We start from the raw sequence: 41,888 nt of genomic DNA on the forward strand, positions 1-41,888 counted from the left end.
AACAACGAATCAACTTGTCTATAGATATGCGTTGTTACTGAATCATAAATTATAACAGAACAAGTTAGAATACGCAGTATTTTGCTATCTGTTTTGCTTTTATTATTGCTATCTCAATGATAGCTTATATTTGGGTCTTTTCTATCTGCGTAGGCTGATAAAGCATCTCATCTCTAGCCACAACTTGCTTAAGGTCTGCGTGTGCTAATACATAGCAAGTATGCTAAAATCAGGCGATTTATTTTATAGTAATTATTATGGGTAGAGCGTGTTTTTGTAAAGCGTTCTAATTTAGAAACGGCGCGTTATACGTTATTAGTAAGACAATATCGGCAACGACAATATTAGCAACGATAATCAACCTGTCAGGGACAAGATAAATCATGGACCCAACTTCATTGTGGCAGACGATAGCTGAACACCCAGAATTTTTTGCCATGCTAACGATTCCTCCTGTGACCGCATTTGTCACATGGATACATGTGTGGATGGCACTAAAAATGCTGTTTTACCCCATTAAATTTTGGGGTGTTCGTATTCCAAATCTACCTTTTTTTGGGTTGCCAGGTGTTGGTTGGCAGGGTATTGTTCCACGCAAAGCTGGCAAAATATCAGGTGTCATCGTTGATCAAACGTTATCAAAGCTTGGCTCACTTGATGAGTTTTTTCAGGCGATGGAACCTAAGCAGCTGGCGACATTTATCACGGATACTGTTGATAATAACCTTGAAGCACTGATTGACGAGATCATGTTAGATCATTCGCCAGGACTGTGGGGTAATTTGCCTTATGCAATCAAACGCCGTGTTTATGCCCAAGCGCATCAAGAATTACCTAGTATTATGCAGTCTTTAGTGACGGACTTGACCCAACATGTCGAAGACCTGGTTGATATGCGTCGAATGATTGTCAATACGATGGAGAGTGATCGTCGTTTGATGGTTAATATGTTTTTAAGAGTGGGCCAAAAAGAAATCGATTTTATTTGGCATATTAGTGCTTTTATTGGCTTGTTCTTTGGTATTACTCAAATGTTTATATTTTTGCTAGTGCCGCAACATTGGACGGTACCATTTTTTGCAGCAATTTGGGGGTTTCTCACCAACTGGATTGCTATCTGGATGGTGTTTAATCCAGTAGAGCCGCGCTTTATATCCTATGTGAAGTTTTTTTCTGTACAAAATCATTTCCCCTTTATCAAACCGCAGTTGCCACGTATTGAAAAGTATCGTTTGCAAGGCGGTTTTATGAAGCGTCAAGAAGAAGTTTCTGAGGTTTTTGCTGAGATTGTTGTAAAAGATTTGGTCACGCTTGAAAACATCATGAATGAGATGATGTATGGTGATCGTGCCGTGCAAACACGTGAGTTGATGAAATCGCATTTATATACAGTATTAGAGTCACCTGTTATTAGTACGACGTTGCGTGTGAGTTTAGGTCGACGTGAATACGGTCAATTAAAAAATACGATTATTGATAAGTCAATTGTAGCAACAATGGTGCCACTGCGTGATCCTGAATTGAATGAAAGTCGTGCTAGTAAAATATTTGGGCTGTTTCGTGACCGTATTCGTGCACTGACACCAAATGAGTTTCAAAATTTATTACGTCCAGCTTTCCGTGAAGACGAGATGACATTGATTGTACTTGGTGGGTTGACCGGATTTTTGGCTGGCTGGTTGCATCTGGTGTTAGTGTTTTTCCCCTCAGTTCAATGATAAGTATCTTTTTATGTTGTTTACACACATCACATACAGAGTGGATACAAGAATGTGACAAGTTGGCGCTAATGTACCATGCTGTAAAGGTCTCGAATTACACAGGCTGGTGGCGATAATCATCGCAGTCATACATACAGCAGTCATAAATATTAGATGTTCTAGATATTTTAAATGTCTTAAAATTCCAATCCCTAAAATAAACTATGACCGTATTAAGGTAAACAAGGTTAGACCGTATGTTAATCACAGAATTGGGTTATTTTGCCTTGCTGGCCGCCTTTATGTTGGCGATCTTGCAGGTGGTATTGCCGACCGTTGGCGTCATGCGCGACCATGTTGCATGGCAGCGTCTAGCACCAAGCCTAGCATGGGCACAGTTTGCTGCAATGATCACATCATTTGGCGCACTGATGGCAGGTTTTTATTACAATGACTTTAGCCTTGTCTATGTCACGCAACATTCTAATACATTGTTGCCTTGGTATTATAAACTGTCAGCAACGTGGGGTGGACATGAAGGTTCATTGCTACTTTGGATGACTATTATGGCCACTTGGTGTGCGTTGGTCTCTTATTTCAGTCGCGGTTTACCATTGTCGATGCGTGCACGAGTCTTGGTTATCTTGGCAGGTGTGCAGATGATGATGCTAGCGATGCTTATCTTTACCTCATCGCCATTTGATCGTACATTGCCTAATTTACCTGTTGATGGTGTGGATCTAAATCCTGTGCTACAAGATTTCGGTTTGATTATTCATCCGCCTATGTTGTATATGGGTTATGTGGGCCTGGTCGTGCCATTTGCTTTTTGCATGGCTGCATTGTGGGAAGGTCGTTTAGATGCGGTATGGACACGCTGGTCGCGTCCATGGGCGCTCGCTGCTTGGGGCTTTTTGACAGTCGGTATCGCACTTGGCTCGTGGTGGGCTTATTATGAGCTAGGCTGGGGTGGTTGGTGGTTTTGGGATCCAGTAGAGAACGCCTCACTGATGCCATGGCTAGCTGGTACTGCTTTACTACATTCACTTGCGGTAACTGAGAAGCGTGGTGTCTTTAAAGCATGGACCATCATGCTAGCAATTTTTGCTTTTGCGCTCAGTTTGCTAGGTACATTTCTTGTGCGCTCAGGTGTGATTACCTCTGTGCATTCGTTTGCCGCTGATCCAACACGTGGTCTGGTGATCCTTGTGATTCTTGGCGTGATTATCGGTGGCGGCTTATTTATGTTTGCTGTCCGAGGCTGGCGTTTGACTGTTGAAAGTCAATATCAATTGATTTCACGTGAGTCTTTTTTAGTTATCAATAACGTCATCCTGTTGATCTCAACCTTAGTCGTCTTACTTGGTACGTTATATCCTATTATTGCTGACTCCTTTAATTTAGGACAAGTATCCGTCGGTCCTCCGTATTTTAATGCGCTGTTTGTGCCATTGACTTGGTTGATACTGGTCGCAATGGGTATGGGGTCCAATATTCGCTGGAAAAAAGACAGCCGCCCGCTATTGGGTTCTGGTACGGTCATTGCGGCAAGCAGTATTGTATTGGCAGCGATTATTACCTATTTTGTCAGCCCGTCTGCGATGCTCAATATCGGTGTTACATTGGCAGTTAGTTTTTGGGTATTGTTCTGGATGGTAGTAGACTTTAAAGACAAAACCAAAAATGCACCTAGTTTCTTCAAAGGTTTACGTCAATTACGTCTCAGCTATTGGGGTCAGCAGACCGCTCATGTTGGTGTAATTGTGGCGGTTATCGGTGTTGCGTTTACCAGCACGTTGAGCATTGAGCGTGATGTTGCGCTTGGGCCAAATGATAGTGTTCATGTTCAAGGTTATGACTTTACCGTCAAGGGCTTTAGTGAAATCAAAGGCAGTAATTTTGATGCCACGCAAGCTGAAGTTGACATCACCAAAAATGGTGAGGCTGTGACAACACTATACCCTGACAAACGTAATTATATTATCAGTATGATGCCGATGACCGAAGCCGCCATTGATGCCAGTTTGATGCGCGATGTTTATGTGGCACTTGGTGAGCCTATTGCCGAAGGTAGTAATGAATGGGCAGTACGCATTTATGTTAAACCGCTCATTCGCTGGATATGGCTCGGCGCGCTGATTATGGCGTTTGGTGCATTATTGAGCATGTTTGATAGTCGTTATCGTATCAAGAAAATCAAGACGCCTGCACAAATAGCGGCGAATAAAGCAGGATTTTCGACTGTTGCCGATTTAGAAGCAGCCACTATGAAAGCGGGGGATAAGTAACATGAGTACATCAAACCATACCCCTGATCAGCACGATAAGAAAAGCAGCAGTAAAACCATAAACAAAAAGCAACTTAAGTTATGGTTTTTAATACCGCTCATTGTTTTCTTCGGATTGGTCGTTATGCTGTACATGCGTCTGGGTAAGCCAACAGAAATTGTTACTAATACCGCGCTTGAACGTCCAGTACCAACTTTTGAGCTACCATTATTGTCAGATACCAGTCGTATCATGACCAACGCGAATTTGCCCAATCAGCCTTTTTTGATGAACATATGGGGCTCTTGGTGTCCTACCTGTATCATTGAGCATCCTTTTTTGATGCAGCTAGAAGAACGTGGTGTCAATATAGTAGGCGTTAACTATAAAGATGAAATCGGTGATGCTTTGGGGTATTTGAACCGAGGTGGCGATCCCTTCTCAATGTCTATTCAGGATTTATCCGGTCAGTTTGCTTTAGATTTAGGTTTAACTGGTGCGCCCGAGACTTTCGTTGTGGACGGTGAAGGTATTATTCGCCAGCACATTATTGGTGAGATTAATGAAAGTAACTGGCAAAGCCGTATTACACCTTGTTTGATGGTACTCAATGACGCTAATAATAACGACGTTACTCCAGAGTTAAGTCAGATTGAGGAGGCGTGTAAATGATTGCTCATCAAATGAAGGCAGGGTTGTTAACGCTAGCAGGCTTTATTATAGCTGCTCTATTGAGTGTGACCAGCTATGCTGCGATTGAAGTCTATGATTTTGATTCTCCACAGCAAGAAGCGCAATATCGTGGTCTCATAGAAGAGCTACGCTGTCCAAAATGTCAGAATCAAAACTTAGCAGGCTCTGATGCACCTATTGCTCAAGATCTGAAACAAAAAACCTATGACTTGATAAAAGATGGTCGTAGTGACGGTGAAATACGTGCCTATATGCAAGAACGTTATGGCGATTTTATCAGTTATAAGCCACCTGTACGCCCATCAACATGGATATTGTGGTTTTTTCCGCCATTATTGCTCATCATTCTATTGATAGGCTGGTTTTGGCAAAGCAAACGACGCCAGCTTGTTGTTAGTGGCGAAAGTGGCGTGTCAGCGAATAATACTGCTACGGCACTGTCTGCTGCCGAAAAAGCTGAACTGGATCGCTTGTTATCACGTGCTGATAGCAATGATAAGAAAGATCAGGACATCACCAGTCTCGAGGACAAAAAATGACCATATTTTCTACTGTGGGCTTATTTATCTCTATAAGTTTACTTATTGCCTTAATACTTGCTGTGATTGTTATCATGCCGTGGTTAAGAGCGCCTCGTTCGCAACAGGAACAGATAGACAATCAGCTGTTAGATATTAATCTTGCTGTATTTCGCGAGCGTTTAGCGGAGCTAAAAACAGATAAAGATAGTGGTACTATTGATGACAGTCATTATCAAAATCAAAAACTTGAGCTTGAGCGTCAGCTGCTAGATGCTCAACGTGATGTCACACCGATGGTTACACCTGGTATTAAAAGTCGACTGATTATTATTGTTTGGGTACCTGTATTGACAGGTATGTCTTATCTGATGGTTGGTGACCGTACACCTGTATTTGAACTTTGGACAGCTGAAGACAAAGTTGCTCAAGTTGCTGATGATTTGTTGACGGGTAAAATTGATCAGCCACCTGCTTGGGCAGTCGAAGATGGTCAGCAGCTGATCAGTGCTATGCAGACCAATGTATATCGTCATGCTGATGACCCAGATCGCTGGATGCGTCTATCTGAGTTGTTCTTATCATTAGAAGCGACAGATTCGGCGTTAGAAGCGTTGTCACGTGCTTATCGTTTATCACCAGAAAATGAAGAGATTGCGACAACTTACGCACAAATTAGCTTTTTTGCTAATAACGGTCAGCTAGATGGTAATAGCCGCCGAGTATTAGAAGGTGTGTTGGCCAAAAATCCAGGTCATGAAGGCGCGCAAATGCTCATGGCAATGGGTGAGGCTCGTAGTAGTAATTTTGATGAAGCACAAGGTTGGATTACGCGTCTACGTGACAGTATTTCTGCCAAACCAGGTGACCATACCCAAGCACTGGCAAGTTTAGATGAGTTAAGTGCTAGCGTAGCTAATCAGCGTGCGCAAGCGTCTGAAGGGGTTGAAGTTACTGTGAAGGTAAGTGCTAGCTTGTTACCTTTAGTCAAGGGTGATGACGTGTTGTTTGTGGCGATACGAGATGTTAATGGTGGACCACCATTTGCAGCTAAGCGCTTACCAATTAGCGTTATTAAGCAGGGCGAAGCCAATATTAGCCTAAGCGATTTAGATGCGATGATGCCTGAACGTACGTTAAAATCTGCGCGAGATGATAAAGTTCAGTTAGCCGTCATCGCACGTATTAGCCATAGTGGTACAGCCACTGCAGAGACAGGAGATTTGTCAGGAAACCCTGTTGTTATTGGTCCTGAGCAAACTGAGGTCAATGTAGAAATTAGTCAACAAATCCCATGATACACTCAGTCTATTGTAGGTTTGTTTTGCTGTGAGACTCTATAATATAAGCGCTATCGCCAGATATAGTATCGTGCAACTGTGTTATATGAACAGATAAGTCATGGTCACGTATCATCGCAAATAATTAAAGTACTTGAGCTTTGCAAAGCCACAAGGTAAGGTAGCTTTGCAAACAACCAATCCCAACGTTCAATCCCAACGTTGTATTAGTCCCAAAATCCTATCTATTAAGAGGAGAATCGTATAATGATGCGTATTATTTTGCTAGGCCCACCAGGCGCAGGTAAAGGCACTCAAGCCCAATTCATTTCGAAGGAATATGATATCCCGCAAATTTCAACAGGTGATATGCTGCGTGCAGCGATCAAAGAGGGTAGCGAGCTGGGTAAAAAAGCCAAAGATATCATGAATGCTGGTGGCTTAGTTTCTGACGACCTCATTATTAACTTAGTGAAAGAACGTATCGCCAAGCCTGATTGCGTAAATGGCTGTATCTTTGATGGTTTCCCACGTACGATTCCACAAGCTCAAGCGCTTGCAGATGCAGGTGTTGCCATTAATCATGTGGTCGAGATTAGTGTTCCTGATGACGAAATCGTTAACCGTCTGTCTGGTCGCCGCCAGCATCCAGGCTCAGGTCGCGTCTATCATATCCATCATAATCCACCTAAACAAGAAGGTTTAGATGATGTCACTGGTGAAGAATTAATTCAGCGCGAAGATGATAAAGAAGCCACTATTCGTGATCGCTTAGCGACTTATCATGAGCAGACATCAGCTTTGGTTGGTTTTTATCAAGACAAAGCAAAAGAAGGTGCTGATGCGCCTAACTATGATAAATTTGATGGTACGCAAGGTATCGATGATGTGAAGCAACAAATTTTATCAGCACTAAAAGGCTAATCATTCATTTTAGATGATTGATGACGCTAGCGCAGACCCTGCCCATTATTTATTGGCAGGGTTTTTTTATACCTAGTGATAAAAAAGGTTGTTTCTATAAAGAATAGGTGTCTAACAAAGCACAAATAACAGAGCACAAAAAAGCCGCTAACTCATGCATAATAAGTCAACGGCTTTTAGATGCTGTTATCTTGATATATTATCAATCCAAGATCTAAGCGTTACCCTGCGCACCGACTTGTGCTTGCTGCTGGCTTTGCGCGTAAGCTTGATCAAAGTTTACAGGGGCAAGTAGTAGTTGTGGGAAGCTACCACGTGTGACGATGTCACTGATGACCTCACGAGCATATGGGAATAGCACATTAGGGCAGTAGGCACCTAGGATTTGACCAATTTGGTCTTCTGGAATATCTTTCAATAAGAAAATACCTGCTTGATGAACTTCAGCGATAAACGCTGGCTCTTCAGCATTTTTTGCGGTAACGCTCACGGTCAAAATGATTTGATAATGATCATCATCAAGCTTTTCTGCGTTGCTAGACAGGTTGATATCAAGCTCTGGGTTCCACTCTTTGGTAAATACGCCAGCACCTGGCACTTCAAGTGACATGTCTTTTACGTAAATACGCTCTAGTGCCAATTGTGGTTGTGCTTGTTCTTCAGCCATAATAATTCCTCTAAAATTGAATCAAATAATTAAGAAAATATAATTGTAATATAAATCGAGACTGAATTTGGATATTTCATCTCGATATTTTTATCACCAGTTTCACTATCTATCTTTATAATAGTTGAAGACGGTAAAGTAACGGATTAACCTGCTAATAGCTCGTCTAGTTTACCTTGTTGGTTCATTTGATTGAGTTCATCAAAACCACCAACAAAGGTATCGCCAATGAAGATTTGTGGCACAGTACGATAGTTATTGGTTTTTTTCATTAATGCTTGGCGCTCTTCTCTGCTTATGTCGTGCATACCAATCTCTTCATAATCTACGCCTTTATTTTGTAATATTTTTTTGGCATTTGTACAGTATGGGCAAATAGGCGTAGTATATACTTTAACAGATACAGTCATGGTAAATCCTTATTTATAAGTGTGTATGAGGCAAGGGGTTAATTATAATTAGTTTGGTAAACTATCATAGTTTACGCCTTGTTATAATATGTCATCCATAAGTAATGCCATTCACAAAAATGAGTTCAGCAAGCAAAATGGGTGTAAATACTACACATGGTAGACTAGACAATTTTGATACGGCTAATGGTATTTTTAGGGTTAGTGTAAAGGGTAAATATATTTTGTGCCGCTTATTACTACAGTGGGGATGAGCATCGCGAATTCAAGATGTTGTCGCATAAAAGTACGGCAGGTGAGCATAAATATCACAAAAAAAAGACACCCATTGATAAGGTGTCTTTTTAATTGTTATTACCAATCCACTGCTAATAATTGATACTGGTAGAAGGCTACTCTACTTATGTAAGCTGGGTTTGGCTTTATTTTTGCCTTTACTTTTTGACTTAGTATCTTTTAACTCCACCAGTGGCATGCCTGAGGATTTCCAGCCACCGACACCACCTTCTAAACGGTAGACATCATCTTTACCGATCATCTGGATTGCAGCGCCTGCTTGCACGCCTATATCACATACAATGATTACTGGCTGTTCTATCGCACGAATTTCTTCTAGGCGATCTTTTAGCACAGTAAAAGGTATGTTGCGGCTACCTTGAATATAGCCTGACTCAAACTTCTTTTTTTCACGAATGTCGATAAGCTGCGCATTTTGCGAGTTCACCATCATACCAAGAGTGTTGGGCGATATTTTTTTGCCGCTACGTTTGCTTTCAATCGTAAAAAACATGACGGCAAGTACGGCTAATATACCAAATAAAAACGGGTGATTGCCCAAAAAATCCAGCGCACGTTCCAAACCATACCTCCAAGAAAATAAGTGTTCTATTAAGCTGAGATATCAGCCTAACGATATTGAACAAGGCGCTATTATACCGATTAGACCATCCAGAGTAAACGTGCGATAGACAACCTAGCAGTTAAGCGTTAATAAGACCTTAATAAGGCTTGGTATCTGCTTCTTCTCTGAGAGTGACAAGGTTTTCGACACGGCGCTGTAATACGTCACCGTTAGCCACTGCTTGCCATAACGCACAACCTTTACTGTTATGAGTATGACGACAATCCCGGAACTGGCAATCACCTGCGAGTGGTGCAAGCTCTATGAAGCCTGAGATAATATCGTCAGGACTTAAGTGCCAAATACCATACTCACGGATACCAGGGGTATCGACGATACCGCCTTGGGTCAAATCATTTGGGTGAAAAGGTAGTAAACGGCTGGTCGTCGTGGTGTGCTGACCGAGTTTTGAGTTCTCAGAAATAATATTGACGCTCTGTGCTGACTTTGGCAATAGTGCATTAATTAGGCTGCTTTTACCGACGCCAGACTGACCAGCAAAGATAACCAGCTTTTTATCTATATAGTGCTTTAGTTCATCAAGTCCTTGCTGGTCAGTGCTGTCTGCAATATTTTCAGGACAGTCTACTGACGTGAGCACGCTCTCATAACCGAGTGCGGCATACTGCGCTAGTAGTTCATTGGTATCTACGCCGTTTTCTTGCGCCAGTAGATCGGCTTTATTGAGCACCAATAACGGCTTTACACCAGCGTGATGACAAACGACTAAATAACGATCAATAAGCGTTGGCGCGGCAGCAGGCAATGGGGCAAAAACAATGGCCAAAATATCAACATTGGCGGCGACGGGTTTGAGCTTATGATAGCGATCAGGACGCGACACAAGCGAGCTACGTGGTTTGACGGACTCGATACGTCCAAAACCTGTATTAGAGTCCGCAGTCCAGCGTACTTGATCACCTGCTGCCAACATTGGCAGGTTGGTACGTACGTGACAGCGCCAGATATCATTTAATTCAAGCGTCTGCCAAAACGGTTCAGGATCGTCAGGGGCAATCTCTGGCTGTACGGGTATCACAGCTGGCAAGCTAGTGACCTGTACTTCCAGTTGTTTGCCATAATGCGCCATGACCACGCCATCCATCAAACTGTCATCGATACTGTCTTGACTGTCCAATTGTTGTTTATCGATGCGACGAATCTGCTGTTTGGTCAGTTTGCGCTGCCTGATTAATGCCATGGGTTTTGACCTATTAAAAAAATATTGCTAAGTGTAGCGTGAAAATTTGCTAACATACAGCCTAAAGCGCCTATACCAGACGGTGGTTTTGTAATGTTTTAATTTTTAAACGCATTATAAATTGGTAAGCGCAAAATAATATCATTTGAGCATGACCATTTATAGATGGTTTATCTAGTTAGAATTGCGCCAACGTTGAGCCAATGTTGTGCCAAAATTTATTTACCATAGGATAAAATATGAGTACCGATGACCATCCCAATAAGATTAAAATCAAAAACCAAGGCAAAAAAGGGCTGGTATGGATTGACCTAGAAATGACCGGACTCGATACCCTAAACGATGAGATTATCGAGATTGCTACTGTCGTAACTGACGAAGATTTGAACATACTTGCTGAAGGCCCTGTGTTTGCTATCAAAGTATCGGACCAAGTCTTAAATAAGATGGATGACTGGAATACCAAGCAACATGGTCAGTCAGGGTTGGTCGATCGTGTGCGCCGTAGTACGGTGACATTGGCAGAAGCAGAAGCAGAGACCATTAAGTTTTTAAATAAATGGGTCGATAGTGGTAGATCACCAATGTGTGGCAACTCAATTTGCCAAGATCGCCGTTTTATGGCACGTCAAATGCCAGAGCTTGAACGTTTTTTCCATTATCGTAATCTCGATGTCTCATCAATCAAAGAGTTGTGTTTCCGCTGGCGCCCTGATATTTTACGAAACTTTGAAAAAGGTGGTAGTCACTTAGCGTTAGATGATATTCGCGACTCTATTCGTGAGCTAAAGCATTATCGTCAGCACTTTTTTAAGTTAATTCCTTAAAACATAAAGCGTTTTAGATACAAGCTAACAGTGACAAAATGGTAAAAAGGGTCAACTCATAAGTGAGCTGACCCTTTTATATATCTGAAGTACACTTAAAACATATATCAAACGAGTGTTTTAAACTCAACCAATTCAAATTCAGCATTATTACTACTAAAGCTATCATGTGTATTTTCGTTGCCTGTCACTGCGCCAATCACCGCACTGACTTTTGGCTGGCGTGTATCCTTGTCTAACAATCGCCAATCGCCTAAGACATAACGTTTCTTATCAGCAGTCGCCTGATGAATGTCTGGACGATGTGTGTGCCCATGTAATAGAGCATCACTATCAGTGATTGCTTGTATCACGGCGTCCTCGTTGACATCCATAATATGAGTGGCTTTTTTGGCATTGTTTTGCTGGCTTTTTTGGCGCATTTTTTCAGCGATAGCCAAGCGTTTCTTTAATGATTTATTGAGCAAATACCATTGAGTCAAACGATTGCGCATTATTTTGCGAAAAAACTGATATTTCTTATCATCGGTACAGAGCGCATCGCCATGCTCTAAGCGATAACTTTGCTGCCCGACATTTAGGGTGTATGGCTCATAAATAAGCTGACCACCGAAGAGGTTGCAAAACGGTTGATCTAATAAGAAATCACGATTGCCATGCATCACTAAAATCTCACAGCCAGCTACTCGCAGTGCTTTTAACTTCAAGATAATCGTAGTGAGCCAGTGGTTCTGGCGCTCATCCTCTGATAATGATAAGTAAACGTCATCACCTAGCCATACTTCGAACCAATCACCCAAGATAAATAAGCGTTTTAGCTTAGGTAAGGCAAGACAATCATCAAGCAGTGCCAAAAAAGCCTGCACTAAGGCAGGCTCTTCAGGCGATAAATGCAAATCGCTAATCAATACTTGTCGCACCTCATGAGGGCGGGTTGTAATTAGGTGGTCAAAACTTTGCATTTATCCTTATCCTCGTAACTTATAAGAGTGTGTTTTTTGAAATACTCTCTGAATAAGTGCTTACTGAATAATATCTATCAAATAATAATTAACTGTCAATTACTATTGAGAGACAATAGTCGCTGAGTTGATCACTACTGGCTCTTTTGGTACATCAGCATGCATGCCGAAACGACCAGTAGGAACGCCTTTCATTTTTTCAATCACATCCATACCGCTAGTGACTTTACCAAATACGGTGTAGCCCCAACCTTGCATGTTTTTGCCAGTGTGATTTAAGAAGCCATTGTCTTTTACGTTTATAAAGAACTGGCTAGTCGCTGAATGCGGGTCTTGTGTACGTGCCATCGCAATCGTACCAGCATCGTTCTTTAGACCGTTGTCAGCTTCGTTTTCAATTGGCGCATTGGTTGGTTTTTCGTTCATTTCAGCGTCCATTCCGCCGCCTTGAATCATGAAGCCATCAATGATGCGATGAAAAATCGTACCGTTATATTGACCAGATTTTACATAGTTCAAAAAGTTTTCTACGGTTTTTGGTGCTTTTTCTGCATTGAGTTCGATAACGATCGCACCCATATTGGTATCTAGTTCTACTACTGGTGGCATGTCTACCATGTGATATTCCTTGTTGGTTGCAGCGCCTCAAGTGACGCTGTCAAGTGGTGGCTAAAAGTTGGTGGTTAAAAAGTTATGGCTAGTCTAACGGCTTTTTTAGTCTGTGTCATGTATCAGGCTGTTAATGCCTTTGCAAAAGCTGATAGAATAACGCAACTTTATCCCTTTTTATTATAATTTTTTGATGACCTGTTTTTAATGGTTTGGTTTGAATATTCCATGATGTGTGATGGCACGCATCGTGAACTGATAATTTGCGTTAGGAGCAATGCCCGATGAGTGATAACTCAAGCAACAATGCACAAAAAGACGAACAAAAAAACGATTTTATTCGTAATATCATTCGTGACGATGTCAATGCGCAAAAACAGCAACAAATCGTGACGCGTTTTCCACCTGAGCCAAACGGCTACTTGCATTTGGGTCATGTAAAGTCTATCTGTTTAAATTTTGGTGTGGCTGAAGAGTTTGATGGTGTGTGTAATTTGCGTTTTGATGACACCAATCCGACAGCAGAAAAGCAAGACTTTATCGATAATATCGAAAATGATGTTAAATGGCTTGGGTTTGAGTGGGCAGGTGAAGCACATCATGCGTCAGGCTATTTTGACCAGTTGCATGCTTGGGCAGTACAACTGATTGAGCAGGGTGATGCCTATGTCGACTTGCAATCACCTGAACAAATGAAAGAAAATCGCGGCTCATTTAATGAGGCTGGCACGCCATCACCACATCGTGACGCTAGCGTTGAAGAAAACTTAGCGCTCTTCAATGATATGAAAGCGGGTGAGTACGCTGAGGGCAAGGCTGTGTTACGTGCCAAGATTGACATGGCAAGCCCCAACATGAACATGCGTGATCCTGTCATCTACCGCGTCATGCACCAAGCGCATCATCAGACTGGTGACAAATGGTGCATCTATCCGATGTATGATTTTGCCCATCCGCTCTCTGATGCACTTGAGGGTATTACTCATTCATTGTGTACATTAGAGTTTGAAGACCATCGCCCGTTCTATGATTGGGTCATTGAAAAAGTTGGTTTTGCCACGCCGCCGCACCAGTACGAGTTCAGCCGCTTGAATGTGGATCATACGTTGACCAGTAAACGCAAACTTAAGCAGTTGGTTGACGAAAGTATTGTTAGCGGTTGGGATGATCCACGTATGCCAACCATCGCTGGCATGCGGCGTCGTGGCTATACACCAGAGGGTTTACGTGATTTTTGTGAACGTGTGGGCGTGACAAAAGTAGATAGTGTGGTTGATTTTCGTTTATTAGAGTTTAGTATTCGTCAATCATTGGAGACGACGACTGCACGTGGTATGGCGGTACTAAAGCCGTTAAAAGTGACGATTACAAACTTTGCGGAAGCGGTTAGCAGCTGGGAGTCACAAAAAGCCGATAGCGTCATTGCACGCTTTGATGATGATTCGCAGACTTTATGGCTCACGCAGCCAAAGCATCCTAATGTCGATATGGGCGAGCGTGAAATCCCGTTCACTGAGACCATCTATATCGATCAAGGTGATTACGAAATTGTACCGCCAGCAGGCTACAAGCGCTTGTCACCCGAAAAACCTGAAATTCGCCTACGTAATACTTATGTATTGGCCGTGACTGAGCATATTACTGATGAATCTGGCAATGTGGTCGAGCTAAAAGCCACGATTGACCCAACTACCTTGGGCAGCAATCCTGAAGGTCGTAAGGTTAAAGGTGTCATTCACTGGGTATCAGCCAGTCAAGGCGTGCCAGCAACGGTACGCATGTACGATCAGTTATTTAGTGTTGAAGATCCAAGCAGCGTTGCTGACGTCCATCAAGCATTGAATCCTAATTCGTTGATTGAACTCAGTGCGGTGGTTGAGCCATCACTTGCCAATGCTGATGCTGGTACGCGTTTCCAGTTTGAGCGTGAAGGTTACTTTATCTCTGATAGCGAAGACCACAGCAAGGATAAACCGGTCTTTAATCAAATTGTTAGCTTACGTGATAGTTATAAGCCTGCTTAATGGGCAGTATAAATAACTTTTATTTAAGGCAAGACTAAACAATAGTAGTTTGCAAATATACCCATTTCTAGTACGCTAGAGGTGGGTTTTTTTGTGGATAGGTATAAATTGTAATAGTAGAAATTGAGGATAAAAAATGGCAAAGTTTTTAAACAGCAGTGGGACGACTTATCACTTAGAAGAGTTAATCAAAAATGCCTCTGATAGACTGGTTATTATCAGTCCATATTTAAAGCTTAATGAACGTATTAAAGAGCTATTGGAAGATCGCAATCGTCTGAAAATTGATATTAGAATTGTTTATGGTAAGAATGATCTACATCCTGAAGAAATTAACTGGCTTAAAAACCTGACCTTTATTCGTACCAGTTTTTGTAAGAATCTACATGCCAAATGCTACTTGAATGAAAATGAGTGCATTATTACCAGTTTGAACCTTTATGAGTTTAGCCAAGTCAATAACAATGAAATGGGGGTACTCATTTATCGTAATGAGGACGCTAAACTCTACGCCGATACCTATGAAGAAGCACAGCGTATTATTCGTATTAGCGAGGAGGTGCGAATGTCTCTTGAAAAAGTCAGTGCATCTGACGGTGGAAACGATGACAAAGTCACCTCTAGCAACTCTACGGCGAATACCAATACTAATACTAATACTAATACTAATACAACAGCGAAATCTAGCACAGAGTCGGCGACACCAAACTATTCTAAATTAACGACAGCTAAGCTTGCGAAAGAGTTGGGCTACAAAACACAAGAATTAAATAACAAGTTATTGGCAGCTGGTTATCTGCAAGAGAAAGAAGGCGAGTTGGTCTTAACAGACGCAGGACGATCAGCCAGTGGCATAAGCAAGAGAGGGAAGTTCGGGGAATTCTGCTTGTGGGATGCAGGGATGGTGGTGTAACAGATTGTCTCGGTATATACTAATTTGGTTGGTAAAAAATGGAATAACTGCATTACAATCCATCACAAGACAGTAATAAACAGTTTGATAATATAGGATGAAGTTTTTGCTGACGTACTTTGCATTATTGTGTAGTATCTAACAGAGTACGTTGATAATAATAGAGAGTGTGGATATCTTTGGATACTAGCACTCATCACTAACTCGTTAACAAACGAACTGATTAACAAACATAATAAGGAATAAAGCATGGCACATTTACGTTTAGGCGATACCGCACCAAATTTTGACGCAACGACGACAGATGGCGATATTAGCTTCCATGATTGGGCAGGTGATAACTGGGTTGTTTTCTTCTCGCATCCAGCTGACTTCACGCCAGTTTGTACCACTGAGCTTGGCCGCGCTGCTGCACTGAATGGCGAATTCCAAAAGCGTGGTGTTAAACCAATCTGCATCTCAGTCGATGGTATAGACGATCATCATGCTTGGGCAAAAGACATCGGTGAGACTCAAGGTACTGACTTGAACTTTCCAATCATCGCCGATCCAAACAAAGAAGTCGCCGAGCTATACGACATGATGCATCCAAATGCCGATAGTACTCATACCGTACGTAGCGTGTTTATCATTGATCCAAGCAAAAAAATTCGTTTGATTTTAACCTACCCAGCTAGCTGTGGTCGTAACTTTGATGAGATTCTTCGTGTTATTGACGCGCTACAACTGTCTGATGAATACAATATTGCAACACCAGTAGATTGGAAAGATGGTGATGATGTGATTATTCCACCAAGTGTTAAGAATGAAGACATTGCTGCTAAATATCCTAAAGGTTATACAGAGGTTAAACCTTATCTACGTACCACACCTTCACCAAATAAATAAGGTGGAGCAGTCCTGTCATTAAAAATAATAAGCCCTGTAACGTAATGTTATGGGGCTTTTTACTATTTATATAACAAGCATTATTAGGTTTTGCTATGATGAGCATAGTAGGCTATAACTGTTATATAGCGTATTGGTATTCTGAACTATACGCTATAGTACGATAACCATAACAAAGTCTATCAGCGCTGAGTCGCTTTGAGTCCAACTTACAAGGAGTTTGTCATGAAAAAATTATACGTAACCCGTACCGCACCAAACCCACGCAAGGCACTTATCTTATTAGCATCAAAAGGTATTGACGTTGATGATATTGATGATATCGACGTCATTGATATTGATTTCGCTGCTAATGAGCAGAATTCAGATGAGTTTACCCAAATAAATCCGATGCGAACCGTGCCAGTGTTGGTATTAGGTGATGGCACAGTACTCAATGATTCACAGGCCGTTTGCGAATACCTAGATCGTGTTTATGGTGAGCGCTCAGTGATGGGTAATGATGTCATACAACGCGCCCAAGTGTGCTCTATGCGCCGTATTGCAGAGTTTGAAGTCTTGTATAACTTTATGTTGGCATTTCAGCACAGTAATCCTGCAAAAGCCCAACGTGTTGAGCAAGTGCCAGAGTTTGTCACACCATCTATCGCACGAGGGGTCAAAACACTCGCGTATTTTGAAAACATCTTAGAAGGCCGTGAGTATCTGGTTGGTGAGCAATTGAGTTTTGCTGATATCGTCCTATATATCGGTTTAGATTTTGGAAAAGTGCTGAAAGTAGATCCTAATGAGCAGGGCAAAAATTTGGCTCGTTTTTATCAAATGATGAATGAGCGCTTTAGTATTAAAAATATGGCAAAAGCCAAACTTGCTCACAAAGATGCATAGATAAAACGTCAAAATTAACAAGTGACTTATCATCGTTAGCCTTGGTGGTTGATAGTAGCATCAACTATTCAAGGCTTTTTTATGACGGTATATGGAAAAATAGTAGTCAGAATGGCAGTTACTATGAAACTATAAAATCGAACACTTTGTTACAACCAAAACAGTCACTAGCGCTATAGTATGCAGGTATTTACACTATATATTAGGTTGATGCCATATATTAATTTTATGTCATCAATTGTTTAGACTTGTAAGAAAAGGATAATTATGATGCATACGAATAGCTACAAGGTATGACTGTTATGACATCGTCTGTTAAAAAACGACCTGTTAGTTTGATCTGTGTGTCCAGCTTGTTGGCAGCCAATGTGGCACTAAGTGCCTGTCAAGGCTCGTCTACACCCAGTGAAAATATGGCAGTAGATAATGCTAACGCAGTCACGAGAAATACAGATAATATGGATGGTGACATCATATCTAACGTTATGGTTGGAGAAGATCAAGCAACGGTGAAAGAGATGAGTGCTGAAGAAGCCATGATTCACAATCTTTCACGTTATCGTTGGACGCTCATATCTGCAGCCGATAGTAGCGATCAACCATTAGATACATTGATGCAAATCACTAACCAAGTACGTTTGTCATTCAATCAACACCAAGGTCAAAACACCTTAAACTATAGTGTCGGCTGTAACACTATGAGTGCTGTGTATCAGCTGCAAGGTTCTGCCTTAACTATTGAAGACAGCATGAGTACCAAGATGTCTTGTGGCGATCTTGATAAGGCCGAAAACAGCTTAAGTCAGCTGATGCAAGGCAATAGTCAACTTGTTTTTGCGACAGGTAGTGATGTTTTTAAAGATGATACACCAATACTGACGCAAGTAACTAACGACTCGGCTACTTTGGTTTGGGAAGGCAAACTCACACCACAAGCTAAGTATAATAGCAAAGGTGAGGCAGTATTTTGGGCGGTAAGTGCTGATATGGTACCGTGCGCAGACAGTGACGCACCGACGTGCTTACGAGTTAAACCGATTACTTATAATAATCAGGGTATTAAGGTCAGTGAAGGCGAATGGAGTGTATTTACTGGTGAGATCGATGGCTACCAGCATGATAGCAAGCATGATGAAGTATTACGTCTACAGCGTTATCGACTAAGTAACAGTGATGGAACAAAAGGCAGTGCATCAGGTGAAGAATACGCTTATGTCTTGGACGCAGTTATTCAAAGCTCGGTAGCGGAATAGTTTTAAGTCTAGATCATATGAATGTTTCGGTCAAACGTATTAGTTTTAACCTTTACTAAGTTTGCCGTTCAAATCAAAACACGCGCCATATAGACGCGTGTTTTTTTATGGTTGTCTATATTTAACGTAGATTACCTAAATCTTCTTCGGTCAAACGCCAGCGGCCTTTTTTCTTGGAAGCACCGCGTCCACGCATAGCGCTGTTCAGTAGCAATTTATTCATCGAATGGCTTGAATGTGCATGACAAATAGCGCAGGCAAGTCCATCAGCTGCATCTTGTTGCGGTATCACGTCTAAAGATAATATCCGGCAAACCATTTCCTGTACTTGTTCTTTTGCTGCTGCACCATAACCACAAACGGCTTGTTTAATCTGACGTGCGGTATACTCTGAGACTTCCAAGTCCAATGCTACCATAGCAGCAATCGCTGCACCTCGTGCTTGTCCAAGCTTAAGTGCAGAGTCTGGATTTTCAGCCATAAACACCTGCTCAATAGCGGTGTAAATAGGCTCGTCAGTATATTTCAAATGATGTTGGGTAATTCGTGTTAAGCCATTAAAAATACGCTTAAGTCGCTCAGGCATCTCTTTGGTATCTGTACGGATAGTGCCCGCATCGATATATATCAATTTGTCGCCGGTTTGATGAACGATACCATAACCCGTCATGCGCGAGCCTGGATCAATTCCGATAATAATGGCCATAGTACTCCGTTTTTTTACATTTTGTTTTGGGTTCAATCTTATATAAATTGGATATAGAATACGATTTGTCCAGCACTACTACTCGCAGTGCTTTTACTCAACTTGCTTGTATCCAAATTATATTGTACCGACTATATGACTTAAAAATGAGCCTATAGTTTGATAGTATAGCAATCAATCCCCATATACATCATATGTTAGCCATCTTAATTTGCATGGCACTCAATTTATTGATTTTTATTTTAAAGGACGACACTTTATGGGTCAGATAGTTGGTATTGCCATCGTTTGGTTTATTATCGAGATGCTACTATGGTATTTGCTTGCTCAATTTATGAGCGGCTGGTGGGTGTTCATGTGGTTTATCGTTGCTGCAGTCATTGGTATTTCACTCATCCGTAAAGGAATGGCAGCACTCAATCCAATGGCACAGCAGATGAAAGCTGGTGGCATGATGAACCCATCAATGCGTCCGCAAGAATCGACCATGATTAAAAGCGTGGCGATGGCAGCAGCGGGTATTTTACTCCTAATTCCTGGTGTGCTCAGTGATTTTCTCGCGTTACTAGTTATATTACCACCAGTGCAAAAGAAGCTTAAAGACTTTGCCAATAATTACGTCATGAACAATCAGCAAAAAATGATGGAAATGATGGCCAAGCAGATGGGTGGGCAAATGGGCGGTGGACAAAACCCGTTCGGCGGTATGGGTGGTCAAAACCCATTTGGTGGAGCAGGTGGTATGAACGGACAGAACCCGTTTGGTCAGCAACAACAAAACCCGTTTGGTGATGTTTTTAAACAACACACAACTGTAGATGGTACTGCCAAAAACATTCCTAAAGACGTGAAAAAAATCACTAAATCTGCCAATGATGAATAATCATTAACAGATAGGTATAAAAAAGCCCCTTTTGTTGATGACAAAAGGGGCTTTTTGTTGGTTATAACCAATTAATTATAAGCTCATTCGTTATACTTCAAAAGGTTAAAACCGAATATAACAACCGAAGTGCCGCCGCAAGATGGTGACCCATGAACCGTGAAGTTCAGGGCGGATGCGTCATTGCCTCTGTAGGTTTCCTGATACACCGCAAGCGGTGCAGGCATACGCATTGAGACAATAGGTACCACATCCTGGTAAAGCATTATCGGCTCAGGGAATAAACATCTACTAGCCAACACTTCAGAATATAATTATCTTAACCAATGGTTTGGGTGATTGCAAGTGCGATTTACAGATTGCTACTGTAGGTTTGATGTTAGGTATTATTGATGCTGATTTTTAAGCTTATTCTGAGTAAGCAATCAGTGCTGCTAGCCACTAATTATGGGCTTGCAAGGGCTGTTTTTCAGCTATTTTAAGATGTGTGTTAAGATAGAAGGCTTTAAACATCCTAATACAGCATTATAGGCGTTCATTCACTTGAGGAGCGGTAATTCATGACCCATAATAACCATCAATCAGAATCTCTTAATAATAGTCAAGCTCAACTCAATAATAAAAAAATACCGCATGTCTTAATGATACTAGATGGTTTTGGAAATCGTGAAGAAGATAAAGATAATGCGATTGCGGCTGCTGATATGCCAAATTTAGATAAGATTTATCAGCAGTATCCGCATGGGCTAATATCAGCTTCAGGAGAAGATGTTGGTTTACCAGATGGTCAATTTGGTAATTCAGAGGTTGGGCATATGAACTTGGGCGCTGGCCGTGTTCTTTATCAAGATTCCACTCGTATTTCAAGCGAGCTGTCTAATCGTGAGTTTTATAAAAACGAAGCGTTGGTAAATGCTGTTAAAGCTGCAAATGAGCTTGGTGGTAATGTACACATCATGGGGCTGTTATCAGATGGTGGGGTGCATTCTCATCAGGACCATATCGAAGCAATGTGTCACTCAGCATTGGTACATGGCGCCGAAAATGTCTTCGTCCATTGTTTTTTAGATGGTCGTGATACACCGCCGAAGTCTGCCGATAAGTATATAAACCGTCTACGCACGCATATTAATAAACTCAATGAGCATTATGAAGGTGGTCGAGTACAGATAGCGAGTATTATTGGTCGCTACTATGCAATGGATCGTGATAATCGCTGGGATAGAGTCCAAAAAGCCTATGAGCTTATCACTGAAGGTAAGGCTGATCGTTTAGCTACTCGTGCAGATGGTGCAGTGCAAGCTGCTTATAAAGCACGTGAGACGGATGAGTTTGTTAGTCCGACTACTGTGATTGGACGTGATGAAGTACCATATACTGTCGACGACAATGATGCGCTTATTTTTATGAATTTCCGTGCTGATCGTGCTCGTGAACTTGCCCAAGCATTTGTACTGCCAGATCATGAGTTTCCTGGATTTGCTCGTAATAAACAACCGAAACTTGCAGCGTTTGTGATGCTGACCAAGTATTCAGATGTGTTGGCTGATAATTCAAAAACCAGTATCGCTTATCACCCAACATCCTTGACGAATACACTTGGCGAGTATTTGCAAGATCAAGGTAAAACACAGCTACGTATCGCAGAAACCGAAAAATATGCTCACGTGACGTTTTTCTTTAGTGGTGGTCGTGAAGACGAGTATCAAGGCGAGACTCGTATTTTAGTACCTTCTCCAGATGTGGCTACTTATGACTTACAACCTGAAATGAGCGCACCTGAAGTAACAGATAAATTGGTAGAGGCGATTGAGTCTGGTCAATACGATACACTCGTAGTGAATTATGCCAATGGTGATATGGTTGGGCATACAGGTATATTTGATGCTGCTGTCCAAGCTGTTGAGTCGCTAGATGTCTGTGTGGGTCGTGTGGCGGCAGCAGTGCGAGCAGCTGGTGGTGACATGCTTATCACAGCTGATCATGGTAACTGTGAACAGATGCAGGATTATGAAAGTGGGCAAGTACATACGCAGCATACTACTGAATTAGTACCTTTGATTTATGTGGGTGATAAGAAGCTGCAAGTGCGTAGTGGTGGTAAGCTGAGCGATGTTGCTCCTACTATTTTGGCACTGATGGATCTCGAAATACCAATTGAAATGACAGGTAAAAGCTTATTGCTTCCTGTGTCATGATTTATTGCTGAGTGATTTTAGTCTTTATATTTTGACAGTATATTAGTATTGTTTATAGTGATAAAAAAGGAGAGATACCAGCTATCTTTCCTTTTTTTTCGATACATTTTCCCTAAATTACGTGCAATACTAGTCTAGTCTTAAGCCCATGCTTGGTGTTATGTTGTGAGACACATATTGATGAATACATCATTAACAATGATTTTGTACATTCTATTATTTAATTGAGTTCTCTTATGCCTCCTTTCTACTTTATACGCTCGTCTGTGTTTAAACGATTGGGCAAGCCAATGATACGCTTATCAAGCGCACCTACTGTCTGTAAGCCTGTATTGATAATTGGTTTGCTTGGATTAAGTACGGTTAGTATGTACGCACAGGCAGCAACACTAGAGACAACTGATACGACTCATAGTCCTACGGCAGGTTTGCAGCTTATTAGTCTAAATGATGATGAAATAGCCACCGAAAATGATATTGATAATTTATCAGATATTGCTGATATGCTCGATGCTGCAGATGAGCCTGATGACTCAATAGATAGTATTCCAGATGAAACAGCGCTAACTGATGATACGGATGATATCGATACCAGTATTCCACCTGAAGTTGCACAAGTATCATTAAATGCCATTTCTCCAGAGACGCTTAAGACGTTTGTCGCTGTAGTAGATTTAGTGCGCCGTGAATATGTGGATACGGTGAATGATGAAGAGCTTTTTAGTAATGCAATGAGCGGAATGCTAACCAAGCTTGATAGTCACGCTGAGTTTTTGGATGCTGAAGCCTATGAGAACCTGCGTGCTTTTACAGAAGGTGATGTCGGTGATGTTGGTATTAAAGTCACTTATCAATCCGCATCTGGCCATTGGGTAATCACAGAGGTTAGTGATAATTCACCTGCTGATAAAAAAGGCATTGCTGTTGGTGACTACTTGCATCAAGTAGATGAGTTTAAACTTAATGCAAACAAAGAAAGCAATGATGTCCAGCAGCTCTTAACAGGGATTGCTGGTACGCAAGTAGATATTGTGACGTCAACTGCTGGGCGTCGTAAGCATACGACTACGTTGCAGCGTAATAATAGTCACCCTCAAGTGATTGAAGCAAGGCTGGTCAACGGTATTGCTATCGTCAAATTACCTGCTTTTCAAAACAACAGCCGTGAAAAACTGTTAGAAAGCTTAATTGATTTAGACGCACCCATACAGGGTATCTTGTTAGACATGCGTGATAATCCAGGTGGTGTATTAACATCAGCGGTTAGCGTTGCTAGTTTGTTTATGACTGATACGGATGTGGTACAAGTAAAAGCGCGTCAAAGTGATTCACGTACGCTCTCGACTCAAGGTGCAGCATTACTTGAACCATTGCCATTAGTGGTGTTGCAAAATCGCTATTCAGCATCAGCAGCTGAGGTGTTGGCCAGCAGTTTACAGGCGCAAAAGCGTGCTACTATCGTTGGTGAAGTGAGTTATGGTAAAGGCTCGGTACAGTCAGTGATTCCACTAAATGATGAACAAGCTGTCAAGCTCACCGTTGCGAAATATATGACAGCATCAGGTAAAAGAATAGATGGTATCGGTGTAAAGCCCGATGTGGCCTTTTCAGGTAATGAGGGTACTTGGGAGCAGCAAGCACTAACTCTTTTAAAAACCAGAGCATTGGCTTCGGGCATTCGTTTTGTTCGTAAGCCTACTCAGGTCGATAAAACGATAGACAAAACAAGTAATTAAGTTTTGGCTGTTGACAGAATGCCGTTGTCAACATTGCCAACCATGAATCATAACGTTTGAGACGTTATGATTCGGATTGATCCTCGGCTATTTCCAATTTTTTCATGCGATAGCGTAAAGAGCGGAAAGTTGTGCCTAGAAGTTCAGCTGCCTGAGTTTTATTCCAACCAGTTTGTTTAAGTGCGGTGATAATTAACTGCTTTTCTTGCTCTTGTAGGTAGTTCTCTAGCCCTTCAGAGGGTAGCTGTCCGTCTGGTAGTTCGTTTATTCTGACTTGCTGACCATCCCTATTTTGCGTCGCTTGATAAATGGTGGTGTCGTTATTGCAATCCTGACTGGCTTCATTCAATGCCTCTATATGATTGTTAGTTGATGGTTGTATCATATTAGGGAAGTGTTGAATATTAGTACGATATGGGTGCAAATTGGTTGTTGTTTGCTGAACCTGAGTGGTTTGTGTTGAATGGAGACGTGTTTCGCTACTTTCTAGCGTTTGATCAGCTGTTTTATGAGTTTTCTCTGGTTCTGGTAAGTATGTATTGTTCGTATTCTCAGGACTTTGGATATTTGTAATGTCTTGATGAGTGTCGATATCAGCGAGGCCCAAGTGAATGGTATCAATGGTTGGATTTTCTGCTAGCGTGACTGCACGTTCAAGAATATTACGTAGCTCGCGAACATTGCCAGCGAAGTTATGATGTTGTAAGCGCGCGCAGGCATCTACAGTTAAGGAAGGTACGGTCTCTAACTGCCATTCATTGGCAATCATTGCCAAGAAGTGCTCAGCCAAAACAGGAATGTCATCACGGCGAGCGTTAAGCGTGGGTAGTTTTAGCTCGATCACATTGATGCGATAATATAAATCTTGTCGAAAGGCTCCGTCTTGTACTAGGCGGTTTAAGTTTTTATGTGTGGCGGATAGAATACGGATATCAACAGGTATTTCTTTAGTATCACCAATAGCTCGCACTGTCTTTTCTTGAATGGCACGCAGTAGTTTTACTTGCATTGCTAAAGGCAGGTCTGCGACTTCGTCTAAAAATAATGTACCGCCATTTGCTTGTTGAAACAGCCCTTGCTTGTCAGTAACAGCGCCTGTGAAGCTGCCTTTTTTGTGACCAAAAAACTCTGACTCTACTAGCTCTGAAGGGATGGCACCGCAGTTAACTGGCACAAAGCTACCATCCCTACGAGGGCTTAGGTCGTGAATTAGTCTCGCAACTACTTCTTTTCCTGTGCCAGAAGCACCTGATAAAAATACAGGTGCTTGTGAGCGTGCTAATTTTAAAATGGTGTTCTTAAGAGGGTGCATCACAGCAGAGTTACCGATAAGCCTACTGTTCAACATTTTTTGCTCAGGTGAAGATTCAGGTGTGCTGGTCGATGCACTGTCTTGATGAATAACCTTTAAAGCATTCTCTACTAACTGTCGTAAACGTGGTAGCTCTAGTGGTTTATTGACGAAATCAAAAGCACCTAACTTTAACGCCTCGATAGCCAAGTCCATACTACCATGCGCAGTAATTACAGCGACAGGAGTGCTAGAGCTACCATTGATTTCTTTTACCAAATCTAGTCCTGAGCCGTCAGGCAGATTTAAATCGGTTAGGCAAAAATCATAATCATTATCTTGCCAGTAGGATTTTGCTTGTGACAGAGTGTAAGCCACATCACTTTTTATCCCCATTTTAGTCAAAGTAATTTGCATTAATCTGCATAGATCTACTTCGTCATCAACGACTAGCGCGGTTGTTGTCATACATCATCTCATCGTATTTATATCTACAAAATTTAAAAAGATAGCATTTTCTAATTAGGACATGTTTGATATTTACAATATATTTAACATTTAAAAATAGTCACTGCTGATCATCAAAACAGCTCCAGACAAGGCGTAAAGTGATGGTAATGCTCGAACCTTAACGAGTATTAAACATGCATTAGACAACCCTTACTTATAGAGCATTTTTATCTCGCATTCATTATGTTCGGACTAGAGCCCACAGAAGGTGCTATTAAGCGAAAACAGGTTTTTTTATGTTCAGGAATATAAAGTAAGCGAGTCTGGTTGGCTTCACAAAATGCTTGTGATAAGTACAACCCTAAGCCAGTACCTTTTTGATCTGTGGTGAAAAAAGGATTGAATAAGTGCTCGAGACTTTCAGAGCTCACACCATCACCATTGTCTAAAACATCGATTATAACATCGTTGTCGGCACAATAAATTTCAATTTCCACATAAGCATGAGAGTGGGCATAGCTACTGTAGCGTAAGCCATTGTTTATTAAATTGATTAAGACTTGTTCCAATTGGTGAGTATCAAATGATATCGTGGGCTGTGCGTTTACTCGTAAAAAAACATCATGTTTTGAAAAGTAGTTTTCCAAAAATGTTGGCATCCATTCAGCCAGTACGATTGACTGCTGATTTGCTGCTTGCTGGCGAGACAGCTTTAAGACATCTTCGATAATGCGATTTACCCGTTTGGTTTGTGAAAATATCATTTTATAAAGCTCGTAATTATTATCGATATCATCATCTGCTGCGTTTTTTTCCTCAGTTTCTGTTACGTCTTCCATTAATAGCTGACTGGCTTGAGAAATAGCTGCTAACGGGTTTCTTATTTCATGGGCGATACTGGCCGTTAATTGCCCTAAAGAAGCCAGTTTTAATTGTTGAGCACTGGCTTGCTCACGGCGTAAATCTTCTAGCATGATGAGTTTGCTATCATCTTTTAAGGGAACGATTTGCACACGTAATTTACCGAATATAGAGGCATTTGCTACTGCTGGTAAATCATAAGTAAAAGTGCATGATTGGCCTTCTACTACTGACAAGCAGGCTTTTAATAACTGTGCATGCTGCTTACTGAGTTGTTGCTCAAAATTGGTTAAGAGCTCAGTATGATTGTTGTTGCGTGCGTGGCTAGCTTCACTGGACGGGTTAGGTAATGGTACTGATACTGACAAATTGTATGAAAGACTCAGTAATTGATGGGCCGCAAGGTTAGCTAGGACAACACGCTGCTTATCAATGACGATGACACCATTCGCCATCTGTGCGATTACTTCTTGATTGATGACATTCAATCGTTCTACTTCTTTTGCTTGTCCCGCTGCTACTTTTTCAAGTTGCATCAGGCGCTGCGAAATAGACCAACTTAAAAAGCCAACGGCCAAAAAGCTGACAGACATGAGTAGAGCATTACCTAAGTTTGCCAAATTTATACTATTGGCAATGGCATAAAAAAACTGCTGATAAATAACAAAAATAATTGCAAGTAGGGTAACAATGAATGCTTGTGAGGCATTGAGCAGCATAAAGCTCGCTGCAACCACTACCATATATAGCATGGTGAGCTGTAAGTCAGGAGCGCCAGCTGTATAAAGTAATAAACTCAATATCACAACATCTAATACCAAACCAAAAGCGAGTTGGCGTTGCATTTTTTTATGTACTACATAAAACAGTCCAAGTAAGATTAGACTCAGTAGAATATAAAAGCTAAGGGCAGTTTGTTGCAAAAAGCTTGGCAGAGAGACATTATCATTAGCCTGAGCTGTGACATATCCCATCAACATAAAAAATGTACTAAGGACAAAGCGATAACTGCTATAGATGAGCCCTAGCTTTCGTAGCTGTGTTTGTGGAAGGGTATCATCGTGATGTAAATAATGAGTAATAGCAGGCTTCATAAATAGACCGTGGTTGAGAAAGAGTGACTAGGGCGTGTCCTCATTTTCAGCCTGTTTAGATTTTTATGTTCAGACTGAGGACACGATCTAAGTAGTTTACGGCTGAATCAAGCCGTGACGAATGGCCAGATGCGTCAATTTAACATCACTGTCAACGCCGACTTTTTCATAAATGCGATAGCGATAAGTATTGATGGTTTTGACACTGACAAATAGTTGATCAGCTATTTGTTGAGGGCTTTGGCAGTTAACCACCATCATGGCTACCTGCTTTTCACGATCACTTAATAAGTCAAAGGGTGAGTTGGCATTATCTGATAATAAAACATCAGCCAATTGTTCCGCGACATCTTGGCTAAAATAACGACCACCTTGATAAATCTTTTTGATAGCTCGTATCATTTCATCAAGTGGCGTGCCTTTGGTAATATAACCATTGACGCCCGCTTTTATGAGCATCGATGGGTAGGGCTGTGCTGACATACTACTGACGGCTAATATCTTGATACCCATATCCAGTTGAATCAACCGCTTAGTTGCTTCGAGCCCACCGATATTAGGCATATTAACATCCAGCAACACCACATCAGGGCGCAGTTTTTTGGCCAGTTTAATAGCCATATCACCGCTGTCTGCTTCGCCGACCACTTCGATATCGACACTATCTGATAGCATACGACTGATACCCATTCTTACCAAATCATGATCATCAACTACCAATACTTTAATCATAACGATACTCTTTATTATTCGTGAGAATGAAGGTTTTGACTGATGCTAAATGACAAGTAGATTCCAGACATCTGAGTCATCTAAAGGTTGTGGTATTTAAAATATTATTATCTAATATATAGCGTGTTGAACATACCCTATATTGAATATGGATGATAGCCACATTCAAAATGAATGCATGTTTCTAAAACGTAAATCAATGTTTCTACAATATAAGTTGGTTGTAGAGAAATTTGAATTCGGTAAAAATAAACCGTTAAATCAGTTTGATGCATTAAACTTAAATGCAAACCATGATACACTAAAAATACAAAAACTCTATACGAGTACTTACAAACACATCTATAAAGGCTACGTACGTTCTTGGCGCCAGACAGTGTATAACTGACGTGATAACGACAGCAGGGGGCATAATGAGACAACTACCATTAACCAAACAGCAACTAATCGCTGCTATGATTTCATTGAGTTTGGGCAGTGCATCACAAGCGGCACTTACGATTAATGGTAGCACTGATACTGGTTCTAGTGCTCGCATGAGTTGGGGCGGTGCTGATAGCCTGTCTGAAGCGCGTAATATCATGTACAAATCCAACAGCTCCACTATCACAAAAACTGATAATGGTTCTGGTGCCACTTTCGCTAGTAATAACAACAGTTACAATACCACTTACAGTGGTAAGTTTGGCAGTAGCGACATGCTGCCAATCAGTACTGATTCGCGCAGTGTCGCGGTAATCGATGCTGAAACTGGTGAATCTATTTATGAAAAAAATGCTGATGCTGCGCGCCCGATGGCCAGTATCACAAAAATTATGACCGCGATGGTTGTATTAGATGCAGGCCTTGACATGCGTGAAGAAATTACGCTTGATGCAGAAGATTTTGTTGGTCCAAAGCGTGCTAGCTCTCGCTTGAAAGCTGGTGATCGTTTGAATCGTGCTGAAATGCTATTAATGGCATTGATGAAATCAGAAAATCCAGCAGCGAAAAGTCTAGCGCGTAATTATCCAGGTGGCTATAGCGCCTTTATTCGTGCTATGAATCGTAAAGCTCAAGATTTGGGTATGACTACCGCTTTCTTTGGCGATCCAACGGGTCTTGATAAGCGCAATGTCGCTTCATCAAAAGATCTCGTAAAAATGGTACGTGCCGCTGGTAATTACGATGTCATTCGTCGTTTCTCCACCACTAAGAGCTACGATTTCTTTGTCTCAAACTATTCAAGTGGTAACCGTACCTATAAAGCCAACAACACTAGTAGTTTGGTGCGTGATGGTAGTTACCCAATTGGTATCTCAAAAACAGGATTCATTAATGAAGCAGGTCGTTGTGTCGTGATGGAAACTCGCGTAAACAACCGTCCAGCGATTATTGTTATCTTAGGTGCGAACAGTTCAGCCACACGTTGGGGTGATGCCAAAAATATTCTCAACAGTTTAGCGACACGTCGTACAGTGTAAGCTTATTGTTTTGATACTTATAAAAAGGCTGTTATGTGATATAACAGCTTTTTTATTGTGTGGAAATTACGGACGTATTATATGATTCAGTTATCAAATATTTTACAGCCTCAGTTGTATTTGCTGACCAACGATGACGAGTTTGAGATTCTCTATCAAAAGTTAGAAGCAGCACTGGCAACAGGATTAATTGCGCTACTACAAATCCGCCGTAAGAGAACACTTTCTCTACCTGATGGTGCCTCAGAGTTGTATAAAGAGGCGAAGCAAATAGTCGATTTGGCCAGTACGTATAACGTACCCGTTGTTATTAACGATGATATTGGTTTGGCAGCAAAGCTTGGCGTTGGTGTACATTTGGGTCAAAAAGATGGCAGTATTAGCGATGCCAAAAAATATCTATCATCAAATCAAATCATTGGCCGTACGTGTCACTGTGAGTCGGAATTAGTGGCAGAGGCAAAAAAAGATGGCGCGAGTTATGCTGCGATGGGCGCAGTCTTTACGTCTATGACCAAACCAAATGCCGATATTGTATCGCATGAGCAGATTGTTTCAGGTTGTCAGCAAGGTATAGATATGTGTGTGATAGGTGGTCTAACGGCTGAAAATGTCTCGAATTTAGCAGGATTACCGATTAAGTATGTCGCGGTAGTAGGCGATATTATGGATTTACCCATCCCAGAAATAGCAAATCGCTGTCGTGAGTGGCAGCAGGCGTTTTCTGAGTGGGGACCACCTGCTTTATAATTTATTCGTCAGAAATAGCAGTAAATAGTTATTCAGCATGCTCCATACATAATGTAGCGTAGGGTAGTGCTTCTAAGCGTTTTTCTTCGATTTGCTTGTCACACACCTCACATTCACCATAAGTGTTGTTTTCGATGCGATTGAGAGCATTTTCGACATAGCTTAAGTTTTGGCGCGCTTCGTCCATAAGGTTTTTGCGCATACCGTTTTGACGATAAGAAATCGCTTGGTCGTCCCAATGCTCATTGAGATCATCTTGTGGGTTTTGAATATGATCTTCTATTTTGCCAATTCTAATTTCATATTCGTCTTTAAGTTTCAACAGATTTTGTTTGGCAGTGTTTAGATTAATACTCATTGTATTCTCCTAATAATTATATTTTCCTAATGATTGTAGTCATGCTGGCCTATATCCGTAAGCCTTTTTTTATTGATTGTAGTAATGCGAATTGTCTTATGGTAAAGGACAGGTTTTTCAGAAACCACCACAGAATGTTAAGGTTTCTTATTCCACTACATTCTCATGTTAAGTTTTTAATTAATATGTTGGTTATGAGCTGTTGATATAAACTGGTAGAATACATCGCCATCGACTTTGGTTCGTTAAATCACATTACTACTATAAATGAGCCAAAACACGGTGCGGAATATAGAAAATCTTTGTCATATAACTACAAAGATATCTTTTATCCAGTCAAAAATTAGAAATAAATAAAATGATTGAGGATACACATCCAGGAAATGATGGTGAGTAATTCTTTTTATAGCAACATTTAGCAATAACAGTAAGCTTAAATTAACCAACAGATTGATGCATAGGAGCAGTTCATGAATTTTTTGCGTATGAGTGAGTTGAACTTAACGGATAAAGTGGTATTAATTCGAGAAGATCTAAACGTACCTATTAAAAACAATAAAGTCACGAGTGATGCTCGCTTGCAAGCAAGTTTGCCTACTATTCAGATGGCATTAGAAAAAGGCGCTGCCGTTATCGTTTGTTCACATTTGGGACGCCCGACTGAAGGTAATCTAGAAGCAATATATTCATTAGCACCTGTTGCTGATTATTTGAGCGATAAGCTAGCGGTGTCAGTGAGTCTCAATCGTGAGTATTTGACTGAAGGAGCACCTATCAAAGCTGGTGAAGTCGTACTATTAGAGAATATGCGTTTTAATGAAGGTGAAAAGAAAAACGATGCTTCTTTGGCAAAAAAATATGCCGACTTATGCGATGTATTTGTGATGGATGCTTTTGGTACGGCACATCGTGCGCAAGCATCAACAGAAGGTGTCACTCAAGCCATGCGTCAAGCAGGAAAAACAGTCTGTGCAGGTCCTCTATTGGCTGCTGAGCTTGATGCTTTGAGCTTAGCACTTGAAACACCAGCACAGCCAATGCTTGCAATTGTTGGTGGCTCGAAAGTATCAACAAAATTAGAAGTCTTACATAGCTTGGCTGAAATATGTACACAGATTATCGTTGGTGGCGGTATCGCCAATACTTTTTTAGCAGCGCAAGGTCATAGTGTTGGTGCTTCACTATATGAAGCAGACTTGGTGGATACTGCCCGTGATATTATGAATAAAACGGAAATTTTATTGCCTGATTATGTCATTGTTGCTGATAAAAATGACATTGATTTTGACGATTTTACAGGTTCATTGCAAAAAGCGACTGCCACTGTTAAGTCTATTGATGCGATTGGCGAAGATGACATGATCTTAGACATCGCGCCAGAAAGCGCAAAACAATTGGCTGAGGCCATTCTCAATGCAAAGACTATTTTATGGAATGGTCCAGTAGGTGTGTTTGAAGTAGATGCTTTTGGTCAAGGTACTCAAATATTGGCAGATGCTGTCAAAAATAGCCAGGGCTTCTCCATTGCTGGTGGCGGTGATACTTTAGCAGCAATTGATAAATATCAAGTTGCTGATGGTGTTAGCTATATGTCAACAGGAGGTGGTGCATTCCTGGAGTTTGTAGAAGGCAAGGTTCTTCCTGCAGTTGCTGCGCTACAAATTAGCGCTTAATTTATTAACATTAATTAACATTTTTGAAACATTATTGGTACAATTTAAAACAAGTATTAAAAGTAAGCTATGCAAGCTAATATGTCAGCTATGATTTTTGTTTGTTGATTTTGGATAGAAAACAGGCATAACTACTGATTATTAAGTAGCTATTATTTGTATATATACTGAAAATTGTTATTGCATGTCTTATTTGCACTCTATAAAATAGCGCAACCATGTATATTGACATGTTTTATTTATGAGAGGTTTATTATGTTAAAACGTCATTTGTTACTTGCTAGCGTACTTGCTGGTACTTTTGCAGTTACTGCATGTAGTCAACAAACAGAAGAAAACGCTGAAGCGGCTACTGAGTCTGCTGCTGATGATATCGCTGCAGAAACTGAAGCAACTGCTGCTGAAGCTGAAACTGCTGCTCAAGATGCTGGTACTGAAGTTGCCGAAGGCGCTGAAACTGCTGGTGCTGCTGCAACAGAAGCACTAGAAGACACTGGCAATGCTATCACTGAAGGTGCTAGTACTGTTGTTGAAGGCGCTGCTACTGCTGTTGCTGACGGTGCTGACGCTGTTGCTGACGGTGCAGAAGATGTTGCTGTTGATGCAGAACAACAGTACTAAGCAATGTAATGACTGGTTTGTTGATCTTCTACTGATTGATAGGTAATCCATTAAATCAGTTATGGACATATTTGTTTATTATAAGCTCTCAAAATACTAGAAAAGCCTTGGTGATTGCCAAGGCTTTTTGCATTGCCTCTGACTTGTCTTCAATACATTCTAAACGTTAAATGGGTTGAGAATAGCTAAAACACTGCCAAATGGTCTCAAGTCGCTGATTGATATCCTGGTATTATCTGCATTATTTCCCTCATTTAATGACTGTTTTTTAAATGAGTATGAACTTAGATTTTGTTGGTTAAGTTACAACATTGGTTTTATAAAAAGATAGTTCGATAAATAGTGATGCAACTGCTACGAAGACATCGCAAATTTTGCTATAATCACCGCGTATTAATTACCCCTGAAATGATTAACTGTTTTGCAGATTGACAGTGCTGTCACTGTTATTAAGCAAGGTTTTTTGCTGTTTATTCTAAAGCCCTATTTCAAAAGCTGTCATTTTAAGAGTTATTTTCAAAAACACTATTCAACCTTTAATTAGAGAGCGCTTTATGGCCTTAATTTCTTTACGTCAACTTTTAGACCATGCCGCTGAACACAGCTATGGTGTTCCTGCCTTTAACGTCAATAATCTAGAGCAGATGCGTGCAATCATGATGGCTGCAGATGCTTGTGACTCACCTGTGATTGTACAAGCCAGTGCTGGCGCACGTAAATATGCAGGGTCTGCGTTTTTGCGTCATCTAATTATTGCTGCAATCGAAGAATGGCCGCATATTCCAGTAGTTATGCACCAAGATCATGGTATGTCAGCGGCTATCTGCCAACGCTCAATCCAGCTTGGCTTTTCTTCAGTGATGATGGATGGCTCGCTTGGTGAAGATGGCAAAACGCCAATGGATTACGACTATAATGCCAACGTTACTCGCGAAGTTGTGAAAATGTCACATGCTTGCGGCGTGTCTGTAGAAGGTGAAATTGGTTGCTTGGGTAGTCTTGAGACTGGCATGGCAGGTGAGGAAGATGGCTCTGGCGCAGAAGGTGTGCTAGACCATGAGCAGCTATTGACCAGTGCTGACGAAGCTGAGCAGTTTGTTAAAGATACCAACGTCGATGCTCTTGCTATTGCCATTGGTACTAGTCATGGCGCTTATAAATTTACGCGTCCACCTACAGGTGACATCCTGTCTATTGAACGTGTTAAAGAGATTCATGCCCGTATTCCGAACACGCATTTGGTTATGCATGGCTCGTCATCAGTACCGCAAGAATGGCTAAAAGTCATCAATGAAAATGGCGGTAATATTGGTGAGACTTATGGTGTACCTGTTGAGCAAATCGTTGAAGCGATTAAGCATGGTGTACGTAAAGTGAATATTGATACAGATTTACGTTTGGCATCGACGGGCGCTATCCGTCAGTTTCTTGCAGAAAATCCTAGCGAGTTTGATCCACGTAAATACTTCAAAGCCTCTATGGTTGCGATGTCAGATGTCTGTACCAACCGTTTTGAAGCCTTCGGTTCGGCTGGTCAGGCACATAAGATTCGTCCGTTAAGCCTTGAGGCTATGGTCGATTTTTATAAATAGTTTATTAGGCGTTAAAATCGTGGTTAGATGGCCATAGAGTAGAATCTTTGCCTTCATTGGTTGTGATAGGATAAGAGGTGGTAGATATGATTGGACTTATTACTGGACAGGTGCAGTATTTGATGGCACCAACTGCCTGTATCATGACTGCTTCTGGTGTTGGCTATGATATTGAGTTGCCGCTGCCTTCCTTTTGTCAATTACATCTTAATGAGCAGGCGAGTATTTGGACGCATTTTCATGTGCGTGAAGATGCACAGTTACTCTATGGGTTTATCGATCGAAAAGAACGTGATGTCTTTCGCCAATTGATTAAGATCAATGGGGTTGGGGCAAAAATGGCATTGGCAATGTTATCTGCGATGTCAGCCGCTGAGCTCAAGATGCATGTCGAGCAAGAGTCAGAAACCGCATTGACTCGCATACCAGGTATCGGTAAAAAAACAGCGCAACGTTTATTGATTGAGCTAAAAGACAAATTAAAAAATATCGAAGTTGATAACAGTAATTTAGAGTTTGCGATTGAGCCTGCCGCTATGTCTGACGAAGGTAATATCATTGCTGAAGTCGAGGGGGCATTGATAAGTTTGGGCTATAAAGAAAAAGAAGCTCAGCAAGCGATCAAAGCCGCTAAGAGTAATGGTGACACATTTACAGACACGCAAGGATTATTAAAAGCGACATTGCAGCAGCTATCAACGTTTAAATAATTTTAGTCGTTATTGCTATTCATGGTTATATCAACACATATCGAATAAATAAGCGACATTAATTGTCGCTTATTTTCGTTTTAGCAGATAACTTTTGATGTTTTGCATGACTTATAGATGGCCTTTGGTTATGCTATTTATTAACTAACTTCTCAATATAATGAAAAACTTATGACGCATGATCGTTTGATTAATCCGTTAGAAGGGGCAGGGGATTCCCCTGATTCTAATATTCGACCAGCATTATTGGCTGAGTATATTGGTCAGCCAGTGGTCCGTGAGCAGATGGAGGTTTTTATTGGTGCTGCACGCGGTCGAAATGAAGCGTTAGATCATACGCTTATTTTTGGTCCTCCGGGTTTGGGTAAAACAACCCTTGCCAATATTATTGCACGTGAAATGGGTGGTAATCTGCGTTCGACTTCGGGACCTGTGCTTGAGCGCCCAGGAGATTTGGCCGCTATGTTGACCAATCTAGAAGAAGGAGATGTACTGTTCATTGATGAGATTCATCGGCTGAGCTCGGTCATCGAAGAGATACTGTATCCCGCGATGGAAGATTTTCAGCTCGATATTATGATTGGTGAAGGCCCTGCTGCTCGTTCTATCAAGCTGGATTTACCACCGTTTACACTAGTAGCCGCGACGACCAGAGCGGGGTTATTGACATCGCCACTACGAGATCGTTTTGGTATTGTACAGCGGCTTGAGTTTTATAATATTGTTGATTTGACGACGATTGTTAGCCGTGCTGCACGCTTGATGCGTGTACCGATGAGTGAAGATGGTGCAGTGGAGATCGCTCGCCGCGCGCGTGGTACGCCAAGGATTGCCAATCGTTTATTACGGCGTGTGCGTGATTATGCTGAGGTTAAGGGCGATGGCAGTATTAACGGTCAGATAGCGGGTAGCGCGTTAGATATGCTAGCAGTGGATAGACGAGGTCTGGATCATTTAGACAGGCGTTATATTGAAATATTGCATGAGCGCTTTGATGGCGGTCCTGCCGGAGTCGAAGCGGTAGCAGCGGCAATGGCTGAGGACCGAGGGACGCTTGAGGATGTGATTGAGCCGTACTTAATTCAACAAGGTTATGTGCTGCGTACCGCTCGTGGTCGGGTATTGACCCAAATGGCTATAGATCAGATGTTATAAGGGTTTTCTGCAAGCAAAACCCCTAATGATCCATATCGTGGACGCTAGGGGTTTTTAGTTTCTATTTCTATAAGACCGTTCCTGAAGCGTTCACAGTTAGACCTAGCACAGGTTAAACGCAATAAACGCTGTCACTCTTAGCAAGCTTAACCTCTCAGCAATTTCAACGGTGATTTTAGGCCAAAACACGCCAAATGATTGCCAGTATCGCCATGATATAAAATAAAGGTGCCAGCCAGCCAACGACTTGCGTGGCAACAGCAATACTTAGTCCAAACCCTGCCAGTGCCATCCAGTCGCGGCGGCGATCATTGAGCATATCGGCGCGAATTTGCTGTATTTCACGTAGTTGACTGTCCTGACGCGATCCTTGTGAAGCAAGGCTTTGTAACCCTTGATCCAGTAACTTAGGAATATCCGTGGTAGATAGTAGTATCTCAGGCAGTTGCTGGCGTAACTGCTGCAAATTACGCATCGGATCGAGCTGCTCTTTGATCCAATTGCTCAAAATAGGTTTGGCAAGTGACCAAATATCAAGATCAGGGTATAAATCACGACCCAACCCTTCTACGTGTACCAGCGTTTTGAGCAATAGCATCAACTGCGGTGGAATACTCATATGATGGCGACGGGCGATATCCAAAATCTGCATCAATACGCCAGCAAAGTCGATATCGTTGATAGGTTTGTTTAACATGGGTCCGACAGTACGCTTCATATCACGCATGAGCGCATGCTTATCAGCGCTTGGTGGAATCCAGCCAGCTCGGCTCACGATATCAACCATGGCGGTAAAGTTATCATTCATAACAGCTAGCAGCATCCGCGCGACGATGAGCTGATCTTCTTTTGATAAAGTGCCCATGATGGCGCAATCAAGCCCGATATAGCGAGGTTCATGACCTAAATCAACTGCTGGCGCATCAGCATTCATTGTAGTGAGTGAGGGTGTTTCTACAAACACATTGCCCGGATGCATGTCAGCATGAAAGAAATTATCACGAAAGACTTGAGTGAAAAATATGGTTAGCCCTTTTTTGGCTAATGCAGCTCGGTCATAGCCCAATTTATCAAACACTTCGATTTGTGAAATGGGTACGCCTTGAATACGCTCCATCACCATCACGTTCTTGGCAGCATCATAAACTTCTGGCACATACATCAAGGCAGAACCCAGAAAGTTATTGCGCATTTGGATGGTGTTGTCGGCCTCAAGGGTTAAATCTAGCTCGTTGAGCATGACTTGACGATAGTCTTCGACGATATCGATGATATGTACCGCTCGTGCGGCTTCAATACGAGCCGATGCCCAATTGGCCAGTTCGAGGAGCAATTCAAAGTCAGTCACAATAGTCGTGCGAATATCTGGGCGTACCACTTTTACGACCACTTCACGGCCATCATGCATGGCGGCGGTATGTACTTGGGCGATAGATGCTGCTGCTAGTGGCTTTACATCAAAACGGGCAAATAAATTTTCAATAGATTTACCCAGACCGTGTTTGCTATCTTGGATTTGTGCAATAGCAACATCTGCGTCAAAAGGCTTGACTTTATCTTGTAGCTGGACCAATTGCTCGATAATCTCAGGTGGCACTAAATCACGACGGGTTGAGAGCAGTTGCCCCAGTTTCAAAAACAGCGTACCCATGTCTTCTATGGCATATTTGATGGCATTTGGTTGATGTTTCTTACCCCAAGCGGCTGGGTGCATGCGAATTAAACGTGCTAACGGTTGTAGTTGCGGCGCTTCTTCGATAGCGAGATGCGTATCAATGCGATACGTTGCGGCGATACGCCAAAGCTCAAATAAACGGGCGCGATGAGATAGTAGCATGAGGTATAAGTACTCTAGAAAAATTTAGAAATAGGGTAAACACTTTGCTGATCTATAGGTTTTGTTGATGTATGAATAATACAGTCAATAATAATGTTTTTTATCTACTGAATAGGCTATTGATGAAACGAGTTGTCAAGAAAGCGCGCCTGTTCTTCTTTGATAGCGGCCAATTTGGCTTCCTCACGTTCGACATCTGCGCGCAGCTTTAGCAACTGCTGCTTGAGATCATTTAGCTCTGCCGTGGCAACTGGATCAGGTGCAGCATTACCTGCTACATCATTGGCCCAGTCACTGACATCATCAAAGGCGCGTTTGGCATTATGTCGCAAGCTGGCTTTTAACTGCGAAATGAGCAGATGTAACTGACTGGCCATCGGCTTACCAATGAGCGGCTCAAGCTGACCGGCAACGTCGGGATCAAATCCTGCAACCAGCTGTTTAAGCTGCATCAACACTTTATAGTCACCAGCGATAGGCATATTACCTTCAGCACCACGCATCAGATTGAGCAATTGAGCAGGATTATCCACGGTAAGGGTACAGTCTGGATGGCTGTGACCCATACGTGCGTTTTCCATATTGGCCGCTTCACGCTCATTTATTTGACCACTTGGCTCAAACAAGCTTTCGGTGGTCACTGGCTCAAAACGTAGATGCTCATCAGTAAATAGCACATCTAGATGAATTTCGGGCATACCTATATTTAGCCGTAGCACTTTTCCAGCGAGCGGTGCTAGACCTGATTTGGTGATCTCATCGCTTGCAATGGCAAGGTTAATCAGTTTTTCGGCACCAGCCAAAAGTAAGACCGTTAGCATATGTCTCTCGCATATTTGATTGAGCGCCTTTAATAAGGCGCATCGTTAATTTGGATCAGTAGCTCATTTATCACGACTGTTAGATATGGCTAGGTTGCCCCTTATCACCAAGGTGTTGTCGTTACGCTTTAAAGCCACGATGTACGGCGACGATACCAGCAGTCAAGTTGTTATAGTCGCAATTTTCAAAGCCCGCTTCTTGCATCATTTGCTTGAGTGTCTGCTGATCAGGGTGCATACGAATCGATTCAGCCAAGTATTGATAGCTTTCAGAATCATTGGCGATCAGCTTGCCCATAATAGGTAAAGCGGTAAATGAATATAGATCATAGGCTTTAGATAATGGCTCAAATACGGGTTTTGAGAATTCTAAAATCAATAGGCGACCACCTGGCTTAAGTACGCGATACATGGATTTGAGCGCCGCATCTTTATCCGTGACATTACGTAGACCAAAGCTGATAGTAATCAAGTCAAAGCTGTTGTCATCAAATGGAGCGAGTGTCTCAGCATTTGCTAATACAAAATCAACGTTGTTGCAGCCAGCATTAATTAAGCGTTCGCGGCCTACTTCTAGCATGGCAGCATTGATGTCTGACAATACCACGTGACCGTTTCGGCCGACTTCACGGCTAAATACTTTGGCCAAGTCACCTGTACCGCCTGCGATATCTAATACGTGCTGACCTGAGCGCACGCCCGATAAGCTAATGGCATAACGCTTCCATAGACGGTGAATACCAAATGACATTAAATCATTCATAATGTCATATTTTTTGGCGACAGAGGTAAACACATCAGCCACACGTGCTTGTTTTTCCGCTTTATTGACTGTCTTATAACCAAAGTGAGTTTGTTCATTACCATCAGTATCAGGCGTGTGCGGATTGTTGATATCATCACGTTGATTAAAAAGGGTCTGCTTGGTGGTTTGTGTGTTTTCGTTATCTACGCTATTAATCGTATTGTTGTTTGGCATGGTGGTTTGTTGACCTTGTGGTGTTCCAGTTGGTAAGTCTTGGACTTGCGTGAAGTCATTCGTACTTGCAGTATGGTTGCTGTCTTTTACAGTGGTTTGTCGTGCTTGAACTTGAGCCGTTATATTTTGATTGTGAGTGATACTGTCTTTTACCAACTTATCTTGTAAATGAGCGTTGGTGGCGGGTTTTTTGTCGAGGTGAGAGTTGTTATTTGCAGTATCGTTCATGGTGGTGTCCTGTTATTCATTTTTATGATTATTTTTTGAAAAGCTATAAAGTAGTGATAAGTTAAGCGTACTATAATGGCTATGATACACCAAACGTCATTGGCTTACTGCCATTATCCATATCATGAACTTGATCAATAATTATCAGTTCACGCTTACAAAATGGCTCGATAAAATCACTCACACTTTTGAGAGGCTTCATGGCTTTGAACCCTGTATCAATAAAGTCGTAAAGTGGTTGGAATTTATAGCGATATGCTGTGCCTTTAGCCAGCGCAAACGCTTTCTTTAGCATAAATGAGTTTAGGTGCTTGTCAGTGCGATAACAGACTTCTTTTAGGTTGCTGATTTGTACTCGGCGCTCTCCAGCTTCATCGACAGCGCGATAGGCGGCAAGCATGTTATCCTCATTGACTGGCAAGTTTTCACTAAGCAACCACTGAGCCAAATGCAAGTCTAGCTCAATCGCTAAAATTGCTGCATGGATACCCATACTACCAGCTTCCAAAGCCGACTCTTTGGCTAGGCGCTCAAGCTTTTGGGCTTTAGGAAGAATTCGTTCTAATTGTTCCGCCAGTATCTTGAATTCATCACCGCCATACAACTGCGTCAAAAAGTAATCTGCCATCAGTTGATTTTTTGGTTGTTCAAATAGGTCGCTGTGCGTTTTTTTAAGACGCTGTTGTTGCCATGATTGTACGTCTTTCAGTTTGATGTCTAAAGCTTTGTCTTGATGGTGTGGTAGTGCCCAAAAACGGGTTAAATGTTGTTGCAGGTCGGCTAAAGCGGCCATGTTAATAAATCCTATAAAAAGTAAATAATTT

At 41.7% G+C, this 41,888-nt stretch carries 37 protein-coding genes and 1 other RNA gene; 22 read left to right on the forward strand and 16 right to left on the reverse strand.

Annotated elements, in window-relative coordinates; all coding sequences use genetic code 11:
* Window positions 1–383: 383 nt before the first annotated feature.
* From ACT3SX_RS02745 to adk, 6 genes are all read left to right on the forward strand, one after another.
* A complete protein-coding gene (locus ACT3SX_RS02745; protein ID WP_192991703.1) occupies window positions 384–1,718 on the forward strand; it encodes a hypothetical protein in 1,335 nt (444 codons plus the stop codon).
* A 239-nt stretch (window positions 1,719–1,957) separates the two neighbouring features.
* Entirely contained in the window at window positions 1,958–3,988 is a 2,031-nt protein-coding gene (locus tag ACT3SX_RS02750; protein ID WP_192991704.1) for a heme lyase CcmF/NrfE family subunit, read from the forward strand.
* Between the two features lies 1 nt (window position 3,989).
* Window positions 3,990–4,640, forward strand: a complete 651-nt coding sequence (locus tag ACT3SX_RS02755) for a DsbE family thiol:disulfide interchange protein (protein ID WP_192518286.1) — start codon at window positions 3,990–3,992, stop codon at window positions 4,638–4,640.
* An 11-nt stretch (window positions 4,641–4,651) separates the two neighbouring features.
* A complete protein-coding gene (locus ACT3SX_RS02760; protein WP_192518315.1) occupies window positions 4,652–5,200 on the forward strand; it encodes a cytochrome c-type biogenesis protein in 549 nt (182 codons plus the stop codon).
* Entirely contained in the window at window positions 5,197–6,477 is a 1,281-nt protein-coding gene (gene ccmI, locus ACT3SX_RS02765; RefSeq protein WP_442070006.1) for a c-type cytochrome biogenesis protein CcmI, read from the forward strand. Before ACT3SX_RS02760 ends, ccmI begins: the two co-directional genes overlap by 4 nt.
* A gap of 252 nt (window positions 6,478–6,729) precedes the next feature.
* Window positions 6,730–7,383 (forward strand): adenylate kinase, encoded by a 654-nt coding sequence (adk, locus tag ACT3SX_RS02770; RefSeq protein WP_192518316.1) that lies wholly within the window; start codon window positions 6,730–6,732, stop codon window positions 7,381–7,383.
* A gap of 214 nt (window positions 7,384–7,597) precedes the next feature.
* On the opposite strand, the gene secB is transcribed toward adk, so the two are convergent.
* From secB to rsgA, 4 genes are all read right to left on the reverse strand, one after another.
* Window positions 7,598–8,053, reverse strand: a complete 456-nt coding sequence (secB, locus tag ACT3SX_RS02775) for a protein-export chaperone SecB (RefSeq protein WP_192518317.1) — start codon at window positions 8,051–8,053, stop codon at window positions 7,598–7,600.
* Between the two features lie 143 nt (window positions 8,054–8,196).
* Window positions 8,197–8,460: a glutaredoxin 3 gene (gene grxC / locus ACT3SX_RS02780; RefSeq protein ID WP_192518288.1), complete on the reverse strand. Its 264-nt coding sequence runs from the start codon at window positions 8,458–8,460 to the stop codon at window positions 8,197–8,199.
* A 397-nt stretch (window positions 8,461–8,857) separates the two neighbouring features.
* The gene (locus tag ACT3SX_RS02785; protein ID WP_192518289.1) at window positions 8,858–9,319 is read right to left on the reverse strand and encodes a rhodanese-like domain-containing protein; all 462 of its coding nucleotides are present in this window, start codon (window positions 9,317–9,319) and stop codon (window positions 8,858–8,860) included.
* 139 nt (window positions 9,320–9,458) lie between these two features.
* A complete protein-coding gene (gene rsgA, locus ACT3SX_RS02790; RefSeq protein ID WP_192518290.1) occupies window positions 9,459–10,562 on the reverse strand; it encodes a ribosome small subunit-dependent GTPase A in 1,104 nt (367 codons plus the stop codon).
* A 239-nt stretch (window positions 10,563–10,801) separates the two neighbouring features.
* On the opposite strand from rsgA, the gene orn reads away from it, so the two are divergent.
* Window positions 10,802–11,389 carry an oligoribonuclease gene (gene orn, locus ACT3SX_RS02795; RefSeq protein ID WP_192518291.1) on the forward strand — a complete coding sequence of 196 codons (588 nt, stop codon included), beginning with the start codon at window positions 10,802–10,804 and terminating at the stop codon, window positions 11,387–11,389.
* A gap of 107 nt (window positions 11,390–11,496) precedes the next feature.
* Here orn and ACT3SX_RS02800 read toward each other — a convergent pair whose 3' ends face one another.
* Together ACT3SX_RS02800 and ACT3SX_RS02805 are read right to left on the reverse strand one after the other, a co-directional pair.
* Window positions 11,497–12,351 carry a UDP-2,3-diacylglucosamine diphosphatase gene (locus ACT3SX_RS02800; RefSeq protein ID WP_192518292.1) on the reverse strand — a complete coding sequence of 285 codons (855 nt, stop codon included), beginning with the start codon at window positions 12,349–12,351 and terminating at the stop codon, window positions 11,497–11,499.
* Between the two features lie 102 nt (window positions 12,352–12,453).
* Complete coding sequence (locus tag ACT3SX_RS02805) at window positions 12,454–12,969, reverse strand: peptidylprolyl isomerase (RefSeq protein ID WP_192518293.1); 516 nt, start codon at window positions 12,967–12,969, stop codon at window positions 12,454–12,456.
* A 275-nt stretch (window positions 12,970–13,244) separates the two neighbouring features.
* Between ACT3SX_RS02805 and ACT3SX_RS02810 the strand changes: the two genes are divergently transcribed.
* From ACT3SX_RS02810 to ACT3SX_RS02830, 5 genes are all read left to right on the forward strand, one after another.
* The gene (locus tag ACT3SX_RS02810) at window positions 13,245–14,984 is read left to right on the forward strand and encodes a glutamine--tRNA ligase/YqeY domain fusion protein (protein WP_192518294.1); all 1,740 of its coding nucleotides are present in this window, start codon (window positions 13,245–13,247) and stop codon (window positions 14,982–14,984) included.
* 136 nt (window positions 14,985–15,120) lie between these two features.
* Window positions 15,121–15,897: a phospholipase D family protein gene (locus tag ACT3SX_RS02815; protein WP_192518295.1), complete on the forward strand. Its 777-nt coding sequence runs from the start codon at window positions 15,121–15,123 to the stop codon at window positions 15,895–15,897.
* Between the two features lie 249 nt (window positions 15,898–16,146).
* Window positions 16,147–16,785 (forward strand): peroxiredoxin, encoded by a 639-nt coding sequence (locus ACT3SX_RS02820; protein ID WP_192518296.1) that lies wholly within the window; start codon window positions 16,147–16,149, stop codon window positions 16,783–16,785.
* A 225-nt stretch (window positions 16,786–17,010) separates the two neighbouring features.
* A complete protein-coding gene (locus ACT3SX_RS02825) occupies window positions 17,011–17,673 on the forward strand; it encodes a glutathione S-transferase family protein (protein WP_192518297.1) in 663 nt (220 codons plus the stop codon).
* 302 nt (window positions 17,674–17,975) lie between these two features.
* On the forward strand, window positions 17,976–18,926 hold the full coding sequence (locus ACT3SX_RS02830) for an META domain-containing protein (protein ID WP_192518298.1): 951 nt from the start codon (window positions 17,976–17,978) through the stop codon (window positions 18,924–18,926).
* 121 nt (window positions 18,927–19,047) lie between these two features.
* On the opposite strand, the gene ruvC is transcribed toward ACT3SX_RS02830, so the two are convergent.
* Window positions 19,048–19,632, reverse strand: a complete 585-nt coding sequence (ruvC, locus tag ACT3SX_RS02835; protein WP_192518299.1) for a crossover junction endodeoxyribonuclease RuvC — start codon at window positions 19,630–19,632, stop codon at window positions 19,048–19,050.
* Between the two features lie 259 nt (window positions 19,633–19,891).
* Here ruvC and ACT3SX_RS02840 point away from each other — a divergent pair, with 259 nt between their 5' ends.
* Window positions 19,892–20,515, forward strand: a complete 624-nt coding sequence (locus ACT3SX_RS02840; RefSeq protein WP_192518300.1) for an FxsA family protein — start codon at window positions 19,892–19,894, stop codon at window positions 20,513–20,515.
* Window positions 20,516–20,632: 117 nt separating this feature from the next.
* Here ACT3SX_RS02840 and ssrS read toward each other — a convergent pair.
* Window positions 20,633–20,828: non-coding RNA, 6S RNA (gene ssrS / locus ACT3SX_RS02845), on the reverse strand.
* Between the two features lie 247 nt (window positions 20,829–21,075).
* Between ssrS and gpmI the strand changes: the two genes are divergently transcribed.
* Together gpmI and ACT3SX_RS02855 are read left to right on the forward strand one after the other, a co-directional pair.
* Window positions 21,076–22,713, forward strand: a complete 1,638-nt coding sequence (gene gpmI / locus ACT3SX_RS02850) for a 2,3-bisphosphoglycerate-independent phosphoglycerate mutase (RefSeq protein WP_192518301.1) — start codon at window positions 21,076–21,078, stop codon at window positions 22,711–22,713.
* A 236-nt stretch (window positions 22,714–22,949) separates the two neighbouring features.
* Window positions 22,950–24,449, forward strand: coding sequence for a S41 family peptidase (locus tag ACT3SX_RS02855; RefSeq protein ID WP_192518302.1), 1,500 nt, complete (start codon window positions 22,950–22,952; stop codon window positions 24,447–24,449).
* A 64-nt stretch (window positions 24,450–24,513) separates the two neighbouring features.
* Here ACT3SX_RS02855 and ACT3SX_RS02860 read toward each other — a convergent pair whose 3' ends face one another.
* The 3 genes from ACT3SX_RS02860 to ACT3SX_RS02870 all read right to left on the reverse strand — a co-directional run bounded on the left by ACT3SX_RS02860 (window position 24,514) and on the right by ACT3SX_RS02870 (window position 28,877).
* Window positions 24,514–26,208: a sigma-54-dependent transcriptional regulator gene (locus ACT3SX_RS02860; RefSeq protein ID WP_192518303.1), complete on the reverse strand. Its 1,695-nt coding sequence runs from the start codon at window positions 26,206–26,208 to the stop codon at window positions 24,514–24,516.
* Between the two features lie 209 nt (window positions 26,209–26,417).
* Complete coding sequence (locus tag ACT3SX_RS02865; RefSeq protein ID WP_192518304.1) at window positions 26,418–28,145, reverse strand: sensor histidine kinase; 1,728 nt, start codon at window positions 28,143–28,145, stop codon at window positions 26,418–26,420.
* A 96-nt stretch (window positions 28,146–28,241) separates the two neighbouring features.
* A complete protein-coding gene (locus tag ACT3SX_RS02870; protein ID WP_192518305.1) occupies window positions 28,242–28,877 on the reverse strand; it encodes a response regulator in 636 nt (211 codons plus the stop codon).
* Window positions 28,878–29,290: 413 nt separating this feature from the next.
* On the opposite strand from ACT3SX_RS02870, the gene ACT3SX_RS02875 reads away from it, so the two are divergent.
* Window positions 29,291–30,340 carry a serine hydrolase gene (locus ACT3SX_RS02875; RefSeq protein ID WP_192518306.1) on the forward strand — a complete coding sequence of 350 codons (1,050 nt, stop codon included), beginning with the start codon at window positions 29,291–29,293 and terminating at the stop codon, window positions 30,338–30,340.
* Window positions 30,341–30,421: 81 nt separating this feature from the next.
* Window positions 30,422–31,090: a thiamine phosphate synthase gene (locus ACT3SX_RS02880; RefSeq protein WP_192518307.1), complete on the forward strand. Its 669-nt coding sequence runs from the start codon at window positions 30,422–30,424 to the stop codon at window positions 31,088–31,090.
* 28 nt (window positions 31,091–31,118) lie between these two features.
* Here the strand turns inward: ACT3SX_RS02880 and ACT3SX_RS02885 are convergent, their stop codons facing one another.
* Window positions 31,119–31,448 carry a TraR/DksA family transcriptional regulator gene (locus tag ACT3SX_RS02885; protein ID WP_192518308.1) on the reverse strand — a complete coding sequence of 110 codons (330 nt, stop codon included), beginning with the start codon at window positions 31,446–31,448 and terminating at the stop codon, window positions 31,119–31,121.
* A gap of 470 nt (window positions 31,449–31,918) precedes the next feature.
* Here ACT3SX_RS02885 and ACT3SX_RS02890 point away from each other — a divergent pair, with 470 nt between their 5' ends.
* The 5 genes from ACT3SX_RS02890 to ruvB all read left to right on the forward strand — a co-directional run bounded on the left by ACT3SX_RS02890 (window position 31,919) and on the right by ruvB (window position 37,199).
* The gene (locus ACT3SX_RS02890) at window positions 31,919–33,121 is read left to right on the forward strand and encodes a phosphoglycerate kinase (RefSeq protein WP_192518309.1); all 1,203 of its coding nucleotides are present in this window, start codon (window positions 31,919–31,921) and stop codon (window positions 33,119–33,121) included.
* Window positions 33,122–33,376: 255 nt separating this feature from the next.
* Window positions 33,377–33,742, forward strand: a complete 366-nt coding sequence (locus ACT3SX_RS02895; RefSeq protein ID WP_192518310.1) for a hypothetical protein — start codon at window positions 33,377–33,379, stop codon at window positions 33,740–33,742.
* A gap of 554 nt (window positions 33,743–34,296) precedes the next feature.
* Window positions 34,297–35,334, forward strand: a complete 1,038-nt coding sequence (fba, locus tag ACT3SX_RS02900; RefSeq protein ID WP_192518311.1) for a class II fructose-bisphosphate aldolase — start codon at window positions 34,297–34,299, stop codon at window positions 35,332–35,334.
* 86 nt (window positions 35,335–35,420) lie between these two features.
* The gene (gene ruvA, locus ACT3SX_RS02905; RefSeq protein ID WP_192518312.1) at window positions 35,421–36,044 is read left to right on the forward strand and encodes a Holliday junction branch migration protein RuvA; all 624 of its coding nucleotides are present in this window, start codon (window positions 35,421–35,423) and stop codon (window positions 36,042–36,044) included.
* Window positions 36,045–36,215: 171 nt separating this feature from the next.
* Complete coding sequence (gene ruvB, locus ACT3SX_RS02910; RefSeq protein WP_192518313.1) at window positions 36,216–37,199, forward strand: Holliday junction branch migration DNA helicase RuvB; 984 nt, start codon at window positions 36,216–36,218, stop codon at window positions 37,197–37,199.
* Window positions 37,200–37,374: 175 nt separating this feature from the next.
* On the opposite strand, the gene ACT3SX_RS02915 is transcribed toward ruvB, so the two are convergent.
* The 4 genes from ACT3SX_RS02915 to ACT3SX_RS02930 all read right to left on the reverse strand — a co-directional run bounded on the left by ACT3SX_RS02915 (window position 37,375) and on the right by ACT3SX_RS02930 (window position 41,857).
* Entirely contained in the window at window positions 37,375–39,036 is a 1,662-nt protein-coding gene (locus ACT3SX_RS02915) for an ABC1 kinase family protein (protein ID WP_192520646.1), read from the reverse strand.
* Window positions 39,037–39,152: 116 nt separating this feature from the next.
* Entirely contained in the window at window positions 39,153–39,857 is a 705-nt protein-coding gene (locus ACT3SX_RS02920; RefSeq protein ID WP_192520647.1) for a ubiquinone biosynthesis accessory factor UbiJ, read from the reverse strand.
* 121 nt (window positions 39,858–39,978) lie between these two features.
* Entirely contained in the window at window positions 39,979–41,064 is a 1,086-nt protein-coding gene (gene ubiE, locus ACT3SX_RS02925) for a bifunctional demethylmenaquinone methyltransferase/2-methoxy-6-polyprenyl-1,4-benzoquinol methylase UbiE (protein WP_192520648.1), read from the reverse strand.
* A 79-nt stretch (window positions 41,065–41,143) separates the two neighbouring features.
* The gene (locus ACT3SX_RS02930) at window positions 41,144–41,857 is read right to left on the reverse strand and encodes an FFLEELY motif protein (RefSeq protein WP_192520649.1); all 714 of its coding nucleotides are present in this window, start codon (window positions 41,855–41,857) and stop codon (window positions 41,144–41,146) included.
* Between the last annotated feature and the right edge of the window lie 31 nt (window positions 41,858–41,888).

It is taken from the genome of Psychrobacter sp. AOP31-B2-9 (assembly GCF_052378005.1).
In the GTDB taxonomy this organism is placed as follows: domain Bacteria; phylum Pseudomonadota; class Gammaproteobacteria; order Pseudomonadales; family Moraxellaceae; genus Psychrobacter.

What these genes read in the sequence shown, in the direction of transcription:
- ACT3SX_RS02885 (WP_192518308.1), bottom strand. Translation starts at nt 31,448, where the DNA reads ATGAGTATTAATCTAAACACTGCCAAACAAAATCTGTTGAAACTTAAA.
- ACT3SX_RS02840 (WP_192518300.1), top strand. Translation starts at nt 19,892, where the DNA reads ATGGGTCAGATAGTTGGTATTGCCATCGTTTGGTTTATTATCGAGATG.
- ACT3SX_RS02895 (WP_192518310.1), top strand. Translation starts at nt 33,377, where the DNA reads ATGTTAAAACGTCATTTGTTACTTGCTAGCGTACTTGCTGGTACTTTT.
- ACT3SX_RS02820 (WP_192518296.1), top strand. Translation starts at nt 16,147, where the DNA reads ATGGCACATTTACGTTTAGGCGATACCGCACCAAATTTTGACGCAACG.
- ACT3SX_RS02745 (WP_192991703.1), top strand. Translation starts at nt 384, where the DNA reads ATGGACCCAACTTCATTGTGGCAGACGATAGCTGAACACCCAGAATTT.
- gpmI (WP_192518301.1), top strand. Translation starts at nt 21,076, where the DNA reads ATGACCCATAATAACCATCAATCAGAATCTCTTAATAATAGTCAAGCT.
- ACT3SX_RS02755 (WP_192518286.1), top strand. Translation starts at nt 3,990, where the DNA reads ATGAGTACATCAAACCATACCCCTGATCAGCACGATAAGAAAAGCAGC.
- fba (WP_192518311.1), top strand. Translation starts at nt 34,297, where the DNA reads ATGGCCTTAATTTCTTTACGTCAACTTTTAGACCATGCCGCTGAACAC.
- ACT3SX_RS02865 (WP_192518304.1), bottom strand. Translation starts at nt 28,145, where the DNA reads ATGAAGCCTGCTATTACTCATTATTTACATCACGATGATACCCTTCCA.
- ACT3SX_RS02870 (WP_192518305.1), bottom strand. Translation starts at nt 28,877, where the DNA reads ATGATTAAAGTATTGGTAGTTGATGATCATGATTTGGTAAGAATGGGT.
- ACT3SX_RS02915 (WP_192520646.1), bottom strand. Translation starts at nt 39,036, where the DNA reads ATGCTACTATCTCATCGCGCCCGTTTATTTGAGCTTTGGCGTATCGCC.
- orn (WP_192518291.1), top strand. Translation starts at nt 10,802, where the DNA reads ATGAGTACCGATGACCATCCCAATAAGATTAAAATCAAAAACCAAGGC.
- ACT3SX_RS02860 (WP_192518303.1), bottom strand. Translation starts at nt 26,208, where the DNA reads ATGACAACAACCGCGCTAGTCGTTGATGACGAAGTAGATCTATGCAGA.
- rsgA (WP_192518290.1), bottom strand. Translation starts at nt 10,562, where the DNA reads ATGGCATTAATCAGGCAGCGCAAACTGACCAAACAGCAGATTCGTCGC.
- ACT3SX_RS02750 (WP_192991704.1), top strand. Translation starts at nt 1,958, where the DNA reads ATGTTAATCACAGAATTGGGTTATTTTGCCTTGCTGGCCGCCTTTATG.
- ubiE (WP_192520648.1), bottom strand. Translation starts at nt 41,064, where the DNA reads ATGAACGATACTGCAAATAACAACTCTCACCTCGACAAAAAACCCGCC.
- ccmI (WP_442070006.1), top strand. Translation starts at nt 5,197, where the DNA reads ATGACCATATTTTCTACTGTGGGCTTATTTATCTCTATAAGTTTACTT.
- ruvC (WP_192518299.1), bottom strand. Translation starts at nt 19,632, where the DNA reads ATGGCCATTATTATCGGAATTGATCCAGGCTCGCGCATGACGGGTTAT.
- ACT3SX_RS02890 (WP_192518309.1), top strand. Translation starts at nt 31,919, where the DNA reads ATGAATTTTTTGCGTATGAGTGAGTTGAACTTAACGGATAAAGTGGTA.
- ACT3SX_RS02800 (WP_192518292.1), bottom strand. Translation starts at nt 12,351, where the DNA reads ATGCAAAGTTTTGACCACCTAATTACAACCCGCCCTCATGAGGTGCGA.
- ACT3SX_RS02805 (WP_192518293.1), bottom strand. Translation starts at nt 12,969, where the DNA reads ATGGTAGACATGCCACCAGTAGTAGAACTAGATACCAATATGGGTGCG.
- ruvB (WP_192518313.1), top strand. Translation starts at nt 36,216, where the DNA reads ATGACGCATGATCGTTTGATTAATCCGTTAGAAGGGGCAGGGGATTCC.
- ACT3SX_RS02810 (WP_192518294.1), top strand. Translation starts at nt 13,245, where the DNA reads ATGAGTGATAACTCAAGCAACAATGCACAAAAAGACGAACAAAAAAAC.
- ACT3SX_RS02830 (WP_192518298.1), top strand. Translation starts at nt 17,976, where the DNA reads ATGACATCGTCTGTTAAAAAACGACCTGTTAGTTTGATCTGTGTGTCC.
- ACT3SX_RS02875 (WP_192518306.1), top strand. Translation starts at nt 29,291, where the DNA reads ATGAGACAACTACCATTAACCAAACAGCAACTAATCGCTGCTATGATT.
- grxC (WP_192518288.1), bottom strand. Translation starts at nt 8,460, where the DNA reads ATGACTGTATCTGTTAAAGTATATACTACGCCTATTTGCCCATACTGT.
- ACT3SX_RS02930 (WP_192520649.1), bottom strand. Translation starts at nt 41,857, where the DNA reads ATGGCCGCTTTAGCCGACCTGCAACAACATTTAACCCGTTTTTGGGCA.
- ACT3SX_RS02855 (WP_192518302.1), top strand. Translation starts at nt 22,950, where the DNA reads ATGCCTCCTTTCTACTTTATACGCTCGTCTGTGTTTAAACGATTGGGC.
- ruvA (WP_192518312.1), top strand. Translation starts at nt 35,421, where the DNA reads ATGATTGGACTTATTACTGGACAGGTGCAGTATTTGATGGCACCAACT.
- ACT3SX_RS02880 (WP_192518307.1), top strand. Translation starts at nt 30,422, where the DNA reads ATGATTCAGTTATCAAATATTTTACAGCCTCAGTTGTATTTGCTGACC.
- ACT3SX_RS02815 (WP_192518295.1), top strand. Translation starts at nt 15,121, where the DNA reads ATGGCAAAGTTTTTAAACAGCAGTGGGACGACTTATCACTTAGAAGAG.
- ACT3SX_RS02760 (WP_192518315.1), top strand. Translation starts at nt 4,652, where the DNA reads ATGAAGGCAGGGTTGTTAACGCTAGCAGGCTTTATTATAGCTGCTCTA.
- ACT3SX_RS02920 (WP_192520647.1), bottom strand. Translation starts at nt 39,857, where the DNA reads ATGCTAACGGTCTTACTTTTGGCTGGTGCCGAAAAACTGATTAACCTT.
- adk (WP_192518316.1), top strand. Translation starts at nt 6,730, where the DNA reads ATGCGTATTATTTTGCTAGGCCCACCAGGCGCAGGTAAAGGCACTCAA.
- ACT3SX_RS02825 (WP_192518297.1), top strand. Translation starts at nt 17,011, where the DNA reads ATGAAAAAATTATACGTAACCCGTACCGCACCAAACCCACGCAAGGCA.